The 57,106-nt window shown below is 64.4% G+C and carries 48 protein-coding genes and 1 pseudogene (2 of these 49 running past the window's edge); 18 read left to right on the top strand and 31 right to left on the bottom strand.

Translation table 11 applies throughout. The annotated features are described in order from the left end of the window. The 3 genes from pstA to PSEMAI1_RS0102620 all read left to right on the top strand — a co-directional run. Positions 1-881, top strand: partial view of a phosphate ABC transporter permease PstA gene (gene pstA / locus PSEMAI1_RS0102630; RefSeq protein ID WP_029770462.1) — the 3' portion only. Its footprint begins 46 nt before the window's first position; 881 of the gene's 927 nt are visible here — the last part of the coding sequence; the start codon falls outside the window, past its left edge; its stop codon occupies positions 879-881. Positions 882-893: 12 nt separating this feature from the next. Beyond that, positions 894-1,658 (top strand): phosphate ABC transporter ATP-binding protein PstB, encoded by a 765-nt coding sequence (gene pstB / locus PSEMAI1_RS0102625; protein WP_024301366.1) that lies wholly within the window; start codon positions 894-896, stop codon positions 1,656-1,658. A gap of 216 nt (positions 1,659-1,874) precedes the next feature. Further along, entirely contained in the window at positions 1,875-3,335 is a 1,461-nt protein-coding gene (locus PSEMAI1_RS0102620) for an inorganic phosphate transporter (protein WP_024301365.1), read from the top strand. 170 nt (positions 3,336-3,505) lie between these two features. On the opposite strand, the gene recG is transcribed toward PSEMAI1_RS0102620, so the two are convergent. From recG to PSEMAI1_RS0102605, 3 genes are all read right to left on the bottom strand, one after another. After that, complete coding sequence (recG, locus tag PSEMAI1_RS0102615; RefSeq protein ID WP_024301364.1) at positions 3,506-5,554, bottom strand: ATP-dependent DNA helicase RecG; 2,049 nt, start codon at positions 5,552-5,554, stop codon at positions 3,506-3,508. Positions 5,555-5,635: 81 nt separating this feature from the next. Continuing rightward, positions 5,636-6,070, bottom strand: a complete 435-nt coding sequence (locus PSEMAI1_RS0102610; protein WP_024301363.1) for a DUF2147 domain-containing protein — start codon at positions 6,068-6,070, stop codon at positions 5,636-5,638. Positions 6,071-6,154: 84 nt separating this feature from the next. Further along, positions 6,155-7,000, bottom strand: a complete 846-nt coding sequence (locus PSEMAI1_RS0102605) for a PhzF family phenazine biosynthesis protein (protein WP_036986173.1) — start codon at positions 6,998-7,000, stop codon at positions 6,155-6,157. 345 nt (positions 7,001-7,345) lie between these two features. On the opposite strand from PSEMAI1_RS0102605, the gene sstT reads away from it, so the two are divergent. Then, positions 7,346-8,596 carry a serine/threonine transporter SstT gene (gene sstT, locus PSEMAI1_RS0102600; RefSeq protein WP_024301361.1) on the top strand — a complete coding sequence of 417 codons (1,251 nt, stop codon included), beginning with the start codon at positions 7,346-7,348 and terminating at the stop codon, positions 8,594-8,596. A gap of 117 nt (positions 8,597-8,713) precedes the next feature. Here the strand turns inward: sstT and PSEMAI1_RS0102595 are convergent, their stop codons facing one another. The 4 genes from PSEMAI1_RS0102595 to dusA all read right to left on the bottom strand — a co-directional run bounded on the left by PSEMAI1_RS0102595 (position 8,714) and on the right by dusA (position 12,278). Continuing rightward, on the bottom strand, positions 8,714-9,097 hold the full coding sequence (locus PSEMAI1_RS0102595) for a RidA family protein (protein WP_008953463.1): 384 nt from the start codon (positions 9,095-9,097) through the stop codon (positions 8,714-8,716). Between the two features lie 2 nt (positions 9,098-9,099). Further along, the gene (gene hemW / locus PSEMAI1_RS0102590) at positions 9,100-10,290 is read right to left on the bottom strand and encodes a radical SAM family heme chaperone HemW (RefSeq protein WP_024301360.1); all 1,191 of its coding nucleotides are present in this window, start codon (positions 10,288-10,290) and stop codon (positions 9,100-9,102) included. Positions 10,291-10,396: 106 nt separating this feature from the next. Further along, on the bottom strand, positions 10,397-10,990 hold the full coding sequence (gene rdgB, locus PSEMAI1_RS0102585; RefSeq protein WP_024301359.1) for an RdgB/HAM1 family non-canonical purine NTP pyrophosphatase: 594 nt from the start codon (positions 10,988-10,990) through the stop codon (positions 10,397-10,399). A gap of 250 nt (positions 10,991-11,240) precedes the next feature. Next, positions 11,241-12,278: a tRNA dihydrouridine(20/20a) synthase DusA gene (gene dusA / locus PSEMAI1_RS0102580; RefSeq protein WP_029770460.1), complete on the bottom strand. Its 1,038-nt coding sequence runs from the start codon at positions 12,276-12,278 to the stop codon at positions 11,241-11,243. A gap of 198 nt (positions 12,279-12,476) precedes the next feature. Between dusA and PSEMAI1_RS0102575 the strand changes: the two genes are divergently transcribed. After that, positions 12,477-13,901 (top strand): Fic family protein, encoded by a 1,425-nt coding sequence (locus tag PSEMAI1_RS0102575; protein ID WP_198019572.1) that lies wholly within the window; start codon positions 12,477-12,479, stop codon positions 13,899-13,901. A gap of 382 nt (positions 13,902-14,283) precedes the next feature. Beyond that, positions 14,284-15,183, top strand: a pseudogene (groEL, locus tag PSEMAI1_RS0102570) (chaperonin GroEL); the annotation flags it as partial. 125 nt (positions 15,184-15,308) lie between these two features. On the opposite strand, the gene PSEMAI1_RS0102565 reads toward groEL, so the two are convergent. From PSEMAI1_RS0102565 to PSEMAI1_RS0102555, 4 genes are read right to left on the bottom strand one after another with little or no spacing between them, the layout of a single operon-like run. Beyond that, positions 15,309-16,286 carry an L-threonylcarbamoyladenylate synthase gene (locus PSEMAI1_RS0102565; protein WP_024301356.1) on the bottom strand — a complete coding sequence of 326 codons (978 nt, stop codon included), beginning with the start codon at positions 16,284-16,286 and terminating at the stop codon, positions 15,309-15,311. Positions 16,287-16,300: 14 nt separating this feature from the next. Next, positions 16,301-16,435 carry a hypothetical protein gene (locus PSEMAI1_RS22280; protein WP_255327044.1) on the bottom strand — a complete coding sequence of 45 codons (135 nt, stop codon included), beginning with the start codon at positions 16,433-16,435 and terminating at the stop codon, positions 16,301-16,303. Then, a complete protein-coding gene (locus tag PSEMAI1_RS0102560; protein ID WP_024301355.1) occupies positions 16,428-18,803 on the bottom strand; it encodes a YbcC family protein in 2,376 nt (791 codons plus the stop codon). Before PSEMAI1_RS0102560 ends, PSEMAI1_RS22280 begins: the two co-directional genes overlap by 8 nt. Further along, the gene (locus tag PSEMAI1_RS0102555; protein WP_024301354.1) at positions 18,796-20,295 is read right to left on the bottom strand and encodes an NADH-quinone oxidoreductase subunit L; all 1,500 of its coding nucleotides are present in this window, start codon (positions 20,293-20,295) and stop codon (positions 18,796-18,798) included. Before PSEMAI1_RS0102555 ends, PSEMAI1_RS0102560 begins: the two co-directional genes overlap by 8 nt. A gap of 95 nt (positions 20,296-20,390) precedes the next feature. On the opposite strand from PSEMAI1_RS0102555, the gene PSEMAI1_RS0102550 reads away from it, so the two are divergent. Next, a complete protein-coding gene (locus PSEMAI1_RS0102550; RefSeq protein WP_024301353.1) occupies positions 20,391-21,281 on the top strand; it encodes a LysR family transcriptional regulator in 891 nt (296 codons plus the stop codon). On the opposite strand, the gene PSEMAI1_RS22440 is transcribed toward PSEMAI1_RS0102550, so the two are convergent. Both PSEMAI1_RS22440 and PSEMAI1_RS0102545 read right to left on the bottom strand, forming a co-directional pair. Next, on the bottom strand, positions 21,278-21,475 hold the full coding sequence (locus PSEMAI1_RS22440; protein WP_084612609.1) for a Wadjet anti-phage system protein JetD domain-containing protein: 198 nt from the start codon (positions 21,473-21,475) through the stop codon (positions 21,278-21,280). The genes PSEMAI1_RS0102550 and PSEMAI1_RS22440 overlap by 4 nt on opposite strands. A 100-nt stretch (positions 21,476-21,575) precedes the next feature. After that, complete coding sequence (locus PSEMAI1_RS0102545; RefSeq protein WP_024301107.1) at positions 21,576-22,616, bottom strand: IS630 family transposase; 1,041 nt, start codon at positions 22,614-22,616, stop codon at positions 21,576-21,578. Positions 22,617-22,869: 253 nt separating this feature from the next. Between PSEMAI1_RS0102545 and rstA the strand changes: the two genes are divergently transcribed. The 3 genes from rstA to PSEMAI1_RS0102530 all read left to right on the top strand — a co-directional run bounded on the left by rstA (position 22,870) and on the right by PSEMAI1_RS0102530 (position 25,232). Further along, positions 22,870-23,571 (top strand): two-component system response regulator RstA, encoded by a 702-nt coding sequence (gene rstA / locus PSEMAI1_RS0102540; protein WP_024301352.1) that lies wholly within the window; start codon positions 22,870-22,872, stop codon positions 23,569-23,571. Between the two features lie 3 nt (positions 23,572-23,574). Further along, on the top strand, positions 23,575-24,912 hold the full coding sequence (gene rstB, locus PSEMAI1_RS0102535) for a two-component system sensor histidine kinase RstB (RefSeq protein WP_024301351.1): 1,338 nt from the start codon (positions 23,575-23,577) through the stop codon (positions 24,910-24,912). 80 nt (positions 24,913-24,992) lie between these two features. Continuing rightward, entirely contained in the window at positions 24,993-25,232 is a 240-nt protein-coding gene (locus tag PSEMAI1_RS0102530; protein ID WP_029770456.1) for a hypothetical protein, read from the top strand. 214 nt (positions 25,233-25,446) lie between these two features. Here the strand turns inward: PSEMAI1_RS0102530 and rph are convergent, their stop codons facing one another. Genes rph through PSEMAI1_RS0102515 form a run of 3 tightly spaced genes read right to left on the bottom strand, consistent with a single transcriptional unit; the run spans position 25,447 to position 28,068 of the window. Beyond that, positions 25,447-26,163 (bottom strand): ribonuclease PH, encoded by a 717-nt coding sequence (gene rph / locus PSEMAI1_RS0102525; protein WP_024301350.1) that lies wholly within the window; start codon positions 26,161-26,163, stop codon positions 25,447-25,449. Positions 26,164-26,210: 47 nt separating this feature from the next. Then, complete coding sequence (locus PSEMAI1_RS0102520; protein ID WP_024301349.1) at positions 26,211-27,089, bottom strand: PP2C family serine/threonine-protein phosphatase; 879 nt, start codon at positions 27,087-27,089, stop codon at positions 26,211-26,213. 10 nt (positions 27,090-27,099) lie between these two features. After that, complete coding sequence (locus tag PSEMAI1_RS0102515) at positions 27,100-28,068, bottom strand: serine/threonine-protein kinase (protein WP_024301348.1); 969 nt, start codon at positions 28,066-28,068, stop codon at positions 27,100-27,102. A 100-nt stretch (positions 28,069-28,168) separates the two neighbouring features. Between PSEMAI1_RS0102515 and PSEMAI1_RS0102510 the strand changes: the two genes are divergently transcribed. Further along, entirely contained in the window at positions 28,169-29,035 is an 867-nt protein-coding gene (locus PSEMAI1_RS0102510; protein ID WP_024301347.1) for a YicC/YloC family endoribonuclease, read from the top strand. A gap of 136 nt (positions 29,036-29,171) precedes the next feature. Then, entirely contained in the window at positions 29,172-29,543 is a 372-nt protein-coding gene (locus PSEMAI1_RS21630; protein ID WP_156943077.1) for a hypothetical protein, read from the top strand. Between the two features lie 231 nt (positions 29,544-29,774). On the opposite strand, the gene PSEMAI1_RS0102500 is transcribed toward PSEMAI1_RS21630, so the two are convergent. Next, complete coding sequence (locus PSEMAI1_RS0102500) at positions 29,775-32,393, bottom strand: 7TM-DISM domain-containing protein (RefSeq protein ID WP_024301345.1); 2,619 nt, start codon at positions 32,391-32,393, stop codon at positions 29,775-29,777. 2 nt (positions 32,394-32,395) lie between these two features. Beyond that, positions 32,396-33,187 (bottom strand): response regulator, encoded by a 792-nt coding sequence (locus PSEMAI1_RS0102495; protein WP_024301344.1) that lies wholly within the window; start codon positions 33,185-33,187, stop codon positions 32,396-32,398. Positions 33,188-33,487: 300 nt separating this feature from the next. On the opposite strand from PSEMAI1_RS0102495, the gene PSEMAI1_RS20425 reads away from it, so the two are divergent. The 6 genes from PSEMAI1_RS20425 to cyoE all read left to right on the top strand — a co-directional run bounded on the left by PSEMAI1_RS20425 (position 33,488) and on the right by cyoE (position 44,456). Further along, the gene (locus PSEMAI1_RS20425; RefSeq protein ID WP_156943076.1) at positions 33,488-38,551 is read left to right on the top strand and encodes an autotransporter-associated beta strand repeat-containing protein; all 5,064 of its coding nucleotides are present in this window, start codon (positions 33,488-33,490) and stop codon (positions 38,549-38,551) included. 1,038 nt (positions 38,552-39,589) lie between these two features. Next, positions 39,590-40,522 carry a ubiquinol oxidase subunit II gene (gene cyoA / locus PSEMAI1_RS0102480; RefSeq protein ID WP_024301342.1) on the top strand — a complete coding sequence of 311 codons (933 nt, stop codon included), beginning with the start codon at positions 39,590-39,592 and terminating at the stop codon, positions 40,520-40,522. A gap of 9 nt (positions 40,523-40,531) precedes the next feature. Next, entirely contained in the window at positions 40,532-42,571 is a 2,040-nt protein-coding gene (cyoB, locus tag PSEMAI1_RS0102475; RefSeq protein WP_024301341.1) for a cytochrome o ubiquinol oxidase subunit I, read from the top strand. A gap of 6 nt (positions 42,572-42,577) precedes the next feature. Next, on the top strand, positions 42,578-43,195 hold the full coding sequence (cyoC, locus tag PSEMAI1_RS0102470; protein ID WP_024301340.1) for a cytochrome o ubiquinol oxidase subunit III: 618 nt from the start codon (positions 42,578-42,580) through the stop codon (positions 43,193-43,195). Further along, complete coding sequence (cyoD, locus tag PSEMAI1_RS0102465; RefSeq protein WP_036986169.1) at positions 43,195-43,518, top strand: cytochrome o ubiquinol oxidase subunit IV; 324 nt, start codon at positions 43,195-43,197, stop codon at positions 43,516-43,518. Before cyoC ends, cyoD begins: the two co-directional genes overlap by 1 nt. Positions 43,519-43,529: 11 nt before the next feature. Next, complete coding sequence (cyoE, locus tag PSEMAI1_RS0102460) at positions 43,530-44,456, top strand: heme o synthase (RefSeq protein WP_024301338.1); 927 nt, start codon at positions 43,530-43,532, stop codon at positions 44,454-44,456. A 67-nt stretch (positions 44,457-44,523) separates the two neighbouring features. On the opposite strand, the gene PSEMAI1_RS0102455 is transcribed toward cyoE, so the two are convergent. The 13 genes from PSEMAI1_RS0102455 to PSEMAI1_RS0102395 form a co-directional block, all read right to left on the bottom strand. Next, entirely contained in the window at positions 44,524-45,390 is an 867-nt protein-coding gene (locus tag PSEMAI1_RS0102455) for an NAD(P)-dependent oxidoreductase (RefSeq protein ID WP_024301337.1), read from the bottom strand. Between the two features lie 74 nt (positions 45,391-45,464). Then, the gene (locus PSEMAI1_RS0102450; RefSeq protein ID WP_024301336.1) at positions 45,465-45,803 is read right to left on the bottom strand and encodes an EscU/YscU/HrcU family type III secretion system export apparatus switch protein; all 339 of its coding nucleotides are present in this window, start codon (positions 45,801-45,803) and stop codon (positions 45,465-45,467) included. Next, positions 45,784-46,794 (bottom strand): flagellar hook-length control protein FliK, encoded by a 1,011-nt coding sequence (locus PSEMAI1_RS0102445; protein WP_024301335.1) that lies wholly within the window; start codon positions 46,792-46,794, stop codon positions 45,784-45,786. Before PSEMAI1_RS0102445 ends, PSEMAI1_RS0102450 begins: the two co-directional genes overlap by 20 nt. Next, positions 46,791-47,150 carry a DUF2802 domain-containing protein gene (locus PSEMAI1_RS0102440; RefSeq protein WP_156943075.1) on the bottom strand — a complete coding sequence of 120 codons (360 nt, stop codon included), beginning with the start codon at positions 47,148-47,150 and terminating at the stop codon, positions 46,791-46,793. Before PSEMAI1_RS0102440 ends, PSEMAI1_RS0102445 begins: the two co-directional genes overlap by 4 nt. 86 nt (positions 47,151-47,236) lie before the next feature. After that, positions 47,237-47,554, bottom strand: coding sequence for a hypothetical protein (locus PSEMAI1_RS0102435; RefSeq protein WP_024301333.1), 318 nt, complete (start codon positions 47,552-47,554; stop codon positions 47,237-47,239). A gap of 23 nt (positions 47,555-47,577) precedes the next feature. Continuing rightward, on the bottom strand, positions 47,578-48,009 hold the full coding sequence (fliS, locus tag PSEMAI1_RS0102430) for a flagellar export chaperone FliS (RefSeq protein WP_024301332.1): 432 nt from the start codon (positions 48,007-48,009) through the stop codon (positions 47,578-47,580). 51 nt (positions 48,010-48,060) lie between these two features. Beyond that, positions 48,061-49,380: a flagellar filament capping protein FliD gene (fliD, locus tag PSEMAI1_RS0102425; RefSeq protein WP_024301331.1), complete on the bottom strand. Its 1,320-nt coding sequence runs from the start codon at positions 49,378-49,380 to the stop codon at positions 48,061-48,063. A 61-nt stretch (positions 49,381-49,441) separates the two neighbouring features. Further along, positions 49,442-49,864, bottom strand: coding sequence for a flagellar protein FlaG (locus PSEMAI1_RS0102420; RefSeq protein ID WP_029770454.1), 423 nt, complete (start codon positions 49,862-49,864; stop codon positions 49,442-49,444). A 70-nt stretch (positions 49,865-49,934) separates the two neighbouring features. After that, on the bottom strand, positions 49,935-50,819 hold the full coding sequence (locus PSEMAI1_RS0102415) for a flagellin (RefSeq protein ID WP_024301329.1): 885 nt from the start codon (positions 50,817-50,819) through the stop codon (positions 49,935-49,937). Between the two features lie 103 nt (positions 50,820-50,922). After that, a complete protein-coding gene (locus PSEMAI1_RS20830; protein WP_084612608.1) occupies positions 50,923-55,470 on the bottom strand; it encodes a glycosyltransferase in 4,548 nt (1,515 codons plus the stop codon). Positions 55,471-55,478: 8 nt separating this feature from the next. Then, a complete protein-coding gene (locus PSEMAI1_RS0102405; RefSeq protein WP_156943074.1) occupies positions 55,479-55,715 on the bottom strand; it encodes a hypothetical protein in 237 nt (78 codons plus the stop codon). Between the two features lie 14 nt (positions 55,716-55,729). After that, positions 55,730-56,824: a DegT/DnrJ/EryC1/StrS aminotransferase family protein gene (locus PSEMAI1_RS0102400; RefSeq protein ID WP_156943073.1), complete on the bottom strand. Its 1,095-nt coding sequence runs from the start codon at positions 56,822-56,824 to the stop codon at positions 55,730-55,732. Beyond that, a protein-coding gene (locus PSEMAI1_RS0102395; protein WP_024301325.1) for an FdtA/QdtA family cupin domain-containing protein crosses the window boundary here: on the bottom strand, positions 56,821-57,106 show its 3' portion. It continues 122 nt past the right edge of the window; 286 of the gene's 408 nt are visible here — the last part of the coding sequence; its start codon lies off the right edge, out of view; it ends in the stop codon at positions 56,821-56,823. Before PSEMAI1_RS0102395 ends, PSEMAI1_RS0102400 begins: the two co-directional genes overlap by 4 nt.

The raw sequence follows: 57,106 nt of genomic DNA, 5'->3' as shown, positions 1-57,106 counted from the left end.
CCGAGGCACCTGGGCTCTCCGGGCGTTTCAACATGGACCCGTCGCTCTACCGCCGCCGCCGGCTGATCAACGCCGTCAACATGGGGGCGTCGATGCTGGCGATGGTGTTTGGCCTGTTCTGGCTGTTCTGGATTCTGCTGACGCTGGTCCAGCAGGGGCTGGGCGGCTTGTCGCTCGACGTCTTCACCCGCAGCACGCCGCCGCCGGGCAGCGTCGGCGGCTTGGCCAACGCCATTTACGGCAGCCTGCTGATGACGCTGTTCGGCACCCTGATCGGCACGCCGATCGGCATCCTGGCCGGCATCTATCTGGCGGAATTCGGCCAGCGCGGCTGGCTGGCACCGGCCACCCGCTTCATCAACGATATCCTGCTGTCGGCGCCGTCGATCGTGATCGGCCTGTTCATCTATGAGATGTACGTGGTCAGCGTCGGCCATTTCTCCGGCTGGGCCGGAGCGCTGGCGCTGTCGATCCTGGTGATCCCGGTGGTGGTGCGCACCACCGAGAACATGCTGCGGCTGGTGCCGGGCAGCCTGCGCGAAGCGGCCGCCGCCCTGGGCGCGCCGCAGTGGAAGGTGACCCTGCAGGTAACGCTACGCTCGGCCAAGGCCGGGGTGCTGACCGGCATCCTGCTGGCGGTGGCGCGCATTTCCGGCGAGACCGCCCCGCTGTTGTTCACCGCGCTGAACAACCAATTCTGGAACAGCAATATGAACCAGCCGATGGCCAACCTGCCGATCGTGATCTTCCAGTTCGCCATGAGCCCCTACGAGGACTGGCACACGCTGGCCTGGGCCGGCTCGCTGCTGATCACCTTCAGCGTGCTGGCGCTGAACATCGTTGCCCGCTGGCTGGGCAGTCAGAAAAACCAATCGCATTAAGGCTTGACGGACATGGCTGAAAACAACATCAAGCTTCAGGTCAAGAATCTGAACTTCTACTACGGCAAATTCCACGCCCTGAAGGGCATCAACCTCGACATCGCCTCGCGCAAGGTGACGGCCTTCATCGGCCCGTCGGGCTGCGGCAAATCGACGCTGTTGCGCACCTTCAACCGCATGTTCCAGCTCTATCCCGGCCTGAACGCGGAAGGCGAGATCCTGCTCGACGGTCACAACATCCTCGGCCGCGACGTCGACGTCAACCTGTTGCGCGCCAAGGTCGGCATGGTGTTCCAGAAGCCGACGCCGTTCCCGATGTCGATCTACGACAACATCACCTTCGGCGTGAAGCTGTACGAGAAACTGTCGAAGGCGGAGATGGACGACCGCGTGGAGTGGGCGCTGCGCAAGGCGGCCTTGTGGAACGAGGTGAAGGACAAGCTCAAGCAGTCGGGCAATTCGCTCTCCGGTGGCCAGCAGCAGCGTCTGTGCATCGCCCGCGCCGTGGCCTCGCGCCCGGAGGTGCTGTTGCTCGACGAACCGACCTCGGCGCTGGACCCGATCTCGACCGCGCACATCGAGGAACTGATCCACGAGCTGAAAGAGGATTACACCATCGCCATCGTGACCCACAACATGCAGCAGGCGGCACGGGTGTCGGACTACACCGCCTACATGTACCTGGGCGAGATGGTCGAGTTCGGCGACACCGATGCGATTTTCACCACGCCGAAGAAGAAGGCGACCGAAGACTACATCACCGGCAAGTTCGGCTGATCGCCCACGGTTCCCGCCGTGTATCGCGCCCCTGCCCTGCAGGGGCGTGTGCTTTTATGGCCCCATCCGCGACGCTATGACACCTTGCTGGTTTGGCCAACGTCAAGTCGGCCATCGTGAGTTCTGAGGCGCTTGCCACACCTGATGTGAAAAACTTGACGTTCCCCCTCCCAGCGCCAACAATCCCGCCCTTCTTTCATCTTTTTGTAACTTATCATGCTGGACATTCTTTCAGGGCTGGAAACCCATGTGGCGCTGACCCTGATCCTGTCGCTGGGCTTCGTGCTGGCGTTCGAGTTCATCAACGGCTTCCACGATACCGCCAACGCCGTGGCCACGGTCATCTACACGCAGTCGATGAAACCTCAGGCGGCGGTACTGCTGTCGGGGATCTTCAACTTTCTCGGGGTGTTCGCGGGCGGCCTGGCGGTGGCCTACGCCATCGTCAACCTGCTGCCGGTGGACCTGCTGGTGGCGGTCAATTCCAGCCGCGGCATGGTGATGGTGTTCGCGCTGTTGACCTCGGCCATCATCTGGAACCTCGGTACTTGGTACTTCGGGATCCCGTCGTCGAGCAGCCACACGCTGATCGGTTCGATCCTCGGCGTCGGCGTCGGCAATTCGCTGATCAACGGCACCAACGTCAGCACCGGTATCAACTGGAGCAAGGCCATTGACGTCGGCCTGTCGCTGCTGTTCTCGCCGCTGTTCGGCGCGGGTCTCGCCGGGCTGATGCTGCTCGTGCTGATGAAGTGGCGGCCGCGCAGCAACATCCACAAGAGCCCGTACCAGCGCCAGCAGATCGAGGGGCGCAAGCACCCGCCGTTCTGGGCGCGTTTCATGCTGATCGTGTCGTCGCTGGGGATGAGCTTCTCGCACGGTTCCAACGACGGCCAGAAAGGCGTCGGGCTGGTGATGCTGGTGCTGATCGGCATCGTGCCGGGGCAGTTCGTGGTGAACCTGGACAGCGACCCGATCCAGATCGAGCATACCAAGATCGCCGCGCTGCAGCTGAAGGAGCTGTATCAGCGCAACGAGGCGGCGATCCTGGCGCAATACCCGGCGCCGAGCAAACCGGCCCCGGCGTTCAGCTGCAGCCCGTCGGCCACGCAGCAGTATGCCGCCGACCTGCTGTCGGCGATCGGGGAGTCGAAGAGCTATCAGCAGTTGCCGGAGAGCCGCCGCTGGGCGGTGCGTACCCAGCTGATCTGCCTGGCCGACAGCGCCAAGAAGATTTCCAAGATCGGCAGCATCGGCGACGTGGAGAAGAAACAGCTCAAGGGTATCCAGCGTGACCTGACCGCCACCACCGAGTATGCCCCGCTGTGGGTGATCGCCGCCGTGGCGCTGTCGATCGGCATCGGCACCATGGTGGGCTGGAAGCGCGTGGCACTCACGGTCGGCGAAAAGATCGGCAAGAAGGACATGACCTATTCGCAGGGCATGGCGGCACAAACCATGGCCGGGATTTCCATCGGGCTGGCCAGCTTCATCGGCGCGCCAGTGTCGACCACACAGGTGCTGTCGAGCGCGGTGGCGGGCACCATGGTGGTCGGCCGCTCGGGGCTGCAGCTGTCGACGCTGAAGAGCATCATCATGACCTGGGTGCTGACGCTGCCGGTGTGCATGGGCATGACCATCGGGCTGTATTACCTCGGCGTGCAGCTGTTCGGCTGAGAACTTGGGAATAAATCTGCTGCGCGTCCCCATCCCGGTTCTGTGATGCTCGCCGTACCACTTGTACGGCTGTGCTTCTCAAACCGGCCTGAGGACGCTCGCAACGATTTCTTCACCAACTCCCGATACTTCAATGAGACAAGACAAGGGCCGCTTCATGCGGCCCTTTTTCATGCTTTGAGGAAATGCTCGCGCCCGGCCAGCCAGCGCGTGAGGTGGGCGGCCGCTTCGTTCGGCCAGCGTTTGAGCATGTCGGGCGCCAACTCCTTGGCAGCCTCCAGCAAGGCAATGTCTTCTTCCAGGTTGGCGAAGCGCAGCATCGGCAGGCCGCTCTGACGCGCGCCGAGGAATTCGCCGGGGCCACGGATATTGAGGTCCTGGCGCGCGATTTCGAAGCCGTCGGTGTTTTCATAGATCACCTTGAGGCGCGCCTTGGCCAGTTCCGACAGCGGGGTGTCGAACATCAGGACGCAGGCGCTCTTGGCGGCACCGCGTCCGACCCGGCCGCGCAACTGGTGCAGTTGCGCGAGCCCCATGCGCTCGGCGTGCTCGATCACCATCAGGCTGGCGTTGGGGACGTCGACACCGACCTCGATCACCGTGGTCGCCACCAGCAGCTGCAGTTCGTTGGCGGCGAACGCGGCCATCACTTCGGCCTTTTCCGACGCTTTCATGCGTCCGTGCACCAGACCGACGCGCCACTGCGGCAGGTCTTCGGCCAACTGGGCATGCGTATCGACCGCGGTCTGCAGCTGCAGCGTTTCCGATTCCTCGATCAGCGGGCACACCCAGTAGGCCTGCTGGCCGCCGGCGCAGGTGCGGTCGACGTAGGCCACCACTTCGTCGCGGCGCGCGCTGTTGATGAGCTTGGTGACGATGGGGGTACGCCCCGGCGGCAGTTCGTCGATCACCGAGACGTCGAGGTCGGCGTAGAAGCTCATCGCCAGGGTGCGCGGGATCGGCGTGGCGGACATCATCAGCTGGTGCGGCTCGCCGCCCTTGCCCTGCAGCGCCAGGCGCTGCCCGACGCCGAAGCGGTGCTGCTCGTCGACGATGGACAGGCCGAGGTTGTCGAACACCACCTCGTCCTGGAACAGCGCGTGGGTGCCAATCACCAGCCGTGCCTGCCCGCTGGCGACCAGCTCCAGCGCCGCCGCCTTCTGCTTCTTGCGCAGCGAGCCGCTGAGCCAGGCCACCGGAATACCGAGCGGCTCCAGCCAGGCGGCGAGCTTGAGGTGGTGCTGTTCTGCCAGGATTTCAGTCGGCGCCATCAGCGCCACCTGGAAACCGGCCTCGATCGCCGCCAGCGCGCTCAGCGCCGCGACCACGGTCTTGCCGCTGCCGACGTCGCCTTGCAGCAGGCGGTGCATGGGGTGCGCCTGCGCCAGGTCGGCATGAATCTCGCCCAGCACCTTCTGCTGCGCCGCGGTCAAGGCGAACGGCAGGCTGGCGGTCAGCGCGGCGCGCAGCCGGCCGTCGCCGGCGATCACCGGTGCCCGGCCCTGGCGCCGCGCGCGGTAGGCCAGCCGCATCGACAGCTGCTGCGCCAGCAGCTCGTCGAACTTCAGGCGCTGCCAGGCCGGCAGCGCCGGGTCGGCGAGCTGGGTGGCCGAGTATTCCGGCGTCGGGGCGTGCAGCAGACGGATGGAGTCGGCGAACGGCACCAGCCCGAGCCGCTGGCGCACCGCTTCCGGCAGGGTTTCGGCGAGGGCTTGCGCCTTCAGCTCGGCGTGGATCAGCCGGCGCAGTACCGGCTGGGTCAGTCCGTTGACGGTGGGGTAGACCGGGGTCAGGCTGTCGGCCAGCGGATCGCCTTCCAGCACTTCGCGGATCTTCGGGTGCACCATCTCGTCACCGTGGAAGCCGCGCCGCACCTCGCCCAGCGCGCGCACGCGCTTGCCCTGCGCCAGCTGCTTGAGATGGTTGGGGTAGAAATGGATGAAGCGCAGCATCAGCGCGCCGCTCTTGTCCTCGAGCTGCACCAGCAGTTGCTTGCGCGGACGATACTGCACTTCCTGCGCGACGACCTCGCCCTCGACCAGCGCCGGCTGGCCGTACGGCGCCTGGGCGATCGGATAGAGGTGGGTTTCGTCCTCGTAGCGCAGCGGCAGGTGCAGGATGAGGTCGAAACGGCGGCGGATGCCGAGCTTTTCCAGCCGCTTGGCGGTGGCGGGCGCCACGGCGGGCGGCTGGCTGGCGATATCGGGAACGATGCTCATCACCGGCCGATTGTACCGAAAAACAAAATGGCGGAAGACACCACGGTGTCATCCGCCATCGCTACGCGGTGGAGTAGCGCCTTACTGGCGCTCCCACACCTGCGTCCGCCCCAGCAGCGCCACGCCGAGGAAGCCGCGTACTTCGAGCTTGTTGCCGCCGTCGACCAGTTTCATCTTGGCGCTATAGACCTTGCCGGACTTGGGATCGAGGATCTCGCCGCCGTTCCAGCCCTCGCCATCCTTCTTCAGCCCCCAGAGGATGGTCAGGCCGTTGACCGGCTTGCCCTTGTTGGCGCCGTCGCACTTCTCGCACACGGCATCGGGCTTGCTGAACAGCTTGACGATCTTGCCCGAGAGCTGGCCGTCCGCCCCTTCGCTGATCTGCACCAGCGCCTTGGCCTGCTTGGTTTCGTCGTCGATGGTCTTCCAGGTGCCGGCGGCACCCTGCGCCAGCACCGACTGGGCCAGCAGGCCGCCAGACAGGGCCAGCAGCGCCCATTTCGCAACACGTTTCATGATTGTTCCTCTCCTCGTGTCAGCCCACTATTTAAACGTTGGTTTGGAGCCGTGGCTCGAGAATGCCTGCGCGCCGGGCAGCCGTCAAGAATCGGGCAGTTCGAACACGCCGGAACCGACAAAAATGATACGCCCGCCCACGCTCACCGTGCCGGCCGCATCGACCGACAGCGCCAGTACGTTGAGGCGGTCGATGGCGTGGCCCTGCTCCACGCGCCAGGTCAGCGAGCGGCGGCCGTTCAGCGCGCACCAGCCGCCGAGATTGGCGCAGGCCGAGCCGGTGCCGGGGTCTTCGATCACCGCGCCGTGCTGCTCGAAGAACAGCCGCACCGTGGCGACGTTGTTCTCTTCGTGCCACAGGTAGGCGATGCTGCGGCCGGGATGAAGCGTGGCGCGTTGCATGAACAGCAAGGGATCGGGCCGTGCGGCCAGCACCGCCTCGCGGCTGGCGATGCGCACCAGCAGTTGCTCCGTGCCGGTGTTGACCCATTCCGGCGCGGCGACGATGTCGGCGGCGGAGAGGCCGAGCATTTCGGCAGTGTCGGTCAGGCCGAGCCCGGACGGCCGCACCGTAGCGGCGTTGGCCTGCAGCGTGAACAGGCCGTCGCGGTGCGTCAGCGGAATCGGACCGGCCTGGGTTGCCAGCACGAAGTCGTCCCCCGCCCTCCCCAGCCGGTGCAGGACGGCGGCGCTGCCCAGCGTAGGGTGGCCGGCAAACGGCAGTTCGTAACTCGGGGTAAAGATGCGCAACCGTGCCGCCGCCTCTCGCGCCGGAGACAGGAACACCGTTTCCGACAGGTTGAACTGGCGCGCGATGGCCTGCATGGTGTCGTCGCCGAGGCCTTCGGCATCGGGGAATACCGCGAGCGGGTTGCCGCCGAAGTGGCTTTCGGCGAACACGTTGACGAGTTGGAAGGGGAACGAACGCATCACGGCTCCTCATGACGGACAAGGAAAACGCCCGATTAGGCCACAGCTCCTCCTGCCGCGACAGGCGGCGCGGCTGAACAGATTGTTCTTGGTCTCGCCCCGGTGTGGCAATGCTTCCACGCGCCGCGCTCCATCCGGGATATTGTATTTTTTCTTGGCAGTGGAATTTGTTATGATGCGCCGCTGATCCGCTTCTTTTCCATTGGTTCTTCCCAGGAAACGGCGTGTCTTTCACTACGTTAATGTCGATGACATCGACAAACCGACCGCCAGGCGACAGTGCCACGAACGCTGCCGGCCTCCGGTTCACTCTTCCCAACCCACGATCTGCGTCAGGGGGACCTCATGCAGCAGAAACCTTCCATCTTCAGCCGGATCATGAACGGCAGCATCGTGCTGCAGATCCTCCTCAGCATGCTGGCCGGCATGGCGCTGGCCATGGTCTCGCCGGACGCGGCCAAGTCCGTGACCTTCCTCGGCAGCCTGTTCGTCAAGGCACTGAAGGCAGTCGCCCCCTTACTGGTTTTCGTGCTGGTGGCCAGCGCCATCGCCGGCAAGAAACAGGGGGTAGAGACCAATATGCGCCCGGTGCTGACCTTGTATCTGGCCGGCACTTTCCTCGCTGCGCTGACTGGCGTGGTGGCGAGCTTCCTGTTTCCGACCCAATTGACCCTGGCGGCGGCGGCCAGCGGCACCACGCCGCCGGGCGGCATCGGCGAGGTGATCAACAACCTGGTGTTCCAGATCGTCGACAACCCGGTCAACGCCATCGCCAGCGCCAACTACATCGGCATCCTGAGCTGGGCGGTGGCGCTTGGCATGGCGCTGAACCATGCCAGCGACAGCACCAAGCAGATGCTGGACGAGGTCGCCAACGCGGTATCGCGCATCGTGCAGGTGATCATCCGCTTCGCCCCGGTCGGCGTGTTCGGCCTGGTGGCCGACAGCATCGCCAGCACCGGTTTCGGCGCGCTCTTGGGCTACAGCCGGCTGCTGCTGGTGCTGGTGGGCGCCATGCTGTTCATCGCGCTGGTGGTGAACCCGCTGATCGTGGCGCTGACCATCCGCCGCAACCCGTTCCCGCTGGTGTTCACCTGTCTGCGCGAAAGCGGCGTCACCGCCTTCTTCACGCGCAGTTCGGCGGCCAACATCCCGGTCAACATGAACCTGTGCAAGAAGCTGGGCCTCAACGAGGATACCTACTCGGTGTCGATCCCGCTGGGTGCGACCATCAACATGGCCGGCGCAGCGATCACCATCTCGGTGCTGAGCCTGGCGGCGGTGCACACCCTCGGCATCGCCGTGGATCTGCCCACCGCGCTGCTGCTGTCGGTGGTCTCCACCATCGCGGCCTGCGGTGCCTCCGGGGTGGCGGGCGGTTCGCTGCTGCTGATCCCGATGGCGTGCAGCCTGTTCGGTATTTCCAACGATGTGGCGATGCAGGTGGTGGCGGTCGGCTTCATCATCGGCGTGGTGCAGGATTCCGCCGAAACCGCGCTCAACAGTTCCACCGACGTGCTGTTCACCGCCGCGGCCTGCCTGGCAGCCGGCGACGTGGCCGACCGCGCGCCGGAGCTGGCCAGCAACGAGGCTTGAGCGCCGCGGCTTTTCCCCGAAGGCACCCGCGCGGTGCCTTTTTTACGTGCCAAGGTTGGCCGAATACAAAGAAAAAGCGGCCACCAGGGCCGCTTTGACTGCCAATCCGGCAGGCGTTTATTCCAGCACCAGCACCGCGTCGGCTTCCACCTGCACGCCCTTGGGCAGGCTGGCCACACCGATGGCGGCACGCGCCGGGAACGGCTGGCTCATGTACTGGCCCATCACTTCGTTGAAAACGGCGAAGTTGGACAGGTCGGTCAGGTAGGCGTTGAGCTTGACGATCTGGTCGAGCGAACCGCCGGCGGCTTCGCAGACGGCCTTCAGGTTCTTGAACACCTGGTGGGCCTCGGCGGCGAAGCCGCCTTCCACCACGGTCATGGTGGCCGGGTCGAGCGGGATCTGGCCCGACAGGTAGACGGTGTTGCCGGCCTTGACGGCCTGCGAGTAGGCGCCGATGGCGGCCGGGGCGTTGTCGGTGTGGATGATTTCTTTGGCCATGCTTATTCTCCTTCTTTCAGAAACAGGGTTAACAGGTCGTTGAGGAAACGCTGGCCTTTCAGCGTCGGCTTGAGCGTGGTCAGATCGCGTTCGATCAGGCCCTGCGCCTCGGCCTCGGCCAGCTCGCGCTGGATGTGCGTCAGCGGCAGACCGGTGCGCTCGGCGAACAGGCGCAGCTCGAAACCGTCGGTCAGGCGCAGCAGGTTCATCATGAACTCGAACGGCAGGTCGGCGCGGGCGATGCGCTCGCGGCTCTGCGCCGGCTGGCCCTCGGCCACCGCCTTGAGGTAGGCCGCCGGCTGCTTGTAGCGCATCTCGCGCACGATGCCGTCGTGGGCGCTGATCTTGGCATGCGCGCCGGCGCCGATGCCGAGGTAGTCGCCGAACTGCCAGTAATTCAGATTGTGCCGGCACTCGCGCCCGGGCTGCGCGAAGGCCGAGGTTTCGTAGTGGCCAAAGCCGGCCTCGGCCAGGCGCGCTTCCAGCGCTTCCTGCATGTCGGCCGATAGTTCGTCGTCCGGTAGTTTTGGCGGCAGGTAGCGTGCGAACAGCGTGTTGGGTTCGATAGTCAGGTGATATGCCGAAATGTGCGTGACGCCAAACGACAATGCGGTGCCCATATCCGTCAGCGCCTGCTCCAGGCTCTGACCGGGCAGCGCGTACATCAGGTCGAGGTTGACGTTGTCGAAGTGCGTCAGCGCGATATCGACCGCGCGGCGCGCCTCGTCGCCGTCGTGGATGCGCCCGAGCGCCTTCAGATGCGCCGGGTCGAAGCTCTGGATGCCGATCGACAAGCGGTTGATACCGGCCTCGCGGAAACCCTTGAACTTGTCCGATTCGAAGGTGCCGGGATTGGCTTCCATGGTGATCTCGGCATCCGGGTAGAGCCGCACGCGGGCGCGGATGCCGGCCAGCAGCGTGTCCATCGCCTTGGCCGAGAACAGGCTCGGCGTGCCGCCGCCCATGAAGATGGTGTGCACCGGCCTCCCCCACACCGCCGGCAGCGCCAGTTCGAGGTCGGTGAGCAGCGCCGCGACGTAGGCGTCTTCGTCGAAGCCGTTCCTGGCTTCGTGCGAGTTGAAGTCGCAGTACGGGCACTTCCGCACACACCAGGGGAAGTGGATGTAAAGCGACAGCGGCGGCAGCTCGCGTAATCCGCTTAGCCCTGAAAGCGATATCTTTGTCACCGTCACTGCGCTGCTCCTCGCCGTACTGTCTGTACTGTCTCGTCGCTGCTCGCTCGGTTTCGCGATCTCGCTTCCAGTGCGTTGCGGCTTGGATGCTTGTCGTCGGCCATGCTCACGCTAGCGCCCTGAGCTTGGCCATCAGCGCCTGCACCGCCTGGCCGCGGTGGCTGACGCGGTTCTTCTCGGCGGCGTCGAGCTCGGCGGCGGTGCGGCCATAGTCGGGCAGCAGGAAGTACGGGTCGTAGCCGAAGCCACCTTCACCACGCGCGCTGTCGATCACTTCGCCGTACCAGACGCCGTCGGCGACGATGGGTTGCGGGTCGTCGGCGTGGCGCACCAGTACCAGCACGCAGTAGTACCAGGCGCGGCGATTGGGCTCGCCGGCCAGCTTTTCCAACAGCAGGGCGTTGTTGCGCGCGTCCGATTTCGGTTCGCCGGCGAAACGCGCCGACTGCACGCCGGGTGCGCCGGCCAGCGCTTCGACGCAGATGCCGGAGTCGTCGGCCAGGGCCGGCAGGCCGGTGACGCGGCTGGCATGGCGCGCCTTCTCCAGTGCGTTTTCCAGGAAGGTGTGGTGCGGTTCCGGGCATTCCGGCACGTCGAACTCGCCTTGCGGATGCACGGTGATGCCGAGTTCGGCGAACAACGCGGAAAATTCCTTCAGTTTGCCGGCGTTGTTGCTCGCCAGCACGATGCGGTCGAACATGGGTTCTCCTGGAGTGATACCTGCTATCGGCTGCGATTTAGCCACAGATGCGCGCGCATCGGAAGTGAAAAATCAGGAACAGACAATTCAGCAGGATAATCTCTAATTACCAAAAACTATCACTATATTTTTACAAAAATATAGTGATTTACACCAATTAAAATAGGTCAGACATGACATAGACCTGAATCAAAAACGACGGCCGGCGGGACGCCTCGGTCCGTGCCGGCCGTTTGCCACACGCCGTGCCTCAGCCGCGGCCGGTGGCGTCGCGTGCCGTGAGCAGAAGGCCGGCATCCGCGCCCTTGAGCAAGGCCGCGTCGGACAGCATGCGGCGCCAGGAGCGCGCGCCCGGCAAGCCCTGGTAGAGGCCGAGGATGTGGCGTGCGATGTGGCGCAGTTGCGTGCCGGGTTCGGCCAGCCGTTGCTCGATATACGGCAGCATCGCCTCGATCACGTCATCGCGGGTCGGCGCGGCTTTGGCGTCGTCATAGAAGCGCGCGTCCCAGTCCGCCATCAGCCAGGGGTTGTGGTAGGCCTCGCGTCCCACCATGACGCCGTCGATGTGCTGCAGGTGATGGGCGATCTCGTCGCTGGTCTTCACCCCGCCGTTGATCAGGATTTCGACATCGGGGAATTCGCGCTTGAGGCGATAGACGTAGTCGTACTTGAGCGGCGGTATCTCGCGGTTTTCCTTGGGCGACAGGCCCTTGAGGATGGCATTGCGCGCATGCACGATGAAGGTGGAGCAGCCGGCTTCGACGATGTGGCCGACGAAATCGCGCACGTAGCCGTAGTCTTCCACCGCGTCGATGCCGATGCGGTGCTTGACGGTGACGTCGATGCCCACCGCGTCGCGCATCGCCTTGACGCAGTCGGCCACCAGTTGCGGCTCGGCCATCAGGCAGGCGCCGAACGCGCCCTTCTGCACCCGCTCCGACGGACAGCCGACGTTGAGGTTGACCTCGTCGTAGCCCCACTCCTCGGCCAGCCGGGCGCAGCGCGCCAGTTCGTCCGGTTCCGAGCCGCCCAGCTGCAGGGCGACCGGGTGTTCGCACTCGTGGTAGCGCAGATGGCGTGCCACGTCGCCGTACAACAGCGCCCCGGTGGTGACCATCTCGGTATAGAGCCAGGTGTGCCGGGTGATCTGGCGCGCGAAGAAGCGGTAGTGGCGGTCGGTCCAGTCCAGCATCGGAGCAACCGACAGCCGTCTGGCTGGCAATTTTACTGAGTTTCCTTGACTGGCGCGGCTTCCAGCACCATCGCGGACTGTTACATTACTGTTCATTTAGGCCGATTTTTGCCCGTTTTCACCAGGTTGGTGCTACGCCAAATACCGCTTTGGGGTGCTACTGCACCGGCCCGAAGCTCTGGATAGCACCAAGCGCCCACAACATGGCAAAAACGCTAAGCATTTGAAAAAACGAAAAATTATCTTATCCAGACCGGTCTTGGTCAAGGTTGCGTCAAAATCGCGCCATAGAAAGTGGCGCAGTTTTATAAATCGCGCCACAATCGCGCCATCGATCATACAAATCGCGCCACTTCCTCCATGTCATCTGCGACCGATCTGCTCCAAAGCATCCAGCAATCACCAAGCGGGCTGACTCTCGCCGAATTGCTGGCACAACACCCTGATGCCGCCCGCCGAACGGCACAGCGCTGGCTCAGCAAGCTGGTGGAGGATGGGCAGATCATCGGGCAAGGGGAAGGGCGTGCCCGCCGCTATCTTGCGGCTACGCTCATAGCTGAGCCGACGCCCACGGCCCAGGACGTTTTCCCCCGCTATATCCCACTATCGGCCGACAGCCGAGATATCCTTTCCTATCTTGAACAACCGCTGCAAGCACGCAAACCGGTAGGCTACCAGCATGACTTTCTGATGGCTTACCAGCCCAACCGAACGTGGTATCTCCCCGAGCCGCTACGTCGCCAACTACGCAAGATGGGCGATACCGGGCAAGCCAAACTGCCGGCCGGAACCTATGGGCGAGCCATCCTCGACCGATTGCTGATCGACCTGTCCTGGGCCTCCAGCCACCTGGAGGGCAACACCTACTCACGGCTCGATACGCTGGAGCTGATCGAGCACGGAAAGGTAGCGCAGGGCAAAGCCGCGATCGAAACCCAGATGATCCTGAATCACAAAACCGCCATCGAACTCTTGGTCGAAAACGCGGATACGGTCGGATTCAACCGCTACACGCTGTTCAACCTGCATAGCGCCCTGTCGGAAAACCTGCTGCCGAACCCGGCCGACGAAGGCCGGTTGCGCCAGCACGGAGTCGAGATCGGCAAGAGCGTCTATCACCCCCTCTCAGTGCCGACGCAAATCGGCGAAGCACTGGATGTGATGCTGGAAAAGGCCAACCAGATCGGCGACCCATTCGAGCAGTCGTTCTTCATCATGGTGCACTTGCCCTATCTGCAGCCGTTTGCCGACGTCAACAAGCGCACCTCACGGCTGGCAGCCAACCTCCCGCTGATCCGTGCCAACCTCTGCCCGCTGACTTTTCTTGATGTGTCCGAACAGGCCTATAGTCGTGCCATCCTCGGCGTTTACGAACTCACACGCATCGAACTGTTGCGCGACCTGTACCTGTGGGCCTACGAGCGTTCAACGCAAGAATACCTGGCCATCAAACAAGACCTCTCCGAACCGGACCCATTGCGCCTGGCCTACCGCGACCTCATCAAGCAAACCATCCGTGAAGTCGTCTTGCAACGCGGTCAGGATCCGCTCGAAGTGATTCGGCTTTGCCTGTCTGAAGGCATCCCCGCAGCGGACAGGCAGAACGTCGAGGCACTCGTCATCGAGGAATTGCGCCGCCTGCACGAAGGGGTTCTGGCTCGCTATGGACTACGCCCCTCCGAGTTTGCCCAGTGGCAAGCGCGGCAGCGCCAAACATGAGCGAGAGAGGAAGAGCTCAGGATGTCGACCACGCACGATGAATTGGCTAGGCTCCAGACGGAAAATGCCCGTCTGATCGCCCTGTTGGAATCGCATGGCATCGATTGGCGCCTGCCCGCCACGGCCTGTCCCGGTTGCGCCAGCGCCAGAACCTTCTCATCTCTCCACCCATGAAAAAGTGGCGCTATTCCGCCGCTTGTTTCGCGGTCGCACCGATGTCTACCCAATCCGCTGGGAGAGCAAAACCACCGGCAAGTCGGGCTACACACCTGCATGTGCCAACGAGTGGCAACCTGGCGTATGCGAAAAACCGCGTATCAAATGCTCGGACTGTGGCAATCGCTTACTAATGCTGCTTTCGGATTCCGTCATTTACGGCCACTTGGCCAAGGCCGGCAAGCCGCTGCTGATCATCGCCGAAGACGTGGAAGGCGAAGCGCTGGCCACCCTGGTGGTCAACAGCATGCGCGGCATTCTCAAGGTGGCCGCGGTCAAGGCGCCGGGCTTCGGCGACCGCCGCAAGGCCATGCTGGAAGACATCGCCATCCTCACCGGCGGTACCGTCATTTCCGAGGAAACCGGTCTCACGCTGGAAAAAGCCGGCCTGGCCGAGTTGGGCAGCGCCAAGCGCGTGGAAATCGCCAAAGAGAACACCACCATCATCGACGGCGCCGGCGACAAGGCCAGGATCGACGCCCGCGTGCAGGCCATCCGCGCCCAGATCGACGCGGCCACCAGCGACTACGACCGCGAGAAGCTGCAGGAGCGCGTGGCCAAGCTGTCTGGCGGCGTGGCGGTGATCCGCATCGGCGCGGCCACCGAAGTGGAGATGAAAGAGAAGAAGGACCGCGTGGACGACGCCCTGCACGCCACCCGTGCCGCGGTGGAAGAAGGCATCGTGGCCGGCGGCGGCGTGGCCCTGCTGCGCGCCCGCGCCCACATCGGCGAACTGAAGGGCGACAACGCCGACCAGGACGCCGGCATCCAGATCGTGCTGCGCGCGCTGGAAGCGCCGCTGCGCGCCATTGCCGCCAATGCCGGCGACGAGCCGTCGGTCATCGTCAACAAGGTGCTGGAGGGCAAGGGCAACCACGGCTACAACGCCGCCAGCGGCCAGTTCGGCGATCTGGTGGAAATGGGCGTGATCGACCCGACCAAGGTCACCCGCACCGCACTGCAAAACGCAGCCTCCATCGCCAGCCTGATCCTGACCACCGACGCCACCGTGGCCGAGGCCGCTCAGGATAGCAAGGCCAAGGCCACGGCGGATCTGGACTACTAATCCGCCCGTCTGGTCCTGTTTCGAGTTTGGCCCGCGCCTGCGCGGGCTTTTTTTACTTCGTCCCGGACATCGCGGCGAGGCGATTCGCCTATCCCATCCTCTCTTTGGCGGCGGCAAACGATACCTCAGCCTTGAGACGCTGCGCTCAGCGGCTGCGCGGCGCGCAGCAGACGGTCGCGCACGGCGCGCCAGGCCGGCTCGTCGGGCGGCAGCACGATCCATACCGCTTGGCAGCCGCTGGCGTCCGCCGCGTGCAGCGAGGCATACAGCTCCCGGGCATAGCCGTCTGGCGTCGGCGGCATGCGTTTGAACCAGCCGGGCGCGGCAGCGGGCGGTTCGATGGCAAGAACGGCGGCGTCTTGCCAGCGCTCGTCACGGGCGCGGTCGATGGTTTCCTGCGCCTCCAGCCGGTAACAAGGCAGACACGGCGCGTAGTGGGAGGCCAGGTTGCCCGGCACGCGCGGCGCATCCGGGGAGGCGGCCTGGGCCAAGTCGAGATACGGCGCCAGCATTTCCGCAGTGATCGCCCCTGGGCGCAGAATCGCCGGGCGCTCGCCGCTGAGGTCGAGGATGGTGGATTCGATGCCCACCGCGCACGGTCCACCATCGACCACGGCGGCGATACGTCCCGCCAAGTGATGGCGCACATGGTCGGCGGTGGTGGGGCTGATGCGGCAGAACGGGTTGGCCGACGGAGCAGCCACCGGGCGCTGCAGCCTATCCAGCACCTGTTGCAACAGCGGGTGGCTGGACCAGCGCACGGCGACGGTGTCCTGTCCGGCGTTGACGATGCCGGGCACCTTGTCGCTGGCCGGCAGCACCAGCGTCAGCGGGCCGGGCCAGAAACGCTCGATCACCGGCCAAGCGCAGTCGGGAATGCGGGCGGCCCACTGCGTCAAATGGCCGAGGCCGGGCAGATGGACAATGAGCGGATGATCTGCCGGCCGGTTCTTGGCCCGGAAAATCGCGGCGACGGCATCGGGCTGTGTGGCATCGGCGGCCAGACCGTAAACGGTTTCGGTCGGCACGGCGACCAGTTGGCCGGCGCGCAGCAGAGCGGCGGCCTGATCCAGGTCTTCAGGTGTGGTGCTCAGGGATTTCATATTTCTTTGTCGCTTCAAGGAATGCAGACATCGCAGTATTGCGGCGAGGCCGGCGCATCCAGCGCCTGCTCGCGCGTGGCCTGGCAGCACGGGCACGGCCAGCGGCGAACGCTAGGCTGCCGGGTGGGCACGCCACGGCGCTCAGTCATGGCGCCATCCTCCGCCGGCATGCCAGCGCAGCGGCGTGTCGCCATGCACGCAGTAGAGATGCAGCCAGCCATTCTCCACCAGCTGACGCGGCAGCGGCTGCCTGGCCAGCGCGGCGGCCAGCCTGTCCGGCGGCGCGTCGATGCAGGCGGCCAGCCGCACCGGCGCGTGGCGCAGACAATGGCCGTCATGCACCGATTGCCAGGACAGGCCGATCCGGAGATCACCGCTATTGCCTTCGAACACGCCAATGCGCCCGCCCACCACGTTGTGCAGCAGCTTGTTGCCGCTGCCAAAGCGGCGCGGGTCCACCGTAGAAGCGAAGTACTGCATATTGATCCAGTGCGCCACCACCATGGGTGCGGCCAGGATCGTTTCCAGCCCCTTACCGTCCGGGTCGGCGCGCCAGTCGTATTCATGCAGGAAGGCGCGGCCGGCGAGATCGAGCTGACGGGTTTTGGCGCGCCGCGCGGCGATGAACAGCGCGTTGTTGGCCAATCCCCATTCCGGTCGCGTTTCCGCCCAGTCGTCGCCCTTTTGCCGCATTTTCTTCAACAGAATGGCGTCGCTCAGTCCGGCATCGAGACCGACGGAAGGCGCGCGCCGGCGCCGCACCAGGGCGGAAGCCGCTTGCAAGGCCGACTGCAGCGCTGGCAGGCCGGCGCGCGTGGTCTGGCTGAACGTGTCGGTGTCCAGCAACAGGATTTCGTCGCTGTGGGTCAGATGCAGCGCGGGCAGGAAGACCGTATCTTGCGGAATCGGTCGGCCCATTGCCGCCAGCCGCCCGCGCAATGCCGGGTCGTTGAGCCAGCTGGCCAGCAGACGCACGTGCTGATGGCCACCGTGGCCGCCACAGGCGCCGCATTGCAGCGCCGCCGCCTGCGGGTTGTTGCTGGCGTGGCTGGCATGGCCGGTCAGCAGGACCCACGGCGCCAACTCGCCGTTCAGCCCCATGGCCGGCAGCAAGGCAGAAGCGATTTCCGCGCGCTGCTCCAGACCCAGCGTGTCCTGCGGAATAGGGACGGCGCTTTGCGGGGTCAGCCAGGGGTCGAGCTGCGGCAAAGCGGTTTGGCAGCCCCGCGGGCGGCTGCGGCGCGCCAGCGACGCCAATTTGCCCAGCCCCACGCTCTCCACCAGCGCGAAACCGGAGAGCGGCGAGCGCTGAAACGCCTGCCACCAACGCCGCGAGCGTGGCGGCGCGGATACCGCGGGCGTCGTCGCCGCCCAGGCCGGGCCGAGCAAGACCGGCAGGCGGGGCTGCGCCGCCTCTGCTCCGGGCACGCGATAGGCCAGCGGCAGGCCGAAAAAGCCGGCGAAGCCATAGGTCCGGCAGCCAGGCAGGCTTTCTTCCAGAGCCCGGCGCATCGGTTCCGAGCGCACATCGATACAAAACACCGCCTGCACGATGGGGCGGCTGCCGTCCTCGGTCGCACGCTCCCGGCATAGCGCCCGGGTGAGCGGACCATGCAGCGACAGCTCGTGCGCGCGCTGCCAGACCAGCGCACGTGGGTCGGCACGGCAATGGCCGAGCCGCTCCCAGTCGCGCCACCAGGCGCTCCAGGCGCTGTCCGGATCGCGCCGGCCGTCGTCGAGCAGGCATTCCCAGGCCAGCTGGATGGCGAGCAGCTGACGCAGGTGTCCGTCCGATTGCCCGTTGAGCCGGGCCTGCCAGGCGAGATAAGCACACCAGGCGGCCCAGCCGTTATTGCGCATCAGCAGGGACTGCAGCCATGGCGTCGCCCACGATTGGGCCGGTTGCAGCTGCGCGAGTCCGGCCGCCAGCATCGTCTCGGCTTCGTCGGGCAGGCGTGCGGCCAGGCGCTGGATGCGTTCGCGCCGCTGCGGCGATGCGGTCAGGCCATAGGGATGCCGCATCTGCTCAAGCCAGGCCGCATAGAATCCCCGCTCATGGTCCAGGTGCCAGTTCGCCTGGTCGCGGTCGAACCAAGCCGCGCAGTATTGGCTGATCTGCTGGATGACGACATTGGTCCAGGATTGGGCGCTCATCGGGCCTGCCGGTTCGGCGTGGTAGGCGGTCAGCGGCAGCGGCGCGGGTCGGCTGGCGTCAACGTCGCTGGCGGACTCCAGCCAAGCTTGCGTCGAGCCCGGCCATCCGGCCTCCTTCAGCGCCTCAGCCAACGCCTCCGGCGTGATGTCGCCGCGCCGCCAAGCGTCCAGGTATTCGCTTACGGGCAAATGCAGCCGGCTATCCGCCACCTGGCGCAGGGTGTCCGCCGCCGCGTGGAATGGCTGTTCACGCAGCTCCCAGTAAGGTGAGCTGGCGACCAGGCTGTCCAGTGGCCAGGCCGGCGCGATGGCGGAGAGGGCATTGTCGATGGCTTGCCGCCACGGCGCGTTCAGTTCAGTCATGACGGGCCTCCTGTTGCAACGACAGTTTCCAGGCCGGGCGCTGCTTGGGGCGCGGGCGACGGATAATCAACATGCACCACCACTCATCCAGATGGAAGCCGGCGAAGGCGTGCGGATAGACCAGCCTGGCCAGCCGGCCCTGCGGATGGCGCAACAACCAGCCCTGCAGCATGAAAGCGGTGCCGAACATCGCGGCGAGTAGTGCCTGAGCCCATAGCTCGGGCTCGGTCCCATGCAGAGGCAGGACCTGCGCGGACAGTGTATGCAGCAACAGATAGGCTTGGCAGACGATGAAAGCGGCCAGCCAGCCCGCCCAGCCGCGCAGCAAGATGCCCATACCCAGCCCCATCGCCAGCCAGAACAGCGGCGGCAACGCCGCTTCCGGTATCCAGCGTTGCCACAGCCATTGCGAGGCGGCCAGCAGCAGCGTGGCCAGCATGCCGCGCACGAAATGGGATAACGAGCCACCGGTCTCGCTCGCCCCGCCTATACGCTGCGCCGCGCTGTCGCGCACCGTTTCGCCCGCCGACAGGAAGGCATGCGCCTTGTAGAACGAGTGGGCCAAAAGGTGCAGCAAGGCCAGCGAATACCAGCCCATGCCGATTTCCAGCAGCATGAAGCCCATCTGGGCACAGGTGGACCAGGCCAGGCGCAGCTTGATGCTGATGCGCGTCAGCATCACCACGCAGCACAGCAAGGCGCTCGTGCCGCCCCACAGCAATAGCAGCATGTTGGCAGGCGCCGCCGCCTGCAGCAGTGGCGCAGCCTTGATCAACACCATGCCACCCAGGTTAACCACCCCGGCGTGCAGCAAGGCGGAAATCGGCGTCGGTGCCTCCATCACCTGGGTGAGCCAGCCGTGGAACGGCAGTTGGGCTGTCTTGATACCGACGGCGGCCGCCAGCAGCAATCCCGCAGCCGCGCCGTAAGCCTGGGTGCCGGCCGCAAGCGGGGTCTGCTCGCCCTGCAGCAGGCTGAGACTGCCGCCAGCATGGGCCCACAACAGCAGCGCGGCGATCAGCAGCAACTCGGCCAACCGGCTGGCATGCCACTCGCGCCGCGCGGCCAGCTGCGCGGCGGGACGGCCGGGATAGAAGGTCAGCAGGGTTTGCAATGCCAGGCTGCAAACGATCCACGCCGGCACCATCAGCAGTAGATGGCTGCTTTGCACCACTACCGTCACCGCCGCCAGCAGGCAGCCGATGGCGCGCAGGAAACGGATCTGACCCGGCTCGCCCTGCATGTAGCGATGCGAGTAACGCAGCACCATCCAGCCCAGCAGCTGGATCAGGGCCTGCATCAGCCAAGCTGCGACGAACCAGGGCGCCTGGGAGGAAGTGAAGAAGATGGGAACCAGAATGAGGCCGCCGATGATGGCGGCGCTTTCGGCCAGCCACCAGCGAACGGCAAGCCGGCGGCCCGGCCACAACGCAGGTAGCAGCCAGGCCAGCACGATGGCGGATTGCAACGCGGTAAGCAGAGTGAATGACATGGGTGCTCCATGAGAAAATCTGCCCGCACTTTGCCTGACGAGTTATGTTCAGTAAAATAGATTAAATATTAGAAATGGTTCTTTTTTAACGAACAATGAGCCGTCTCAACTACCATCATCTGCACTATTTCTGGGCGGTTGCCAGCGAGGGCCACCTGACACGCGCGGCTGAACGGCTGCACGTTTCGCAATCGGCGTTGTCCGCACAGATCCGCCAGTTGGAAGAACAGCTGGGACAACCGCTGTTCCTGCGCGAGGGCCGCAAATTGCAGCTAACCGAGCTGGGCGCCGTGGTGATGCGCTACGCCGAGGAGATTTTCGCACTAGGCAACGAGTTGCTTGCCGCCGCCGCCTCCGCCGAGGGGCGCGGCACACTGCGCATCGGTAGCGTGGCCACGCTGTCGCGCAATTTTCAGGACTGGTTTCTGCAGCCGGTGCTGAAAGAGACTGAAGTGCGGCTGGTGCTGGAATCGGGCAGCCTGGAGGAACTGCTGCTGCGGCTGAAATCGCATGAACTGGACGTCGTGCTGTCCAACCGCCCGGCGCTGGCCGACGACAAGCAGTCTTGGCGCTGCCGCACCCTGGCCAGGCAGCCCGTGGTATTGGTGGGGCCGCCGCTGCCATCCGGCCAGCGCTTCGATTTCGAACGCGATCTGCCCAGGCTGCCGCTGCTCGCACCCAGCCGCAAGAGCGAGATCCGCCTGCGTTTTGACCTGCTGTGCGAGGAGATGGCGCTACTGCCCGCCATCCGCGCCGAAGTGGACGACATGGCCATGCTGCGTCTGCTGGCGCGCGACGCCGGCTGCGTCGCACTGCTGCCGGCCATCGTGGTCAAGGATGAACTGGAAAAAGGACTACTGCAGCAATACTGCGTAGTACCAAGCGTGGAGGAGACTTTCTACGCGATCACCGTGCAGCGCCATTATCTGCCGCCGCTGCTACAGCGTTTGCTGCGCGAAGCAATAACAGAAGCTGCGGTGGTCTAAAGCCGGGATGCCCTGGCAAGAGCGGACAGCGCCGTTTTCACCCACTGAAACCCTACCCGCTCCTGTTCCAGCCGCAGCTTCGGCCGGATACGGTGGGCGCGCAGTTCGTCGTACAACGCCAGTCCCTGAGGCTCGAGCCGCGCCAGTTCACGCGTCGCCGGCTCCGCCTCCCCCCCCCCCCCACAACGCCTGATGCTCCATCAGCGTGGCACGTTCCATCAGGAACGATTCAACGTACCCAAAGCGCCCGCGCGGTCTACCCGATCAGCTTATTAACCCGGCCCTTAAATACACTTATATTGCCGCGTAAGTTGCATGTGGGTGCCGAAAGTATGACCGGATGCGTTCCGGCAATTGGGCGATGCGATTCATGATCCGCATCGCCTTTTCCATGAGATCCAAGTCGTTACGACTGGCTGGTTCCAGGCGCAGCGATGTCTTGAAGTCATGATTCAGGTATTCGTCCGGATTGGACTCCGGTGCATAAGGCGGCAGGTAGAACAGCTCGATCTTGTCCTTCCTCGGTTCGACCCAAGCACGGACAAGCTTGGCGTGATGGACCCGCAAGTTATCGACAATCAGGAACACCTTGCCGGGGGCGCCGTCGATCAGTCGCGCGAGAAACTCGATAAAGCGTTCCGCATTGATCGTACCTTCGACGATCTGGAACGCAATCTCACCCCGGTTGGTGATGGCCGAGATCATCGACAGCTTGGGCCAGCGCGCCGACGCCTCCAACACCGGCGTGCGTCCGGCTGGGGCAAAGCCGCGCACCCAGTTCGTGTCTTCCTTGACCGCCGTCTCATCGGCCCAGTAGATCAGCGCCCCTTCCACCTTGGCGCGCGCAGCGATGGCGGGATACTGCTCGCGCAGCCAAGCCTGGACCAACTCGCTTCGTTGTTCAATCGCTTTCTTTACTGGCCTCTGTGCGGTATAGCCCCAGCGCTGCAGATATTTGCCGACGAGGCGATCGGATAATTGCAGGCCGAACTGAATTTCCACCAAAGCCTGGATCGCACGCCGGGTCCACAGTGCAAAGGGCAGGCTCAGTTGCTCGGGAACGGCGCCGACGATGCGCTGGCGCACCCAGACCTCCTGTGCCATCGTCAATTTGCGGCAGGCGCCATGGGGGCGCCCACGCGGTTTCTCGACCAGCGCCCCGGCCCCTTCTGCACGCGCCACTCTCAACCATTTCTGTACGGTACGTACATGCACCCCGGCGATCTTCGCCAGTTCAACACCGTTCATACCCGATTGCGTGCGCAAACGCAGCACCATCTTGCGCAACGTTTCGCGTCCCTCGGAACCCAGCTTGCGTGCATCGATCTTGTCCATGCAAACATGATACCATGACAGCCAATTTAAGGGCCGGGTTAATAGGACCGATCAAGGCCCGTGCCATTTTGCGATCAGCGCCGGCAGAGAGCCGAAGGGACGGCGGAACCGCGCCCTTACATGGAAGCATGAATGGCCGCCGCTATCGTCCGACAGCCCCAAGCCAAGCTCAGGCCGTGCCGCCGAGCAGGCTTGAGCCGGCACGGCACAAGGACGATACTGCCGGCAGTCCCGTTGCACTCCCCGAGATTCCATGAGCTACCGCCTGGTATTTGTCGAAGACGATGCCGAACTGGCCGAACTGATCCGCGACTTTCTGTCCCGCCACGACATGGAGGTACAGATCGAACCGCGCGGCGACACCGCCCTTGCCACCATCACGGCCGCCAAGCCGGACCTGGTGCTGCTCGACATCATGCTGCCGGGCAAGGACGGGCTGACGCTGTGCCGTGAGCTGCGCCCCGACTTTGCCGGCCCCATCGTGATGCTGACCTCGCTCGACAGCGACATGCAGCAGATCCTGGGGCTGGAACTGGGCGCCAACGACTACATCCTGAAAACCACGCCGCCCGCGGTGCTGGCCGCGCGTTTGCGCGCCCAACTGCGCCAGCACCGGCCGATGCCGCCGGAGGCACCGGCGCTGGCGCCCAAGAAATTCGGCCAGCTCAGCATCGACCCGGTCAGCCGCGCCGTCACGCTGGGCGGGCAAGCCGTGCCGCTCTCCACCGGCGACTTCGACCTGCTGTGGCTGCTGGCCAGCCATGCCGGCGAGATCATGGACCGCGACGTGCTGTTCAAGGCAATGCGCGGCATGGACTACGACGGGCTGGATCGCAGCATCGACGTGGCCGTCTCGCGGCTGCGCAAGAAGCTCGGCGACAACCCGTCCGAGCCGTTCCGCATCAAGACCGTGCGCAACAAGGGTTATCTGTTCGCCCCCGCCGGCTGGAACTGAGCCATGCGCCGCCTGTTCGTGCAGTTCTACCTGCTGTTGATGGCGTGCTTTCTCGGCGCCGTGCTGCTGATCGGCGCTGTCTACAAGCAGGCGGTGGACAAGGTCGGCGAGCGCTACCTCTCCGATCTGCTGGTTGCCTCGCTGTCGCTGATCCAGAGCGAGCTGAAGGACGTACCGCCGGAGCAATGGAGCGGCACCCTGGCCAAGCTGGACCACGGCCTGACCTTTCCGCTGAAGATCGAGCGCGACACGGCCTACACGCTGGATGCGGAGGCACGCGCAGCGCTGGGGCGCGGCGAAATCGTGATGCTGGAAGACAACTACCTGTTCCTGCAGCGCATTCCCAACAGCTCCTTCCTGCTCGTCGCCGGCCCCTTGCGCTACCTGTTCTTCCTGCACCAGCTGAAATGGGTCGATTATGCCCTGCTGGCGTTGGTCGGCCTGTCGCTGGGCATTCCGGCATTGCTGTGGCTGCGCCCGCACTGGAACCAGCTGATGCAGCTGGAGCAGACGGCGGCCAGCCTCGCCGAGGGCGACCTCAGCGCCCGCGTGCAGTTGCCGTCCAGCTCCGGGGTATGGCAGGTGGGCGTGGCCTTCAACCGCATGGCCGACAACATCGGCACGCTGCTGGCCGGGCGCAAGGCCCTGATCGACGCCGTGGCACACGAGTTGCGCACGCCGCTGGCCCGGCTGCGTTACCGGCTGGCGCTGCTGGGCGGCGATCCGGACAGCGCGCCGCACCAGGCCATCGAGCGCGACCTCGCCGCCATCGACTCGCTGCTGCAGGAACTGCTGCTGCACGCCCGCCTCGACCGCCCGCAGGTACCGCTGACGCTGAGCCGCTTCAGCGTACGGGAATGGCTTACCGAAAGGCTGGCCGAACAGGCCCCGCTCGCCAGCGGCATCGACTGGCAGGACGACAGCCGCGGCGAAACCACGCTGGTGGCCGACCGCCACCTGCTGTCGCGGGCACTGGACAACCTGCTCAGCAACGCCCGCCGCTACGCCCGCCAGGTGGTGCGCGTGCGGCTGGAGCAAGAGGCCGGCAGGTTCTGCCTGAGCGTGGAGGACGACGGTCCCGGCATCCCCCCGGAGGAGCGCGAGCGGGTGCTGGAACCGTTCGTGCGGCTGGACGAAAGCCGCGGCCGCGACAGCGGCGGACACGGTCTCGGACTGTCAATCGTGCTCGGCATCGCGCGCGCCCACCACGGCACGCTGAGCATCACCACCAGCCCGCTCGGCGGCGCCCGCTTCGTGCTGTGCTGGCCGTCAGCCGGCACGGTACATACCGTTACACAGGGAAACATTCCACTCACAGACGCCGGAGAAGGGCACGCCTAGGATACAGCTCATGGAAGGCCACACAGCCGACCGGGATCCCGACTGAATAGACCATGACTGTTTCATCAGGAGTTAAGACCATGAAAAAGCTGACCCTGCTCGCCCTCTCCGCCGCCTTCGGCCTGACTTCCCTCGGCAGCTTCGCTGCCACCGCCCCGGCCACGCCGGCAGCTCCGGCCGCGAAAGCCGAGGCCTCCTCCCCGGCTGCCAAACCGGCCATGAAACCGGCGGCCAAGAAAATCCACAAGACCCGTGCCAAGAAGGCGACGAAAAAGCCGATGGTAGAGAAAAAAGCCGCGCCGGAAGCGCCCAAGCAGTAAGCCCAGGCAGGCCATTGTTCTCTCCATCCTGATTGCGGGGCCCCTCTGGGCCCCGCTTTTTCATTACCCGCCCGGGCTCAATGCCGCTTGAGCGTGAGCCGCGCCACCCGCGCAGAAAGGAAAACAGCCCTGCCAGCTTATGCCTGCAGGGCCGTTGAGTCGGGCTGACCATTAACCGCGTGCACAGGCAGTTTCTTGCACTCCTTGCCCCAAACTAATCGGCCAGAGCTGCCTTCTGGGCCGCGATTAGCTCGCCGATCCCCTGCTCGGCCAGCCTCAGCATGGCGTCCAGTTCCTCGCGGCTGAACGGCACGCCCTCGGCGGTGCCCTGCACCTCGACGAAACGGCCGCTGCCGGTCATCACCACGTTCATGTCGGTTTCGCAGGCGGCATCCTCAAGGTAATCGAGATCCAGCACCGGACGCCCCTCGAAGATGCCGACCGACACCGCCGCCACGAAATCGCGGATCGGGTTTTCCGACAGCTTGCCCTGGGCGATCAGGCCGCTGATGGCGTCGTGCAGCGCGACGAAGGCGCCGGTGATGCTGGCGGTGCGGGTGCCGCCGTCGGCCTGGATCACGTCGCAATCGATCTGGATCTGGCGCTCGCCCAGCTTGTCGAGGTCGACCACTGCGCGCAGGCTGCGGCCGATCAGGCGCTGGATTTCCTGGGTGCGCCCGGACTGCTTGCCGCTGGCCGCCTCGCGCCGCATGCGGCTGCCGGTGGAGCGCGGCAGCATGCCGTATTCGGCGGTCACCCAGCCTTGGCCCTTGCCCTTGAGAAAGCCCGGCACGGTCTCGTCCACGCTGGCGGTGCAGATCACCTTGGTGTCGCCGAACTCGACCAGGACCGAGCCTTCGGCGTGCTTGGTGTAGCGTCGGGTCAGGGTCACCCGGCGCAGGGCATCGTTGGGGCGGGAAGAAGGTCGCATGGTCTCAATCCGTTGACGTCAAAAACGCGATTATACCCCCGCGCCCCTCACGCGGGTTTATCCGGCCGGCTCGCCAGGATCTCGCGATGCATCTCCTCTTCCAGCGCTCGCGTCCGCGGCGAGGCGGGGCGGCGGGAGAGCGCCATGTGAGTATCCAGCACGTCGTTGCGCTGGCTGACGTCGAGCGCCTCGTCCAGCAGCGTCACCGCCACCGCCGACAGGTTGTCGCCATGCTTGCCGCCGCGCCGCTCGGCCACGTTCATCAGCGCCGGCAGCACCTGGCCGACGGCCCGACCGGCAAACACCTTGACCAGTTCGGCGTCCTGGATCTGCGACCACAGCCCGTCGGAACACAGCAGCACCGACGCGCCCGGGAACAGCAGCTGGCGCTCGCCGATATCGATGTCCGGGTCGGACGACGCCCCCAGACAGTTGTAGATCTTGTTGCGGTCAGGGTGGGTACGCGCCCCCTCCTCGGTCAGCAGGCCCTGGTCGATCAGCCGCTGCACCTGGGAATGATCGCGCGAGCGCAGGCGCAGCCCGCCGCTGTCGAGCAGGTACAAGCGCGAATCGCCGACGTGGCACCAGTACAGCATGTCCTGCTGGATCACCGCCGCCACCACGGTGGTGCTAGGCACCTCGGGTAGATGATGCTCGGTGGCGTAGTCGAGAATGGCCTGGTGGGCCGAGCTGATGGCATTGACCAGGAAACGGTTGGGATGGCTCAGCGACGGCGTGGCCTGCTGGTAGAACAGCTCGCTCATCAGGTCGACGGCGATCTGGGCGGCCACCTCGCCCTGCAAGTGGCCGCCCATGCCGTCGGCCACCACCAGCAGCACCGACTCCAGCGAGTGGGCGATGACCACGCGGTCCTGGTTATAGGAACGGCCGCCGACGCGGCTGTCCTGGAAGATCGACAATTTCATGCGCTAACTCTCAGGAAGAACGGCTGCCTGTCAGGCTGCGGAACCAGCCGGCCAGCTTGTGCGTCACCGGCTCGGGTTCCGGCTGCGCCACCGGCTCGCTGTAATTGCTCTCCATCAGCCGCTTCTGCACCTCCATCAGGCTGGCCGGGCGCTGCTCCGGCTCCATGTTCAGGCAGCGATCGACCAGCTCGCACAGCTCGCGGGAGTAATGATGGATGAAGCGTTTGGACGCGGGCTCGAGCAGGTCCTTGATCGCCCGCTCCTTCGCCCCCTGCGGCGTGCCGCCCCCCATGCAGGTATACAGGCAGGCGCCCAGGGCGTAGATATCGGTCCACGGCCCCTGCGCCATGCCGCTCTGGTATTGCTCCGGCGCGGCGTAACCCGGCGTGTACATCGAGGCGAATTCCTTGCTGCGCTGGGTGAGCGTCTGGCGCGCGGCGCCAAAGTCCAGCAACAACGGCCCGCCGCCGCGGCGCAGGTAGATGTTGGCCGGCTTGATGTCCAGATGCAGCAGGCGGTGCAGATGCACCTCGCGCAAGCCGGACAACAACGCGGCGAACCAGCGCCGTATCCGCCGCTCGTCCAGCCGCCCGCCGGCGATCTCCAGCTCGCGGGTCAGCGGGCGGCCATCGGCGTACTCCATCACCAGGTAGACGGTCTGGTTGGCGCGGAAGAAATTGGCCACCCGCACCACGTTGGGATGATCGATGCCGGCGAGGATGCGCCCCTCTTCGAAAAAGCACTTCAACCCCAGGTTGAACGCCTCCTGATCCAGCTCGTGCTGCACCGTCACCTGGCCGTTCTCGCCACGGCAGGCCAGGTGGCCGGGCAGGTACTCCTTGATGGCGAACTTGCGGTCGTCATCGTCCAGCGCCAGGTAGACCACGCTGAACCCGCCCACGGAAAGCAGGCGGACGATGGTGTAGTCGGCCAGCCGGTAACCGGCCGGCAATGCGGTTTCTTGCCTGGATTGAGTCATAGGGTGGCTGTTGCTATAGTGTCCGGGGCCTTGGATTGAGCTTAGCAAAGCAATTCGGGCCCGGTCTTGATATTTGTCCAGTTTATCCGGGAGTGCACCAATGATATTAAGTATGACAGGCTTCGCCGCTATTAGCAGGGAATTTCCCGGCGGCATGCTCAACCTCGAGTTGCGCGCCGTCAACCACCGCTACCTGGACGTCCAGATGCGCCTGCCGGAAGAGCTGCGCGTCATCGAAGCCCCCCTGCGCGAGATGATCGGCGCCAAGGTCACGCGCGGCAAGCTCGAATGCCGCGTCGGCTTCAACCAGCTGGAAAACGAAACCCCGACGCTGGAAGTCAACCACGAGCTGCTGCAGCAGTTGCTGGCCGTCTCCCGCGCCATCAAACAGAGCGCGCCGGAAGTCGAAACCCTGTCGGTGGGCGAACTGATGCGCTGGCCCGGCGTGATGAAATCGAACGAGCTCAAGCCCGAGGTGCTGCAGCAGCTGTGCCTGGAAAGCCTCGCCGCCGCGCTCTCCGACTTCAACGCCTCGCGCCAGCGCGAGGGCGAGAAGCTCAAGGCGGTGCTGCTGGAACGGGTCGCCTCGATCGAGACCATCGTCGCCGGCCTCAAGCCCAAGCTGCCGCAGATCCTCGCCGCCTACATGGAAAAACTGTCCAATCGCCTGCGCGATGCGCTGGAGAGCGTCGACGAAGACCGGCTCAAGCAGGAATTCGCCCTGTTCGCCCAGAAGATCGACGTGGACGAGGAACTGTCACGCCTGAGCACCCACCTGAGCGAGGTGCGGCGCATCCTCAAGGCCGGCGGCCAGGCCGGCAAGCGGCTCGACTTCCTGATGCAGGAACTGAACCGCGAAGCCAACACCCTGGGTTCGAAGTCGGTATCGACCGAAACCACCCAGGCCTCGGTCGAGCTCAAGGTGCTGATCGAGCAGATGCGCGAGCAGATTCAGAACATCGAGTAAGCTTTCGCAACGGCTCATGCCGTGTCAGCAAAACCACCAAAGCCCCGCCAGCGGGGCTTTATTCATTCATGTGCCCCGTCGGGTCGGGAAAGCGCATAATTACTGTGCACCCAGACTTGGAAGGAGGGTTGAGGACATGGGCAATCACGTTGCTGCCCGGGCCATGGCAATGCTCGCCGAGGAAGCGATCCGCAACCGGCAATCAGGAGAGAGCGCCCTCTCCATCCTGGACAGAATTTGCACGCCGTACAGCAATACCCGCTTGGACTGGAAAGCCGAAGACCCAGCATGCCCTGGTCGCGTGCATCCCGATTATGGCAGCTACACCGACCCTCACCCCAAGGTGGCACTCGGCATGCTCATGCTGGAGGCCTTCGCGCCCAATGGCGTGGCCGACCTGCATCGCTATGAGCCGATGCTCGATGCCGAACACCCCGACGAAAGCGCCTACGATGCATGGTGGACCGAGGTCTATGAGCCGTTCCAGGCTCGCTACAACTTCTGTTGAAGCAACCATGCCGCATGACGAAAAATGAGAAAACCGGCCCGCCCCCCTTGCTGGTTTTGTCATCCTGCCGGGGTAACGACGACGACACCAGCCAAGCCCGCCAGAGGACATAGTCTGGGCGGCAATAGCCCCCCACCCAAAGCCGCGGCAGTACATGGCTTTTTCTATGGCCAGGCCATTGCCCGCCGATCCGGCCAGGCTGTCAGGCCGGCGCTCGGGCCAACGGAACCATCACGTTGCCTCATGGCTGACGCAATGTGTCAGCCGCTCGAAGTCGAGGTCTGCCGCGGCCTGCGCTACCTCGCGCGCGAAATCGGCGTGGATCGGGTCGCGTCCCAATGCAAGCGCCCAGTTCTCGATATCGCTGACCCGACCGTCATCGATCAGTGCGCGTAGCGCCGCCAGATCGGTCGGACCCGGCTTCAACGGCGTAGTCTCGGGGAGACTCAGCAGCGCCTCGATCGTGGTGAGCAGTTGCCCCGGGTCGGCCGGTTTGAGCAGTTCGGCATCGAAGCACAGATGGTCAGCCAGCGTCGCGGGACGGCGCGCCGGCTCGGCCGAATAAAGCAGAACCGGCGGCGCGGCGGACCTTTCGCGCAACGCGGCGAGCAGCCCCCAGCCATCGCGCTGCGGCATACGCTGGTCGGAGACCAGCACATCCACCGAGCGCTGGCCGAGCAGCCGTAGCGCCTCATCGCCGTCCGCCGCCTCCAGTACCTCGTGGCCGGCGCTGCGCAGCCAGTCGGCGGTCAACTCACGGCTCTCGGGCACGTCGTCGGCGACCAGGATGGTATGGCGGCGCCGCGCAGCGGGCGAAGTGGCGGCATCTTGGCCGCGAGTCAACTGCAGATCGGCCTCGCTACGCACCTCGAAACGCAGCGAGAACGCGAAGCAGCTGCCCTCGCCGAGGCGGCTGGCGACCGTCAGCTCGCCACCCAGCTTGCGGACCAGCGAGCGGGCGATCACCAAGCCGAGGCCGGTGCCTTCATGCTCGTAGGCGTTGTCGCCGCGCTCGAACGGCTGGAACAGGCGCGACAGCGTGTCAGCCGACATGCCGATGCCGGTGTCCGCCAATCCGAAGCCGAGCGTCACGCGTCCGGGCCCCCCCGCGTCGGGCAGGCGCCGGATCGCGAGCCGGATCGTGCCGTCGCGCGTGAACTTGGCGGCGTTCGAGATCAGGTTGGCCAGCACCTGGCGCAAGCGCTTGAAGTCGGTACACAGCACCGGCGGCACATCGACGTCCGCGTCAAGCACGAAACTGTTGTTCTGGTAGAGCGCCAGTTGCCGCGCATCGTCGGCGACGCCGTCGATGAAGGCGTACCAGTAACCGGGCGTCGGCCGAATGGCGACCTCGCCCAGCTCGCCCCGCGAGAAGTCGAGCAGCTCGTCGATCAGCTCGAGCTGGTGACGCGCGCTCTCTTCGATGGCGCGCCGGCTCTTCTGCGCGTCCGAGCCGGGGTGGGCGAGCAGCCTCGCGTAGCCGAGGATGGTCGACAACGGGGCGCGCAGGTCGTGGCTGATGTGGGCGAGCAGCGCGCTCTTGGCACGGTTGGCGCTTTGCGCCTGGTCGAGCGCGACGTTCAACTCGGCGGTGCGCGTCGCCACCAGGGCTTCCAACTCCTCCCTCTCCTTCTCGCGGAAGGCGAGCAGCGAAGCCATCGCCTGGTCCTTCTGCTGCCGCACGCGCCGCATCTGCTGGGTGAACGCGACCAGCAGCAGGAAGGTGCACAGCGCGCCGGCCAGCGGCACGCCGTAGGACGAGAGCCGGTCCGGCGCGCGCAAGCCGAGGTTTTCGAGGACGCGGGCGAGATTACCGAGCGAGATCGTGAAGCTCGCCAGCGTGTACGCCCAGCTCGTGCCGGCACCGCGGGCCAGCGTCCAGAAGCAGAACAGCGGCAGCACCACCGTGATCAGCAGGCCGAGCTGGGTACCGAGCCGCGCCCCGATCGTATAGTCGACGAACTGCGACAGCACGGTCGACACCGCGAGCCCGGCCATCAACACCAGCATGAACTTATCCCAGCGCGGCATGCGCGTGCGTGTCTCCAGGAACTCGCGGAAAAACAGCAGGAAACACACCAGCGAGACGTTGATGCTCAGCGACATCGAGCGCGTCGCCCAGCCGGTGGCCTCGGGCCACAAGAAGCGGAAGCCGAGGCCGGTCATGCCCAGTTCGTAGACGACGAAGGTCAGCGCCGACGCGCCGTGGAAAGCGTAGCCGCGCTGGCCGAGCGAGAAGAACAGCATCAGGCTGTAGAGGCCGAGCACGGTCAGCGAGCCCAGCTCCAGGCCGCGCACCAGCGCGGTGAGCGCCTCCTCGGCGCGGAAAGCCTCCGGCGTCCACAGGCGCGGCACGAACGACATCGCGGAACTGGACGCCACCCGCCACACGATCTGCCGCGTCTCGCCGGGCTTGAGCGTGACCGGGAACACTGGGGTCGAGGTGTCGAGCGGCCGGGTCGAGAACGGCTGCAGCGTGCCGGCCTCCTGCTTTTGCCAGCGCCCGGCGTCGAGCTGATAGAACGTCACCTGCTGCAGCCGCGCATGGCCGACCTCGATCCAGGCGGTGCGGGGATAGGAACTGGGATTGGACAGGCTGGCGCGCAGCCAGAACGCCGAGCGCGAATACCCCGGCGTCAGTCGCGCGGGCGCCGCCGGCTCGAAGCGCCCATGCTCCAGCACGTCGGCTAGAGAGGCGGTACGGCCGGCGTCCTCTATCAACTCGACGAAGGGCTGCAGCCAGAGACCGTTCTCCTGCTCCTGGATTGCCAGCGGCGTAGCGCCGGCGATGAGGCTCCAGCCCACGCACAGCAGCAACAGCCAGACACGACGATGCAGCATGGCCAGCATGTTCAATCCTCGATGGGGTGGCCGGCACGTACCGACTTGCGGTACGCCGTCGGCGTCAGGCCGAAGCGCTCGCGAAAAGCCGTTGCGAAATTGCCGGCATTCTGGAATCCGAGCTGCTCGGCGATGTCCTGAACGCCGGTGTCGGTCTCGGCCAGCCATTGGCGCGCGGTTCGCAGCCTCTCCTCGCGCAGAAAGGCGAACACCGTCAGCCCGGTGCGCTGCCGGAACAGCGCCGACAATTTCTTCTCGTAGCTGCCCAGCCGGGTGGCGATCTCGTCCACGGTCAGCGGTTCGCCGAGCCGGCGGCGGATCAGTTCGATGCCGGCCTGCAGCAGCACCTCGTCCGGATCGAGCGCCGCGTCCGCCACGGTCGCCATGTCGCCGGTCCGCTCAGGCCGGCCCGCCAGGCGCAGATGAATCCGGACCCGCGCCAGCACTTCCTCGGCGAGGAAAGGCTTGGTCACGTAGTCGACGCCGCCGATCGACAGCCCGGTCAGGCGCTCCTCGGGCGCGTTCGCCGCCGACAGGAACACCACCGGGATGTTGTGCGTCTTCGGGTCGGCCTTCAACAGCCGGCAGGCGGCAAAGCCGTCAACCTTGGGCATGCGCACGTCCATCAGGATCAGATCGGGACGCAAGGTCTGCGCGCGCTGGTAGCCCTGCAGACCATCGAAGGCGACCGACAGCCGAAAATGGTGCGCGTCGAGCAAGGTCTTCAGCAGCCGCAATTCGTCGAGCGAGTCGTCGACGATCAGAAGGTGGCAAGCCTCTATCAGGCCTTTGGCATTAAACATGCTTTTTGCAATGTATTTGTATTTATTTAACAAATATACCGCTTCAGGGTTCTGGTTTCATAGTGGGTGATGCGACAAAGCCGCGCCCATGCCGGGTTTCATCGCCCGTGCTCCCGGTATTCCTTCTTTTTGCCCTCTTTTTCCATTTTGCAAAGAATCCTTCCGGTTTTCCAAATTCGAACCATTTGTCGTCTCGATAGCATCTCTTCCTGAGTCCGGGGGAGCGACTATTGATGGTGGGAGAACGGTACGCCGCCCCGCTTCCTTGACATTCGACTTTTCGAAAACAGGGAGCAGCGAGTGAAAAGAATCGATTTAACGTATCGGCTGACCAAGGTGGGCGGCAAGGTGGCCTCGGTCGCGGTGTGTGTGCTGACCGGGGCGATGATGGTCGGCGCGGCGGGCAACGCGCTGGCGACCCCTTTTATTCTTCAAGGCAACTACATCAAGATCGGCGTGAATGACGTCGGCACGCTGGGTTCTGGGGGCTCCACACCTCCCGGCATCCTGTATGACGGCACCGGCAAAGCCAGCTTCAATCCTAACTACGATTACCTGACGCCGGGGACTCCGTTCGAAGGCTTCGCGCTTGCCGGCACCGCATCGTCTGGCGGCGCGTTCAGCACCAGCAACAACAATGCTAGTAATCGTGCTCAGACACCATTCAGCGGCACGCTGACCGACTACAGCGGCGTCACATTCGGCGGCGCCACCTACGACAACCGCGCCGTGTGGACCGGGAGTTACTCGCTCGGCGGGAGCATCTTGTTCTCGCTGACCAACGATGTCTACTTCAACGACACCGACCAACAGGTCCACATCAAGAGCACGATCACGGCGAACCAGGACCTCGGTGGCCTGTACTTCGGTCGGTTTACCGACCCGGACGCGAGGGCAGCTGCCGGTGACAGCTCCCAGACCAACAACTTCCTGGGCACGGCCGACGTCTCCTCCAAAGACCTAGTGTACGCCGAGGCGCTCGTGTCGAAGTACGTCATCGGCCTCTACAGCGCCGACCCTACCAATCATGGTGCGGGTATTTCCAAGGGATGGTCAACAAATCCGACCGATTACTTCAACGGCACAAACGACGGCAACGGCGACTATACCATCGGGCTCGGTTTCAACATTGGCAGCCTGAGCGCAGGCAACTCGAAAACGCTCGACTACTCCTATATCTTCGGTACCGACATCGCCAAGGCGGTTGTCGACGCGGGAGCGGGGACCACCAAGCCCGATATCGATACCGGCAAAGCCGCCTACACCACGACCGAGCTTTCCTCCGGCGCGGTCAATCCGGTCTTCGACGGCGGTACCCTGAGCGTCGCCGACAGCGGGACGGTCGTCCGCGACCTCTCGATCAAGGCCGCCGGCGGCACTATCGACGCCAACGGCAATTCGGCCACCTTCAGTGGCGTGATCTCCGATGCGAGTGGCGCCACCGGTAGTTTGACCCTTAAGGGTTCCGGTACAATCACCTTCAGTGGCAACAACAGCTACAGCGGCGCCACCAGCATCGGCAGCGGCTCGACGCTGGCGCTGGCCGGCGCCGGCAACATCGCCGAATCGAGTGGCGTGACCGACAACGGCACCTTCGACATCTCCGGTACCACTGCCGGCACCACCATCAAGACCTTGTCCGGCAACGGCAGCGTGGTACTCGGCAGCAAGACGCTGACGCTGAGCAGCGCCAGCGACACCTTCGCCGGCGCCATCGGCGGCACGGGCGGACTGATCATATCGGGCGGCAGCGAAACGCTGAGCGGCAACAACGGCTACAGCGGCGGCACCAGCATCGGCAGCGGCGCGACGCTGGCGCTGGCCGGCGCCGGCGACATCGCCGAGTCCAGCGGCATGACCGACAACGGCACCTTCGACATCTCCGGTACCACTGCCGGCACCACCATCAAGACCTTGGCCGGCAACGGCAGCGTGGTACTCGGTAGCAAGACGCTGACGCTGGGCAGCGCCAGCGACACCTTCGCCGGCGCCATCGGCGGCACGGGCGGATTGACCGTATCGGGCGGCAGCGAAACGCTGAGCGGCAACAACAGCTACAGCGGCGCCACCAGCATCGGCAGCGGCGCGACGTTGGCATTGTCCGGCGCTGGCGACATCGCCGAGTCGAGCGGCGTGACCGACAACGGCACCTTCGACATCTCCGGCACCACTGCCGGCTCCATCATCAAGACCTTGGCCGGCAACGGCAGCGTGGTACTCGGTAGCAAGACGCTGACGCTGGGCAGCGCCAGCGACACCTTCGCCGGCGCCATCGGCGGCACGGGCGGATTGGCGGTATCCGGTGGAACCCAGACGCTCTCCGGCAGCAGCGATTACAGCGGTGGCACAACAGTCAGCGGCGGGGCAACTGTGAGAGTGGCGGCCGATGCGGCGCTGGGCGCGGCCGGTGGCGGCCTGACGCTGAACAACGGCACGCTGGCGACCACTGCGACCCACGATTCGGCACGCACCATCACGCTGACCGGCAACGGCATCATCGATGTGGCAGACGCAACCACCTTGACCGAGAACGGCCAGATTTCCGGCGGCGGTGGTCTGACCAAGGCCGGCGCAGGCACGCTGGTGCTGTGCGGCAGCGATTACACCGGCTCCACCACGGTGAGCGCCGGCACGCTCAAGGCCTGCAAGGCCAATGCGCTGGCGGCGGCCTCCGCCACCACGGTGGCGGCCGGCGCGACGCTCGACCTGAACGGCTACGACCAGACGGTCGGTTCGCTGGCCGGTGACGGCCATGTGACGCTGGGTTCGGCCAATCTGACCACCGGCGGCGACAACAGCACCACCTTCTCGGGCGGCATCACCGGCACGGGTAGCCTGACCAAGACCGGCAGCGGCACACTAACCTTGTCCGGCGACAACGACTACAGTGGCGCGACGACGGTGAGCGGCGGCACGCTCAAGGCCGGCAAGGCGGGCTCGCTGGCATCCGACTCGGCCATCACGGTAGCGACCGGCGCGACGCTGGATCTGAACGGCTTCGACCAGACGATCGGTTCGCTGGCCGGTGCTGGCCATGTGACGCTGGGCTCGGCCAAGCTCACGACCGGGGGCGACAACGGCAGCACGACTTTCTCGGGCGACATCGCCGGCACGGGCAGCCTGAGCAAGACCGGCAGCGGTACGCTCACCCTGTCTGGCAGCAACAGCTACAGCGGCGGCACCACCGTCAACGCCGGCACGCTACAGGTGGCAGTCGACTCGGCGCTGGGCGATGCATCCGGCAACGTCACCCTCAATGGCGGGACGCTGCAGACCACGGCCGACATGAGCACCGGCCGCAAGATCACGCTGCTGGCCGACAGCCAGTTGCTGACCGACGCCGGCACGACCTTTACCCAGAATGGCGGCATCGACGGTAGCGGCCGGCTGTTCAAGGGCGGCGACGGCACATTGGTATTGACCGGCAACAACACTTACAGCGGCGGCACCACCATCAACGGCGGTGTCGTGGACGTGGCGCTGGGCTCCTCGCTCGGCACCGGCACCGTATTGCTGAATGGCGGCACGCTGCACACCACGCAAACCCTCGGTGCCAACCAGCAGGTGCTGGTGGCCGGCAAGGCCGAAGTGAATGTCGATGCCGGCACCACCACCACGCTGTCCGGTACCATCAGCAGCAATAGCAGCAGCGGCTGCTTCAACAAGACCGGCACCGGCACGCTGAATCTGACCGGCAGCGCCACCATGAACAACGGGACCTGCGTGCAGGACGGCATGCTGCGCGCCAACGGCACCCTCGACAGTTGGGTGCAGGTTGATGCTGCCGGCACCCTGCGCGGGAGCGGCCTTATCATCGGCGACATGACGGTGAGCGGCACGCTGGCGCCGGGTAACTCTCCGGGCCTGCTGTCCCAGGTCGGCACCACCACGATGCTGGCGGGTAGTTCCTTCCAGGAAGATATCGACGGCACCACCATCGGCAACGGTGCGGGGCACTACTCACACCTCGACATCACCGGCGGCCAGTTCATCATCAGCGATAACGTCACGCTGGCGCCGCAGTTGCGCGGCATCACCGGCAGTGCGAGCAACACCTTCACGCCGTCGGTGGGCGATCTGTTCCGCATCATTACGGCCGATGGCGGCATCGTCGGCCGCTTCGCTACGCTGACCCAGCCGGCGAGCGGACTGGCGGCGGATACCCGCTTCACTGCCTTCTACAATATGCGCGGCAGCGACAGCGTCGACCTGGTGCTGACGCCGACGTCTTACGCCGCCTATCTGGCCAAGGGCAAGGGCAACGTCAATGCCCAGTCGGCCGGCGGGGTGCTGGACAAACTGCTGGCCCACCAGGACGATGGCAGCGCCACGTCGCGTCAGAGCGATCTGCTCTACGCCGTGGCCGGTGTCAACGGCAACACCCTGCCTGACCTGACGCGCCGGTTGTCCGGCGAAGTGCATGGTGCACTGGCGGCGGCCGCACCGCAGGCGGGTCGTGCCCTGCAAAACCAGGTGGCGGGTCGTCTGCGCGCTCATGAAGCGGGCAGCAAGGATCCGGGCGTGGAGGGCACCGAACTGGGTGCCGTGCAGGATCTGTGGCTGGATGTATCGACCAACCATGGCGACTTCGACGCCGACGGCTACGCCTCGGGCTACCGTACCCAGCGTGATCAGTACACCGTGGGTCGGGATCTCTACCGCAACGGTCGCAACCTGTTCGGCGCCGGCTTCTCGTACGCCACCAACCATGTATCGGCCAACGCCGGCACCGGCGCGGTGGACGACAGCCTGGGCTTTGTCTACGGCCAACTAGGTGCCGGCGACTTCGTGCTGGACGGCGTTGCCGCCTACGGCACCAGCCGCTGGAAGACCCAGCGCACCGATCCGCTGCAACAGACCGGTTCGCTGCAGACCACGGCCGATGGCCAGGAAGCATTGGTAGGGGTGGGGGTGCGTCTGCCGCTGCAATTGGGCAAGCAGACCGTGGAGCCGTTCGCCCGGGCGCTGTGGCAGCACTCGGCACGCAAGGGCATCGACGAGGGCTCGGCCTCGGAAGCCGGATTGTCGTTCGGCGGCTACTCGGCAAACGGTACCCGCGTGCTGGCAGGTCTGTCGGGAGGCTCTTTGTCCAAGGACCCGTTGACCGAATCAGTGACCTACAAGTTCAGCGTCGCAGTGGGGCGTGACATCGGCGATGAGGGCCGGCCGGAGGTAAATGGCCGCCTAGCGAAAGAAAACCTGACGGTGGTCGCACCGCATGCCGGCCGCGACTTCGTGCAGGCATCGCTCAGTGGCACGGTACAGTTGAATCGCAGCGCGTATATCTACGCTGGTTTGAATGGGGAGGTAGGGAAAGGGCGTAGCGAGGTCGGTGCGACGGCGGGTCTGCGCATCCGTTTCTGATTATGCCGCAGTAAGTACCCGAGGGAAGCCCGTGTGGGCTTTTCCATTGGGCTTCTCGAAGCAGGGCAACGGTTTGCGCCGTTGCCCTGTTTGCTTTCATGCACACGGATACTGCAGCCATTCCCGCCCCGGCAGCAGCAAGCCGGACAGGCGGGCTCCTCCCGGACGAGCCTCCTGCGGCATTTTCCTGCCGGTTTCTTGTCTTGGATCAAGGACAACCACCCTCATTGCGCCGATCATACCGCCTCGCAGCGCTCTCCTGCGCCCGGCGGACTACACGCGCTGCCACCATTTGAGTTGTCGCTGCCGCTCCCCCTGTAACTGGACAGATTCTTCACGGGAAATGCAGGCGGCATGCCAGTTGCCCGCCCGCTGCCGCCTCCGCCGACATTTTTTTGTAACAATTTGTAACAATCCCTCGCCCCTCCTGTCGCCCATGCGAACTTCATAGAAGACGCTATAGCGGGCGATGGCGGCACCGCAACAAATCCCTCCTGTCAGGCAATGGTTCAAACCGTGCCGGCGGGGCGCACACCGCCTGGTTGCTGGTATTGAATAAGCATCAAAAATGGCATTCAATACCGCCCGTCCAGTTCAGATCCAAACGATGGAATGACCCACCCCATTCCATTCGCTTTTCCTTACCTAAAGCGAAGTACTCGACAGGCATAATTGCTTTTTTGACGGTTCGCCGGGATGTGATGCGGATGTCCTCGCAAGAGGATTCCCGCGCCCGTTCCGCGCCTGCCTCTGCCTCTCGAACAGTGAATTTCTTGCTGTCACGCCATCTATCTGAACGATCGCCAGTCGTTCGTATCAAGTGATCTCCGGGGCCATCGCGATCTCGAAACAGCCGTTGTCGGCGTCGTCGCGGCGTGCCGTTTTTGACCGGGACTGCGGCATTTGGCCTTGTTATTCCGCCTCGGGCGAAATACGCGTTTGCTTCCCCAAGCCAGACCGATGTGACGGCCGACCCCCGTGACGTTGGGTTCGCTTGGGCACGACAAAAAGTTACTTTCACTTCACTAAGGTCGTAGGATGATACACAGTAAACACCCACGCATTTTACGAGGGCTTCTGCTGGCCGCCGCCGCCCTGCTCTCCGGCTGCCAAGGAGGCATTCTTGATCCGAAAGGCCAGGTCGCGGCGGATGAGAAATCCCTGATCATCACGGCCACCGTGCTGATGCTGCTGGTGGTCGTCCCGGTCATTCTGATGACATTGGGCTTCGCCTGGAAATACCGCGCCAGCAACAAGAACGCCACCTATGACCCGAAGTGGTCGCACTCCGGCAAGATCGAAGCCGTAGTCTGGATCGTCCCGATCATCATCGTCTCCTTCCTCGCCGTCATCACCTGGAACAGCACCCACAAGCTGGATCCGTACCGTCCGCTCGACTCCAACGTGAAGCCGATCAACGTGCAGGTCGTGTCGCTGGACTGGAAATGGCTGTTCATTTACCCCGACCTGAACATCGCCAGCGTGAACCAGCTGGCCTTCCCGGCCAACACCCCGGTGAACTTCAAGATCACCTCCGATGCCGCGATGAACTCGTTCTTCATCCCGCAGCTGGGCGGCCAGATCTACTCGATGGCCGGCATGCAGACCAAGCTGCACCTGATCGCCAACGAGCCTGGCAGCTATGACGGCATATCGGCCAACTACAGCGGTGCCGGCTTCTCCGGCATGAAGTTCAAGGCCATCGCTACCGCCACTCCGGCCGAATTCGACGCCTGGGTGAAACAGGTGCGCCAGGGCAAGCCGCTGGATGCCGCCAGCTACACCCAACTGCTGAATCCGAGTGAAAACAACCCGGTGCAGCACTTCTCGTCCGTCACGCCGGGCCTGTTCTACGGCGTACTGAGCAAGTACATGGCCAGCCACCAGACCGCCATGGAAGCCGGACTCAGCCCCATTCAGCTTGCCGCGCTCTCCAAGAGCCTGTGCAAGACGCCGGTCGTTAAAGAGTAAGGAAAGACAATGTTATTAGGCAAACTGACTCTGGACGCCATACCGTTCCATGAGCCAATCATCATGGGGGCGCTCTCCGGCGCCGGCCTGGTCGGCCTCGCGATCATTGCCGCCATCACCAAGTTCGGCAAGTGGGGCTATCTGTGGAAAGAGTGGCTGACTTCGGTCGACCACAAGAAGATCGGCGTCATGTACATCATCGTGGCGCTGGTGATGCTGCTGCGCGGCTTTGCCGACGCGCTGATGATGCGCACCCAGCTGGCCATGGCCACCGGTGGCGCCCACGGCATCTTCCCGCCCGAGCACTACGACCAGATCTTCACCGCCCACGGCGTGATCATGATCATCTTCATGGCCATGCCGTTCATGACCGGCCTGATGAACATCGTGGTGCCGCTGCAGATCGGCGCCCGTGACGTGGCCTTTCCCTTCCTGAACTCGCTGAGCTTCTGGCTGCTGGTGGCCGCCGCGGCGCTGGTGAACATCTCGCTCGGCGTGGGTGAGTTCGCCCGCACCGGCTGGGTGGCCTACCCGCCGCTGTCGGAACTGGCCTACAGCCCAGGCGTGGGGGTGGATTACTACATCTGGGCGCTGCAGATATCCGGTATCGGGACGACATTAACGGCGATCAACTTCCTGGTGACCATCCTCAAGATGCGCGCACCGGGCATGAAACTGATGCAAATGCCGATCTTCACCTGGACCTGCACCTGGGCCAACGTGCTGATCGTAAGCTCGTTCCCGATCCTGACCGGCGCACTCGCCATGCTGACGCTGGACCGCTACCTGGACTTCCACTTCTTCACCAGTGAAGCCGGCGGCAACCCGATGATGTACCTCAACCTGTTCTGGGCCTGGGGTCATCCGGAGGTGTACATCCTGATCCTGCCGGCCTTCGGCATCTTCTCGGAAGTGATCTCCACCTTCTCCGGCAAGCGCCTGTTCGGCCATACCTCGATGATTGTCGCCAGCGGCGTGATCACGGTACTCGGCTTCATGGTGTGGCTGCACCACTTCTTCACCATGGGTTCCGGCGCCAGCGTCAACGCCTTCTTCGGCATCGCCACCATGGTGATCTCGGTGCCGACCGGCGTGAAGCTGTTCAACTGGCTGTTCACCATCTACCGCGGCCGCCTGCGCTTCACCGCGCCGGTACTGTGGACCCTGGGCTTCATGGTCACCTTCTCGATCGGTGGCATGACCGGCGTGCTGATGGCCGTGCCTGGCGCCGACTTCGTGCTGCACAACAGCCTGTTCCTGATCGCCCACTTCCACAACACCATCATCGGTGGCGCCGTATTCGGCTATCTCGCCGGCTTCGTGTTCTGGTTCCCGAAAGCCTTCGGCTTCAAGCTGGACGAGCGTCTGGGCAAGGCCGCGTTCTGGTTCTGGCAGACCGGCTTCTACTTCGCCTTCGTGCCGCTCTACATCCTGGGCTTCCTGGGCATGACCCGTCGCCTGAACCACACCGACAACCCGCTGTGGACCCCGTGGCTGTACGCCGCCTGCATCGGCGCGGTGCTGATCGCCATCGGCATCGGCTGCCAGCTGCTGCAGATTTACGTGAGCGTGCGCAACCGCAAGCAGCTCGCCGACGTGACCGGCGACCCGTGGAATGGCCACACCCTGGAGTGGTCGACCTCCTCGCCGCCGCCGTTCTACAACTTCGCCAAGGTGCCGCACGTGCATGACATCGACGCCTTCACCGACATGAAGGAAAAAGGCGTGGCCTATGAGATTCCGCAGCAGTACGCGCCGATCCACATGCCGCAGAACACCGCGGCCGGCGTCTACATCGGCGGTTTCACCCTCGTATGCGGCTTCGCCCTGATCTGGCACATCTGGTGGCTCGCTATCGTCGGCCTGCTGGGCATCATCGCCAGCATGCTGGGCCGCGCCTATGACAGCAATCTCGACTACTACGTTCAGCCGGACGAGGTGGAAGCCATCGAGCGCGAGCGCTTCGAAAAGATGGGCATCGACTTCGACCGCTACGACGAGCGCGAAACCGCCCGTCCGCGCCCGGCCAAAACTCTGGAGCAGGTGTAAACAGCCATGACTTCGCACGTAACTGCACTGCACGACACGCACGCTCATGACGACCATGAGCACCACGACAGCGGCGCCAGCGTCGAGCTGGGCTTCTGGCTCTACCTGATGACCGACTGCATCCTGTTCGCCAGCGCCTTTGCCGCCTACGCGGTACTGGTGGGCAACGTGAACGGCGGCGTCAGCGGCCGCGATATCTTCGAGCTCAAGTTCGTACTGGTGGAAACCTTCGCGCTGCTGTTCTCCAGCATCACCTACGGTTTCGCCATGATCAGCGGCCACAAGGGCAACAAGGCTGGCCTGTTGGGCTGGCTGGCCGTGACCTTCCTGTTCGGCGCCACCTTCATCGGCATGGAACTGCACGAGTTCGGCGCGCTGATCGCCGAGGGCCACGGCCCGGACAAGAGCGCCTTCCTGTCCGGCTTCTTCGCCCTGGTGGGCATGCACGGCCTGCACGTGACCGCCGGCCTGATCTGGATGGCGGTGATGATGCTGGAAGTGATCAAGACCGGTCTGACCGGCCGCGCCATGACCCGCCTGAACTGCCTGAGCATGTTCTGGCACTTCCTCGACATCGTCTGGATCTGCGTCTTTACCGTCGTTTATCTGAAAGGGGCCATCTGATGAGCCATGGTCACGACCACGCCGCCGGCCACGGCAGCGTCAAATCCTATCTCACCGGCTTCGTGCTGTCGGTCATCCTGACCGTCATCCCGTTCTGGATGGTGATGAACGGCGGCCTCGATAGCCACACCACCCTGCTCGCCATCGCCGGCTTCGCCGTGGTGCAGATCCTAGTGCACCTGAAGTACTTCCTGCACCTGAACTTCAGCAGCGAAGGCCGCGTCAACACCCTGGCCTTCCTGTTCACCGCGTTGGTGATCGTGCTGCTGGTGGTGCTGTCGGTATGGATCATCTTCAGCGCCGACGCGCTGATGATGCCCTGAGAGCGCCTGACGTGAAACTCAAGCGCTACCTGCAGGTCACCAAGCCGGGCATCATCTTCGGCAATCTGATCTCGACGGCGGGCGGTTTCCTGCTCGCCGCGCGGGGCCAGGTCGACCTCGGGCTGCTCCTGGCGACGATCATCGGGCTGTCGCTGGTGGTCGCTTCCGGTTGTTCGCTGAACAACTGCATCGACCGCGACATCGACAGCAAGATGGCGCGCACGAAGAACCGCGTGCTGGTCACCGGCGCCATGTCGTTCAAGGCCGCCTTCTGGCACGGCATCGTGCTGGGCATCGCGGGCTTCGGGACGCTGTGGCACTGGACCAACCCGCTGGCCTTCGCCTGCGCGCTGTTCGGCTTCGTGATCTACGTCGGCGTGTACAGCCTGTATATGAAGCGCAAGTCGGTGTACGGCACGCTGGTGGGCAGCCTGTCCGGCGCGGTGCCGCCGGTGGCGGGCTACTGCGCGGTGAGCGGCCAGTTCGACATGGGGGCCGCCATCCTGCTCCTGATGTTCTGCCTGTGGCAGATGCCGCACTCGTACGCGATCGCGATCTTCCGCTTCAAGGACTACGAGGCCGCCAACATCCCGGTGCTGCCGGTGGTGAAGGGCGTCTCGGCCGCCAAGCAGCAGATCGTGCTCTACATCCTGGCCTTCGCCGTGGCGACGGTGATGCTGGCCTTCGGCGGCTACGCCGGCTACGGCTACCTCGCCGTGGCCTGCGCCACCAGCCTGTGGTGGCTCAAGATGGCGCTGTCGGGCTACAAGAGCAGCACCGACGACCGGGTGTGGGCGCGTCAGGTGTTCTTCTTCTCCATCATCACGATTACCGCACTCTCGGTGATGATGGCGGTGGATTTCCAGATTCCCGAGCTGTGCTGCACCCCTGCCCCCGGCAGCGGCGTGCTGGCGGCCTTGGGCAAGCTGGTCGCCTGAGTCCCCCACGAAACAAACAGGGCCCCGCTTGGGGCCCTGTCTGTTTGTATCGAGCGCGTCGTCCGGCTCAGTTCTTTTCCCAGATCAGCCGGGCGATGGCCGACGAATCCAGCTCGCCCTCCCCCTTCTCGACCAGCTCGCCGATCAGGCCGGCCACCCGCTCCGCTTCCGGCAGCTTGATGCCCAGTTCGCGCGCGGTGTCGAGCACGATCCCCATGTCCTTGAGGTGCAGCTTGGCCTTGAAGCCCGGCGCGTAGTTGTCGTCGATCATGCGCTGGCCGTGGACATCCAGCACCCGGCTCTGGGCGAAACCGCCGAGCAGCGCCTCGCGCACCGGGGCCGGGTCCACGCCGCAGGCCTTGGCCAGCTTCATCACTTCGGCCACCGCCGCCACGCCGACGCCGACGGCGATCTGGTTGCACGCCTTAGCCACCTGCCCCGCGCCCGACTCGCCGATATGAGTGATGGTCTTGCCCATCGCCTGCAGCGCCGGACGCGCCTTCTCCAGCGCCTCGGACTTGCCGCCGACCATGATGGTCAACGTGCCATTGATGGCGCCGACCTCGCCGCCCGACACCGGGCAATCGAGAAAGTCGATGCCCTTTTCGGCCAGGCTGGCCGCGATCTTGCGCGCGCCGATCGGCGAGATGGTGCTCATGTCGACGCACACCAGGCCCGGTTTGGCGCCCTGCGCCACGCCATGGTCGCCGAGCAGCACCGCCTCCACGTCGGCGGTGTCGGACACGTTGGTCACCACCAGCTCGACCTCGGCGGCCAGTTCGGCCGGGGAGTCGCACCAACGGGCGCCGGCAGCGAGGAGCGGTGCGGCGGACTCGCGCCGGCGCGCCCACACGCTGACCTGGTGTCCGGCCTTGAGCAGATTGAGCACGCAGGGACGCCCCATGATGCCCAGCCCGATATAACCTACTTTCATTGAATTCCTCGTCAACGTTATGGCATTCAGGGGAAAAGCATACGGAAAGCCGGCCTCACAAGCCAGCCGGCACATCAGTTTTCGGGCTGGGGAGAGGGGCGCTGCGCCAGCCAGGCCTCGAACTCGAAGTCCTGCCCGGCGGCCTGATGCTCGAGGAAGTAGACGAAAGCCAGCACTTCGGCCACCGCGCGGTACAGTTCCGGCGGAATCTGCTGGTCGAGGTCGACCTGCATCAGCAGCGACACCAGCGCCGGCGAGTCGTGCACGAACACACCGGCCTCCTGGGCACGCTCGATGATACGTTCGGCCAGCTCGCCATAGCCCTTGGCCACCACCTTCGGCGCGCGCGCACCGTCCCGGTAGCTCAGGGCGATGGCGGAGCGGCGCGCCGGATCAGCGGGGGGCTTCTTCATGGCTCACCGACAGCGTCGCGAGATTCAGTCCGGCGGCGCCCAGCCCCGACTCGAGCCGGCCCGCGTGGTCGCGGATCAATTGCTCGGTCGCCGCTTCCTCGGCGGCGAAGGACACCTGCACCGCCCCGCCGACGAGGCGGATACGGGCCGACAGCCCCCCCAGCATCGGCAGGTCCAGCGCCAGCCGCGTGGACCACGCCGGCACCTCGTCGGCGCCAGCGCCCGCCTCCCGCTCGCGGGTCTTGTCCTCTTCGATGGTCATCTGCAGCGGCTGCCCGGGCCAAGCCCAGCCTTGCAGCTGCAACTGACGATTCTCCAGCGTGTCCAGTTGCCGCTGCACCAGGTTGCCCAGTTCCGCCTGAGCGGCCTTGCCATGCTCGGTGGACGTGCCCGGCGCCAGACCGAGACTTTGCCCGAGCCGGGCCTGCGGCTCGTCCTTGAGACTTTCCAGCGGCAGCCGGCCGTCGACCCAGGCCTTGACGTGGGATTCGTAAAAGAGGCCGCTCTTGTCCGCCCCCTGCTTCAAGGCTTCGGCCAGCCCGGCCGCATCCTGGCGCGACGCGTCCAGCCGCAAGCCGGCCTGCGCCGGGGCCTTCTTGCCGCTATCCAGCAGCTCGGTCAGGTAGCGCGAGGCGGGGCTCAACGAGACGTCGACCGAGCCGTCCTGCACCTCGGCATCGGCGGTTTGGTCGACCAAGGCAAAGGTCAGCTGGGGTGAGAGGCTGGTCACGCGCAGGGTGAGCGTGTCGCCGGCGAGCTGCATGCCCTTGGGCAGATTCAGGGTGAACAGGCCGTTCTTGATCAGCGCGGCGAACTGGCCGTTGTCCAGCCGTTCCGCCACCCGGGCCGAGACCTGCTCTCCGAGGATCAACGGCGGCACCTTGGCCGGCAGGACGGCGGCCTCCAGCAGCAACCGCCCGCCCTCGCCGAGCAGGCGGACGCCGGACACCGAGGTGGCGCCTAGGGCCTTGCCGGAAAGGGGGGAAATCATGAAGTGGAATTATTGCGATACAAGGACACGATCAGCTCGGCTTCGCTGCGGGAAATGCCGCAGCGCTCGGCCACTTCGGCCGCCGACAAACCGTGTTTGACCAGTTCGATGGCCTGGTTGTAGGGCGTCGCCGACAAGTCCTCGCCCTTGGCCGACGGCTTGAACGAGGGTTTGTTTTTGGCCAACTGCTCCATGTCGCGCTGCAGCATGCTGAGCTGCTGCTGAAGTTGGTCAAGATGAAGTGCCATCAATTTATCGCGCCGCTTTTCCAGCTGCGCAAAGTGCCACCATCCATACGCGCTCGCGACCACGGCGAGCACAGACAGCGACAAGGCGATAATGGACCAAATGGACACGGTGTACCCCTGACATGCTCCTTCCCTACACCTTAAGACTATAGCAGAGAGGCTTTCCCCCTAGTGGTGGATTCGGCGATAAGCGGTCAAGAACGGTAGATTTTCATGAGCCGCTGCTGTTGCCGGGACGAGGCCAGCAAGGATTGGGCCTCTTCTTTGCAGCGCGACAGCAACTGGTCGATTTCTCGATTCTGTTCCATTGCTGCCAGAAGCTCGGAGCGGCACGCCGGCACCTGCTCCAGCAAGCGTGGACCGGCCCCATCCTGGAGAGCCTGCTGACAATGAGCGCGCGCATCGGAGAGCTGGAAGAACTCTTCCAGCTTTTCGTGGAGCAAGGCGAGTCTCATTTCGCCGGTAAGACGGCAAAACTCCTGTGCCAGCAGGGCAAGCTCCTGACGATCCATGGCCCCTCTCCCGAAACAGCCGCTCAGAACCCTGCGTTGACAGCCTTCTGCGGCACCATCGCCGCGGTTTTCTCAACCTGTTTCCAGGCAGACAGAATCTCTTCCAGCAGCCCCTGCACTTCGACGAGGATAGCGGGATCGTTCTTGAGGTTGGCCACGCTCAGCCGGCTCTTCATGTAGAGGTAAAGGTCGCTGAGGTTTTGCGAGATATCGCCGCCTTGCTGGAAATCGAGTACCTCGCGCAGGCCGTCGAGAATGTCGATGGCCTTGGAGATCATCGCGCTCTTCACATCGAACCGCTGCTCCGCCATCGCCCGCTCGGCCTGTTGCAGCGCCTTGATCGCGCCCTCGTACAGCAGAACGATGATGCCGACAGGGCTGGCGCCATACACGGCCACCTGCAGGGCATCGTCCAGATACGCCTTGTTGAGTTGCTGCAGGGCTCGTCTATTCATGATGGAGTACCAAACTTGACTGGTTGATTAACCATGGAAAACATTCGTTCGTCAGCCCAGAAGGGACTGTAGATAGCTGCTGGTGCGCTGAATCTCGGTCAGCGCCGCATCCAGCGCCGAATACTGGCGCAAATAGGACGCTTCCTTGTTGTCCAGACGCTCCTGGATGCGGTCCTGGTTCAGCTCTTCATCCTTGATCTTGATATTCACCGTCGCCGTGCGGGTTTCCAGGATGCCGGTCGTGCCGAGCAGGTCCGTCACCTGGGAAACGAAACGATCGCCGAAGCCATCGTTGTTGGTGTTGCCGAACAGCTTGGAGACGTTGTCCAGGTTGTCGTTCATCGCCTTTTTGAACGCCGATTGGTCCAGCTTGAGCGTGCCGTCCTTCTGGATCGAGATGCCGATCTGGGACAGGTAGGCGTAGTCTGTCGTCGGATCGTAACCGGACACCGGCTTCGTCAGCACGCTGGTCAGCCGCTGCTGGATGCTCAAGAGGCTGGCGTCGCCCTTCAGGCTGCCCGAACGCAGACTGCCCGTCAGGTTCTTGACCGTATTGAACTGATCGACGAAATCCTGAACCTTCTGGATGATGGAAGACTCGTCACGGGCCACCGTCAGGTTGGCCGACCCCAGCTTGCTGAGGCTCAGGCTGATGCCGGAAATGGCATCGGTGATGGTGTTGCTGCTGGCGGTAATGGCGACGCCGTTGATGGTCAATTCGGCGTCGGTCGCGGTTTTCGACTCGCTCACCGCCGTGGCGGACTGGCCGAGAACGGGAATGGGGGTCGCGAAGCTGAAGGCGTTGGCGGAGCCCGAGTCCTCAGAGGCCAGAACCAGCTTGTAATTGCCCTGGCTGCTGACGATGGTGGCATTGACGCCGATATCCGCCGCGTTGATCTTCTGGCGCAAGGTATCGAGCGACACATCGCTCGCCCCCAGGTCAATCGCTGTGGTGGTGCCGCCCACGGTGATGGAGAAGGAACCGTTGAGCCCGGCAATCGCCGCCGCCTTGTCGGTGATGGCGCTGCCCCCATCGCGCAAGTCGAACACTTTCTGTTCCGAGGTAGCCAGCTTGGTCACGTTGATCTGGTACACGCCGGCGCTGGCGTCAGCCCCGGCCGTGCCGCTGAGCACGGTGGTATCCGACGAGGTGGATTTGTAGATGTTGACGAAATCCAGTGTGGTCAGCGCGCGGGCCTTGGTTTGCAAGGTGGATAGCTGGGACTTCAGGTTGCCCAGGTCCGAAAGCTGGGAGTTGTAGCTGGAGAGGCGGGACTGGCTGGCTGTCAGCGGCTGCCGTTCAATGGTCATCAGCTGCGAAACCAAACCCTGTACATCGAGCGAGCCGGCCGTGGTCGAAATGCTAGCCATCACATGTCTCCTAAAGAGCGGTCAGCCTTCAACAGGCTTGAAGGTAGGCACCGCGTACTGCTTAGGCACTGTCCTTGAGCAGCAGGCCCTTGAAGTCCTCGATGGCCTTGGCGATCCGCAATGCCTCTTCGGAAGGAATCTGCCGTATGACTTTCTTGGTCTCGCTATCGACAACCTTGACCACGGTGGCCTGAGTGTCCTCGTCCACGGTGAATTCGAGGTTGTTGTTGTAGTGCTTCAGGGCTTCGTTCAGCTTCTTGACCGAATCGTGCAGTTCCGACTCGGTCGGCGGCTTTTCCTGCTTGGCCGCGGAATCCGAGCCGGCCTGCGACTCGGCCGACTTGCCGACGCCGTTGACGGCCCGATCGAGTTCTTTCGGCACGGGCACGGCGGTCGCGGCATCACTCGCCTGCTGAATCCCTGGCGACGTTTTCTGGGATGGCTGGTATAGCACCCCGGGGCTTAGCGAAGGATTGATTTGCATCACCACCTCCATGAGGTACACCCCAGACATGGCTATGCTGGGGTGCCTCTCAGTTCATCGACCTTTCAGCTTACTGCAGCAGCGACAGGGCTGCTTGCGGCAAGGCGTTGGCCTGACCCAGGATGGCGGTACCGGCCTGTTGCAGAATCTGGTTCTTGGTCAGGTTGGCCGTTTCGGACGCGAAGTCGACGTCGATGATACGGCTCCGGGACGCGGTCAGGTTCTCCACGTAGTTCTGCAGGTTGGCAATCACCGCGTCGAAACGGTTCTGTGCCGCACCGAAGGTGGAACGCAGGTTGGAAATCTGTGCAATGTCGGCATCCAGGCCGGCGATGTTGGCGGACGCGTTGGCCGAGGTCAGTACGTTGATTGTACCAGTTGCCGTCAGGGAAGAGGCATAGGTGTTCAGGCCGGAGGACACCGCGCTCGCACCCACGCCGTTGGTTGCCGCTGCCGAACCCAGGGTCGACAGGCTGATGGTGACCTGGTTGGTACCCGTGCCGTCGGCACCGACCTGGAAGGTCAGCGAACCGGAGGCGCTCAAGAGGGCCGTGCCGTTGAAGTTGGTGGTCTGGACGATCCGGCTGATTTCCTGGGTGAGCTGGTCGACTTCTTTCTGCAGTTGGGAACGGTTGGAGTCGCTCACGCCGCCGTTGGCCGCCTGCACGGCGATTTCACGGATACGCTGCAGGTTGTTGCCTACCTGGCCCAGGGCGCCTTCGGCCGTTTGCGAAACCGAGATGGCGTCGTTGGCGTTGCGAACCGCCTGGTTGTTGCCGCGAATCTGCGAAGTCAGCGTCTGGGAAATGGCCAGGCCAGCGGCATCGTCCTTGGCGCTGTTCACCCGCAGGCCGGAAGACAGGCGCTGCAGGGAGGTGGCCAGCGAGCTGCTGGAGGAACTCAGGTTCCGCTGAGCGTTCAGAGAAGCAATGTTGGTATTGACGACGATAGCCATGTCGATCTCCTTAAAGGGGGGCTCGGCGGGTTTAACCTATACAAGACGACTGCATTTTCATTTCCACCGCATACCCCCTTTATCGTCAGCATCCCAAAAGACTTTAGGATTTTTTTCTGGTGAGTGCGTCGAACCAGTCCCCGGCCCGATTTTCCAGCCAGTAGCCGTCGACCCACTGGCGCAGCCGGTCCCCTTCGGCGTGGCAGGTGCCCAGATCGTGCACCCGTTCCCGGATGGCCTCGACCCAGGCGGCCGTGGTATTGGGCACCCGCTTCACCGGGGCATCACCGGTTTGATAGGGGTAGATGTCGGTGCACACCACCGGCCATCCCAGCGCGCCGTATTCCAGCAGCCGCAAATTGCTCTTGGCTTCGTTGAAGGCATTGACCTCCAGCGGAGCGATCGCCAGGTCCAGGTTGAGGTTGGCCACGGCGGCAGGATAGCGATCGTACGGCAGCCACGTGGTGATGGCTTCCTTGACGTAGGGGCGAATCTCGCTGGGGCACATGCCCATGAAGACCCACTCCACTTCGTCCGCCAGTTCCTTGACCACGTCGAAGATCATGGCGAGGTCGCCCTGGTGCTGCTGGGCTCCGACCCAGCCGACCCGCGGCTTGCGGCCGACCGAACGCAGGCTGCTCAGATCGCCCCAGAGGTTCCGGTCCAGCGTGTTCGGCAGCAGCACGATATCGTCGATCATGCCCTGGCAGTAATCCGCCAGCGGCTGGGTGGAGACCACCAGCCGGTCGAACAGCTTCATGGCCCTGCGCAGCTTGGGCTTGGCGTCGCGGAAGTGCTTCTGGAAGTGGTAATAGGCCGAACTCTGCGACGGCACTTGCACGATCAGGTCGTCCAGCGAGCAGATATACGTGCTCTGCGGCCGGGTGTCCTTCATTTTCTCCAGCCATTTGAGTTCGGCTTCGCCGATCGAATTCTGGAAGTAGACGGTATCGGGACCCATCCGCTCCAGTTCCACCACGGTCGGCAAGCGCACCCCCTTGCCCCCACTGGGCTTGAGCACCGCGCTGTGGGCCATGCCCTGATGGGCCAGTTCGCCCAAGGGCTGGATCAGGCGATAGATGCCGCTGCCGCCGGACAGCGCCACCCCCATCAGCCGGGGCTTGTCGCGGATCTCGTTATCCCACGTCGCCGCGGTGCGGGTTTCCAGTTCGAATCCTTTGCCGGTCAGCGTCAGGCTGCGATGGTAGGCGGCATCCTTGGCCAGGCGCTCCTGCCAGCGATCCAGCATGCGTCGCGTAGCCTCCTGGGTGAGCTTGAGTTCCTGGTAGGTCGTCTCGATATCCGTCGCGGACTGCTTGTAGCCCACGCCGCCATGGGCCACGACATTGGAGAAGGGGGTGTAGGTCAACCTGTAGCCCTGCTCGGCCAGCCTCAGGCACAGGTCGACATGCCACAGCGGATTGCCCGCCATCTCGCCCGTCAGGCCGCCGGCCTCCTCGTAGGCCGTCCGGCGCACCAGCAGGCAATCGCCCGCCAGCGCCGAGTAATTCTGGACCAGCAACGCACGCGACATGTAGCCGGGCGACTTGATGTCCTCGCCGCTGAAGGCGTGTCCCGCCACCGCATCTTCCCCTCCCAGGCCCAGCACCATGCCCGCGCTGTAGACCTGGGCCGACTCCGGCGTCAGCAGCCTCGGCCCGACGGCGCCGACGTCCGCCCTCGTGGTCTGGCTCAGCAGGCGCCCCAGCCATTCGTCCTGCACGAACTCGGTATCGTTGGCCAAAAACAGCAGGAACTCCCCGCGTGCGCCGGCGGCGCCGAACCGATAAGCAGACACCGGATCGAAAGGTTCCGGGCAGGCCAGGATGCGGACCTTGCCGGGGTGGGTTTCCCTCAGATCGTCGTAATAGGCCAGCAGGTCCGGGTCCTCACTATTGCCGTCGACCACGATGATCTCGTAATTGTGGTAGCGCGTCTTGGCGAGCAAGGACTGGAGGCAGGGTTCGAGAAACTCCAGCTTCTCGCGGGTCGGGACAATGCACGAAACGAGCGGAGCCGGCTCGGGGACGGGGTAGTCGATGCGGATGGAGTCCGCCGTGTAGCCGGGCAGGAGTGCGGCCGCAAGGCCATTCCTCTCCAGAAAGCGCGACACGCTATAAATGCGGGCGTCTTCCTCGCTCGCCCGGTAGCCCGCCGGGAAGCTGAACCCCACCTCTGGGATGTGGCCCACGCTCGCATCGCCAAAGGCATCGGCAGCGCGCAGCACCGTGTCGTACAGCCACGCGGAGGCTTCCGGCGCAAAGCCGCCAAGGCGGCTCAAGGCGTCGAAACGGCACCAGACCGCCGCACCGATGTAATCGGTAGCCAGCAGCATGTCGAGGTTGAAGTCCGGCTTGAATCTGGGCTCGACCCGCTTGTCCTCGCCGGGGGTGGTGTCATGGTCGGTATAGATAACCTGCCACTCCGGGTGGAGCTCGCCATAGTCGCCCAGCTTCAGCATGGCTTCCGGGCTCAGCACGGTGCCTGGCGGGATCAGCGCCACCCAGTCGGACGGGATGTCCGCAATGACGGCATTCAGGGCCGCGCAGACCAGCTCCTTGTCGGAGGCATCGGCGATCTGCATCCAGCCGAGGAAATCCGTTTGCTGGAAGACCGGATCGACGCACTCCAGGTCGGAGACGACGATCAGGCGCCAATCCTTGTAAAGCTGGCGCTGCAAACTGTCGACGGTGGCGGCCAGCAGGGCGAGGTTGGAGGCATCGACGACCAAGAGCAAGTTGACGACCGGGCGCGTCTTCCACTGCGACAGCATCCGCACCGCGTGAGACTCCGCCTTGATTTCCGTGATCTGGTGCGTATTCAGCCAGACGGCGTAGCTTTCCGCGGGAATCTCGACCGGCAAGGCCGTACCGTCTTCCTTGTTCTGCCTGGCGAGCAGGAACTGCTCCCGTGCCCGCTGCAGTTCCTTGCCGGATACCGGATGACGCTGGTAGAGCAAGTGGTAGTAATCCCGCAGCTTGTGCCTGTGATTACGCAGCGTGTGATCCTCGCGGCTTTCGTCCTGGAACACCCTGACGGTGACTGTCGGCTCATGGACAAACGGCACCAAGGCGCTGAGCCGGATCAGGAAGTCCCAGTCCTCCAGCATGTCCAGCGATTCGTCGAAGCCGCCGACTTTATCGAGCAGGCTGGCCGGATGCGCCCAGGTGTCGGTGGGGATGAAATTCTGTACCAGCAGCCTGTCGCGCGAATACGGTATCTGGGCATAAGGCTTCGAAACCAGCTCTTCCCCGTTCTTCCGCGTCGTACGGTATTCGGCATCGGTGTACACGAAGGCTTCGGGATGCTGGAAGAACACGCGCGAGAGCACTTCGAGATGCTCGGGCAGGAAGATGTCGTCATCGTCGAGGTAGGCGACGTATTGGCCGCGCACCAGCTGCAGGGCCGCGTTTCTGGCTCCACCCGGCCCACGGGATACCCCGAGCGAGACGCTGTTTATCCGGGGCAGCTTGCTGCGGTAGCAATTGACGACGTCCTCGACGGCGCATCCGCCGTCGTTCGCCACGATGACTTCGAAATCCTGGATGCTCTGCCGGCACAGACTCTCCAGCGCCATCGCCAGATGCCGCAGGCGATTGCGGGTCGGAATCACCACCGAAAACATCGGGCGCTTGGGGATGGCTCGCAGCAAATGGCGATACTCCGGCGCGGCCTGCCCGCCCTCTGGAGCATGGGCTCCGGGGTTGGCCGTGGCAGCCGGCGACGAGAAGGAGGCGCTGTTTTTCATCAGCGAGTTGATGAAATTGATGACTTTGCACACCCGTTCCTCGATGAAGGCATGCCGCCCCGCCTCGTCCTTCAAGCGGTGCGCCTTGTAGAACTCGAACTTCCCGATGAACAGGTTGACGATGTCCGGAAGGAAATCGACCACCCTCGGCATGTTCTCGGCAGTCAGATAACGCTCCAGCAGAAGGGCATGCTCCAGGATGGCCAGCCCGGTCAGAGCGTAGCGGTCGCCCGACGAGGCTTGCGAGGCGTGCTGGCGGAAGATGGCGATGGGCTCGTTGACGAAGGCGCTTTTGACCCCTTCCGCCGCCAGGCGCAGAACGAGATCCCAATCGGTGGCGCGGAAGAAACGCTCTTCGGGAACCGCCACGAGGCTGCGGTCGAAGAACGGCCGCCCCGCCAGCAGTTCACGTCGGAACAGAGTCGTTCCCATGTTGATGTAACAGTCGTAACGCAGCAGATCGGGCAGCTCGTCGCGCACTGCGGCGTAGGACTGATTGGCCCAGCCGGGATGCGACAGGGGGTAATGCGCGCCATTCTCCTGCAGAAACGAATAACGACCGTAGACGAAGCCGCATTCCGGGTGCGCATCCAGCACGGCCTTCAGCCGTTTCAGGGCGCCGGGCTCCAGCAGATCGTCCGCGCCGAGCAGCAGGACGTACTCGCCGCGGGCCAGCGTCATCCCGTAATTGATGTTGTCCGTGGCGCCGAGATTGACCTCGTTGCGGTAATAGCGGATCTGCCCATTCCCGGCATAAGCCTGCATGACCTGGGGGGTATCGTCGCTGGACAGGTCGTCGCAGACGATGATCTCGATATCCGTCACCTCCTGCGTGAGCACGCTGTCGATGGCCACGGGAAGGAAATGCGCATAGTTATATGAGGGAATAACGACAGAAATCATCAAAGCCCCTACTGCAGTGAATGGAGAGGCGCATGCGCCTCGATATCGGAAAGCATCTGGACCACCCGATTGGCCCAGGCATACTCTTGTCTTATTGTATCGCTCGCCACCACCGAGATGGCAGCAAGGTCGCCGTCCAGCGCCGCCACGGCCACCTCACCGACGTCGTTCAGGCCATATCCGAAATAATGCGTGGCGTGCCGAAGATAGCGGTTCTGCAGTTGCCACTCCTCGTTTTGCTCCATCAGGATCGCACCTGTCAGCACCCCAGCAGGCAGTCGATCACGTATGTCACCTGCTCATCGCTCAGTTGGGGACCCATCGGCAGGCTGAGGATCTCGTCCGCTAACGCCGACGCCACCGGAAAGGCGTCAGCAGGCCATTGCCTCTGGTAGGCCTGTTGCCGGTGCGGCGGAATCGGATAGTGGATCAGCGTGTCCACGCCCAAGGCGCGCAATTGTTGCTGCACCAGGTCGCGCCGCGGGTGGCGCACGACAAACAGATGCCACACCGGGCTGGTGCGGGGGGAGACGGCGGGAAGTGTCCAGTCGCTACCGGCCAGTGCGGTGCAATAGCGGTGGGCAATGGCTTGCCGGCGGGCATTCCACGCATCCAGCCGTGGCAGCTTAACCGAGAGCACAGCCGCTTGCAGCGGGTCCAGCCGGCTGTTGATGCCGGGCCTTTCGAAACGGTACTTCTCGCGCGAGCCGTAGTTGCCCAGCATTCTTACCCGCTCTGCCAGGTCCGGATCGTTGGTGGTCACGGCGCCGCCGTCACCCAGTGCTCCCAGGTTCTTGCTGGGGTAGAAGCTCCAGGTACACAGGTCGAAAGCGCCGCCGACCGGCTGACCATCGTAGCGCGCGCCATGCGCCTGGGCCGCGTCGGCCACCACCCGGATGCCATGGCGGCAGGCCAGTGCGCTGATGGCCGCGATATCTACCGGTTGGCCATACAGGTGTACCGGCAGGATCAGCCGGGTGCGGGGCGTGATGGCGGCGGCGATGCCGTCAGCGGTGATCAGGTGGCTGTCAGGGTCCGGCTCTACCGGCACCAGGGTGGCACCGCACTGGCTGACGGCCAGCCAGGTGGCGATGAAGGTATTGCTGGGCACGATCACTTCGTCGCCGGGGCCGATCTCCAGCGCCAGCAGCGCCAGGCGCAGGGCATCTAGGCCGTTGCCGGTGCCTACGCAATAACGGCTGCCGCTGTAGGCGGCAAAAGCCTGCTCGAAAGCATGCAGCGCCTCGCCGCCGATGTAATGGCCCGAGCGCGCGGCCTGCAGCAGGGCATGCTCCAGCTCGGGCTGAAGCGCCTGGTAGCCGGCGGCAAGATCCAAAAACGGTACCCGCATCATGCCAGCGCCGCCTTGAGAAAATCGTCGTAGTCGCGGATGTAGTCGTCCTCGTCGTAGTAGGACGAGGACAGCACGGTGCACACGGCGCCAGATGAGAAATTGTCCAGCGCCCGCCACATCATCGGGCATACATACAGGCCGTAGTAGGAGCGGGCCAGGTGAAAGCGCTTGGCCTGCTTGCCGTCGTTCAGGATCACGTCAAAGCTGCCCGACATGGCAATGATCAGTTGGTGCATGCCCTTGTGGGCATGGGCACCGCGTTCGGCCCCGCCGGGAACATCG

Source organism: Pseudogulbenkiania sp. MAI-1 (assembly GCF_000527175.1).
GTDB lineage: Bacteria > Pseudomonadota > Gammaproteobacteria > Burkholderiales > Chromobacteriaceae > Pseudogulbenkiania.
This window is presented reverse-complemented; position numbering and strand designations above follow the sequence as displayed.

Coding starts and splice junctions, on each gene's coding strand:
- PSEMAI1_RS0102545 (WP_024301107.1), bottom strand. CDS start 22,616: ATGGACAAGATCGATGCACGCAAGCTGGGTTCCGAGGGACGCGAAACG.
- PSEMAI1_RS0102435 (WP_024301333.1), bottom strand. CDS start 47,554: ATGGATCGTCAGGAGCTTGCCCTGCTGGCACAGGAGTTTTGCCGTCTT.
- rstB (WP_024301351.1), top strand. CDS start 23,575: ATGCGCCGCCTGTTCGTGCAGTTCTACCTGCTGTTGATGGCGTGCTTT.
- recG (WP_024301364.1), bottom strand. CDS start 5,554: ATGAGCATCGTTCCCGATATCGCCAGCCAGCCGCCCGCCGTGGCGCCC.
- PSEMAI1_RS20830 (WP_084612608.1), bottom strand. CDS start 55,470: ATGATTTCTGTCGTTATTCCCTCATATAACTATGCGCATTTCCTTCCC.
- fliD (WP_024301331.1), bottom strand. CDS start 49,380: ATGGCTAGCATTTCGACCACGGCCGGCTCGCTCGATGTACAGGGTTTG.
- cyoD (WP_036986169.1), top strand. CDS start 43,195: ATGAGCCATGGTCACGACCACGCCGCCGGCCACGGCAGCGTCAAATCC.
- PSEMAI1_RS0102555 (WP_024301354.1), bottom strand. CDS start 20,295: ATGTCATTCACTCTGCTTACCGCGTTGCAATCCGCCATCGTGCTGGCC.
- PSEMAI1_RS0102595 (WP_008953463.1), bottom strand. CDS start 9,097: ATGGCCAAAGAAATCATCCACACCGACAACGCCCCGGCCGCCATCGGC.
- PSEMAI1_RS0102445 (WP_024301335.1), bottom strand. CDS start 46,794: ATGATTTCCCCCCTTTCCGGCAAGGCCCTAGGCGCCACCTCGGTGTCC.
- cyoA (WP_024301342.1), top strand. CDS start 39,590: ATGATACACAGTAAACACCCACGCATTTTACGAGGGCTTCTGCTGGCC.
- PSEMAI1_RS0102420 (WP_029770454.1), bottom strand. CDS start 49,864: ATGCAAATCAATCCTTCGCTAAGCCCCGGGGTGCTATACCAGCCATCC.
- PSEMAI1_RS0102520 (WP_024301349.1), bottom strand. CDS start 27,089: ATGAAATTGTCGATCTTCCAGGACAGCCGCGTCGGCGGCCGTTCCTAT.
- PSEMAI1_RS0102620 (WP_024301365.1), top strand. CDS start 1,875: ATGCTGGACATTCTTTCAGGGCTGGAAACCCATGTGGCGCTGACCCTG.
- cyoC (WP_024301340.1), top strand. CDS start 42,578: ATGACTTCGCACGTAACTGCACTGCACGACACGCACGCTCATGACGAC.
- PSEMAI1_RS0102530 (WP_029770456.1), top strand. CDS start 24,993: ATGAAAAAGCTGACCCTGCTCGCCCTCTCCGCCGCCTTCGGCCTGACT.
- dusA (WP_029770460.1), bottom strand. CDS start 12,278: ATGAACAGTAATGTAACAGTCCGCGATGGTGCTGGAAGCCGCGCCAGT.
- PSEMAI1_RS22280 (WP_255327044.1), bottom strand. CDS start 16,435: ATGACTGAGCGCCGTGGCGTGCCCACCCGGCAGCCTAGCGTTCGCCGC.
- pstB (WP_024301366.1), top strand. CDS start 894: ATGGCTGAAAACAACATCAAGCTTCAGGTCAAGAATCTGAACTTCTAC.
- PSEMAI1_RS0102560 (WP_024301355.1), bottom strand. CDS start 18,803: ATGACTGAACTGAACGCGCCGTGGCGGCAAGCCATCGACAATGCCCTC.
- PSEMAI1_RS21630 (WP_156943077.1), top strand. CDS start 29,172: ATGGGCAATCACGTTGCTGCCCGGGCCATGGCAATGCTCGCCGAGGAA.
- sstT (WP_024301361.1), top strand. CDS start 7,346: ATGCAGCAGAAACCTTCCATCTTCAGCCGGATCATGAACGGCAGCATC.
- rph (WP_024301350.1), bottom strand. CDS start 26,163: ATGCGACCTTCTTCCCGCCCCAACGATGCCCTGCGCCGGGTGACCCTG.
- cyoB (WP_024301341.1), top strand. CDS start 40,532: ATGTTATTAGGCAAACTGACTCTGGACGCCATACCGTTCCATGAGCCA.
- PSEMAI1_RS0102405 (WP_156943074.1), bottom strand. CDS start 55,715: ATGGAGCAAAACGAGGAGTGGCAACTGCAGAACCGCTATCTTCGGCAC.
- rstA (WP_024301352.1), top strand. CDS start 22,870: ATGAGCTACCGCCTGGTATTTGTCGAAGACGATGCCGAACTGGCCGAA.
- PSEMAI1_RS0102500 (WP_024301345.1), bottom strand. CDS start 32,393: ATGCTGGCCATGCTGCATCGTCGTGTCTGGCTGTTGCTGCTGTGCGTG.
- PSEMAI1_RS0102400 (WP_156943073.1), bottom strand. CDS start 56,824: ATGATGCGGGTACCGTTTTTGGATCTTGCCGCCGGCTACCAGGCGCTT.
- PSEMAI1_RS0102550 (WP_024301353.1), top strand. CDS start 20,391: ATGAGCCGTCTCAACTACCATCATCTGCACTATTTCTGGGCGGTTGCC.
- fliS (WP_024301332.1), bottom strand. CDS start 48,009: ATGAATAGACGAGCCCTGCAGCAACTCAACAAGGCGTATCTGGACGAT.
- PSEMAI1_RS0102565 (WP_024301356.1), bottom strand. CDS start 16,286: ATGAAATCCCTGAGCACCACACCTGAAGACCTGGATCAGGCCGCCGCT.
- PSEMAI1_RS0102495 (WP_024301344.1), bottom strand. CDS start 33,187: ATGTTTAATGCCAAAGGCCTGATAGAGGCTTGCCACCTTCTGATCGTC.
- PSEMAI1_RS0102415 (WP_024301329.1), bottom strand. CDS start 50,819: ATGGCTATCGTCGTCAATACCAACATTGCTTCTCTGAACGCTCAGCGG.
- PSEMAI1_RS0102610 (WP_024301363.1), bottom strand. CDS start 6,070: ATGAAACGTGTTGCGAAATGGGCGCTGCTGGCCCTGTCTGGCGGCCTG.
- PSEMAI1_RS0102515 (WP_024301348.1), bottom strand. CDS start 28,068: ATGACTCAATCCAGGCAAGAAACCGCATTGCCGGCCGGTTACCGGCTG.
- PSEMAI1_RS0102455 (WP_024301337.1), bottom strand. CDS start 45,390: ATGAAAGTAGGTTATATCGGGCTGGGCATCATGGGGCGTCCCTGCGTG.
- PSEMAI1_RS0102605 (WP_036986173.1), bottom strand. CDS start 7,000: ATGCGTTCGTTCCCCTTCCAACTCGTCAACGTGTTCGCCGAAAGCCAC.
- rdgB (WP_024301359.1), bottom strand. CDS start 10,990: ATGTTCGACCGCATCGTGCTGGCGAGCAACAACGCCGGCAAACTGAAG.
- PSEMAI1_RS0102510 (WP_024301347.1), top strand. CDS start 28,169: ATGATATTAAGTATGACAGGCTTCGCCGCTATTAGCAGGGAATTTCCC.
- PSEMAI1_RS0102450 (WP_024301336.1), bottom strand. CDS start 45,803: ATGAAGAAGCCCCCCGCTGATCCGGCGCGCCGCTCCGCCATCGCCCTG.